Raw genomic sequence first — 55,911 nt, forward strand, 5'->3', positions numbered from 1 at the left:
GCCGGCGCTGTCGAAGCTGGAGAATATGCGGGTGTCGACCTCGATCCGGTCCTCTGCGGTGTTGAAGTCCTGGATGACGTCCGCGCCGAAGGCGACCGAGGTCATGCCCACCTCGCGGTAATAGAGGAAGCGGTCCGCGCCCGCCCCGCCCATCAGGGTATCGTTACCCAGCCCGCCCCACAGCGTGTCGTTGCCGGTCCCGCTAAGGATCCCGTCCGCGCCGGCCCCTCCGGACAGGAAATTGGGGGCGGTGCTGCCGGTGATCGTGTCGTCTCCCGATCCGCCGAGGACGTTTTCGATCGACGCTAGCGTGTCCTTGCCGATCTGCGTCCCTTGCGCCGTCCCGGCCTGGAGGTCGATGGCGACCGGTGCGGTGATCCCGGTCAGGTCGTAGGTGTCCGCGCCCTGGCCGCCGTCATAGGCGTCGTCGCCGTCGCCAATCGTCGCGATGATGCGGTCGTCGCCCTTGCCCGCGTCCACCCGGTCCTTTCCCTTGCCCCCGGTGATGGCGTCGATATCGGCCGTGCCGTCGAGCCTCTCCGCCTTGTCGGTCCCCTGCACCGTGTTAATGGTGTAGAGCGGCCGCATCATCTCGTTGTCCTCGTGGGACAGGATGTGACAGTGCCAGACATACTCACCGGTCAGGTCGAAGGTCTGGACGATGCGCAGCATCTCGCCGGGGGCGACCCAGACGGTGTCCTGGTTGCCGGTGTCCTCCGGCCGCAACCGGACAGCGTCCGACGCCCTGTAGTCGTTGCCGACCACGCCATCGCCGTTCAGGTCCTCGTCGGCAATCCGGTATTTGCCCAGCACCTGGAACTGAACTTGGTGCAGGTGGATGGGGTGGGCGTCCGCCGTGGTGTTGTAGATTTCCCAGACCTCGGTCGAGCCGCGCAGCGGGTCCTCCGTGGTGGCATCGTCCCACATCAGCGCGCCGTACTTCACGGGGCGTCCGTTGATGTCGGTGGTGTCCTCCGCCACGCCGAGCTTGGGCTGGATGTGCCCGTCGGGCATTTCGTCCTCGAACAGGCCGAGCTTGCGCACCGTGACCTTTCCCAGATCCACGGTCGCGGCCAATTCCCGGAAGTTCGGATTCAGGATCGTCCCGTTCTGCACGGTGGCCGCGGCGGCGGGCGCGTTTCCGGTCACCTGGAACTGCATCACCTCACCCACGGATGTGCCGTGCGCGGACTCCTCGTCGGGGATGTCCAGTCCCTGGAAGGGGCTCCAGGCCGGGCCGTCGTTCTCCAGCGTCACGATGTAGCCGGGGGCGAGCTTGGAGAAGTCCAGCACCACGTCGGCGCGGTCGCCGGGGGTCAGGACGATCCGCTCCTCCTCCGTGTGGGTGCCGTCGCCGTTGTCGATGGTGATCGCCTTGGGCAGCAGCCCGCCGTCCGTGCCGACCAGCGTCATCTTCACGCAGGCGCTGCTCAGTTTCAGCACGTAGAAGCGCGAGTCGGACCCGTTCAGCAGGTGGAGGGTGTAGGTCGTCCGGTCGACGTCCATCTTCGGCCAGGCCTTGCCGTTGACCAGAAGGACATCGCCGAAGAACTCCGGCGTGGCGAAGGGATAGCCGTGCGATCCCGGGAACTCCTCGCCCACCGTGCCGCCGGCTCCCGGCAGTGGATCGTCCGCCGTGTTGCCGGGGCGGTAGAGCTGCCCGTCCGCCGTGAAGGCGCGGTCCTGGATCGCCGCCCCGACCTCGTGCTGGGCGTCGGGCAGAACGCCCGGCGCACCGCCCTGCCCGGTCATAAGCCCGTCGATGGTGGCGTCGCGCACGAGGTTGAAGCCGGCCAGCCCCATATAGACGTTGAGCCGCGTCACCCCGAGCGCGTGGTCGTGATACCACAGCGTCGCCCCCGGCTGGCTGTAGTCGTAGATGTAGGTGCCGGAGTCGCCACCCTGCGTGTAGAAGCTCTCCGGGAACCCGTCGAACGCCGCCTGCGTGTGGCCGCCATGAAGATGCGTGACCAGCGGGACCCGCCCCCCGGCGTAATCGACCATCGCCATGTGCAGGCTGGTGTCCACCGGGATGGACGCCGGATAGCCGGAGGCCGGCAGGGCGTTCTTCCAGGTCACCCGGATCGGGACTCCCGACCGGGCAAGAATGGTCGGGCCCGGATAGCTGGGCGTGAAGGGAACGGATTTCCCGTCGATGCTCATCACCCCATAGCCCCAGACCGTGGTGACGGCGCCGAGCGCGCGACCTTCGTCGTTGTACAGTCCCAGATCCTGCGTGGTCTGGCCCGCGCCAATGACGTAACGTCCACCCCTGGTGGCGTCGATCACCGTCGGGATTGCGAGACTGTTGACGAACTTCGGCTGCGTGGTTGGATCAAGAAGCTGCACGGCCATAGCGTCCCCCTTGTTCTTTCTGTATTTTGGTTTTCCTGGCCTTGATCGTTCCGGTGCTTGAGGCGACGATGACGGGCGAAGACGTGGACAGGCAACCACGCCGTCCCGCGAGGCGGGCACCAGCAATCGTTCCAGCGGCATGTCCGGCGGGACACGGCGGAGCTACCGGTTTGCATTTTCTGATTTGGTTGGCGACTGTCCCTCGTCTCAGGGCGTCACCATCCATGACCGAACACTGATATTGTTGGCGTGGCCGTTCAACGCTGGATTGGGGGTAAAACCCTATTAAAAATCGGTGTGTTTTCGGCGCCCGATGCATGATTTCGGGTGTAGTCCACGCCCCCCGCATCGCGTCACACTCACCACTTTCACGCGCTCATTTCCGGATGAGTGGGCCCTGTACATCGCGTCGGGTCGCATCGATCCCACCCATGCGGTACGGATCTCCCTGTAGCCACCGCCGCATTCCCGCTATGGTGCCGGCGATCCGCCATCTTTTCCGCCGACCCGGAGCCGCCGCGATGACCGACAGCACCCCCACCCTCCTCGACGCCATCCGCCTGTTCCGGGCGAACGACCTCGGCGGGGCGGAGGCGGCGTGCCGGGCGCTGCTGGCGACCGACCCGCACAACGCGCAGGCGCTGCACCTGCTGGGCCTCGTCGCCGCCCACACCGGCCATCCGGACGCCGCCCTGGAACTGCTCGGCCAAGCCATCGCGGAGCAGGGGAACGACCCGTCCTTCCACAACAGCCGCGGCAGCCTGCTCTTCCAGCTCGGCCGCGCCGCGGAAGCCGAAGAGTCCTTCCGCGCCGGCATCGTGCTGAACGACCGCCTGCCGGAGCTGCACGGCAATCTGGGCAACGCGCTGAAGGCGCTGTCCCGGCTGGAGGAAGCGGAGACCGCCTTTCGCACGGCGCTGGCGCTGCGCTCCGACGCGCCGGAGATGCACAACTTCCTCGGAACGACCCTGCGGGAGCTTGGCCGGCTGGACGAGGCGCAGACCCATTTCCGCTGCGCGCTGGATCTCGCGCCGGAGTATCTGGAGGCCCGCTACAACCTCGCCGAGGCGCTGAGCACCCGCGGGGAACTGGAGGAGGCTGCGGCGTCTTTCCGCAAGGTGATCGAGGCGGCCCCCCGCTTCGTCCCCGCCCATGTCGGCCTCGCCCACTCGCTGCAAAGCCTCGACCGCGCCAACGAGGCGGTGGAGGCGATCGAGGCCGCCCGCGCCATCGCCCCCGACCACCCCTTGGTGCAGTTCACCCGCCGCCTGATCTATTCCAACGCGGTGCCCGGCTGGCACCTGCCGATGATCAACGATGTCGAGCGCAACGAAGCCTATGACGCGGCGCTGAAGCGCGCAGTTACGCCGGACTCCCTGGTGCTGGAGATCGGCACGGGGTCGGGCATCGTCGCCATGATGGCGGCGCGTGCCGGCGCCAAGCAGGTCGTGACCTGCGAGGTCAACCCGATCCTCGCCCGCGTCGCGAAGGAAACGGTGGCGCACAACGGCTACGGCGACCGCGTCAGCGTCGTGCCGAAGCTGTCCACGCAGCTGAACGTCGGGGCCGGCGGCGACCTGCCGGAGAAAGCCGACGTCTTCGTGTCGGAGTTGATCAACATCGGCATGCTGGCACCGCGCATGCTGTCGGTGCTCCAGCACGCGCGCACCCATCTGGTGAAGCCCGCCGGGGCCATCATCCCGCGCGCCTCCACCGTCTACGCCATGCTGGTGGAAACGCCGGAACTGGCGCGCATCAACCCGGTCAAGACCATCGACGGCTTCGACATGTCGACCTTCGACGTCTTCCGCTCGCCGGGCTACCAGCAGATCGACCTTGCGGCCGACGCCCACACCCCGCTGTCCGCCGGCTTCACCGCGCTGGAGTTCGACTTCACCCGCAACATGCCGGAAGAGGGCGAGCGCGAGATCACCGTGGAGATCACGCACGAGGGCACCTGCCACGGCGTGGCCTTCTGGTTCGACCTGTTCATGGACGAGGAGGTCGTCTACCGGTCGGAAAGCCGCGCCCGGACGAACCACTGGAAGCAGGCCATGACCTTCCTGGAAACCCCGATCCAGGTCCGACCCGGCGACCGGCTGACCATCGTCGCGCGCTACGACAACAACCAGATCTCCTTTGGCATCGGCGGGTGAGGAGCGGCGGGCCGCCGGGCACCTGCGGCGATCCGCCCACCCGGATAAATTGCCGTGAATTTGACGTGATCAACCGATCTCTCTTACCCTGTCGTCAATGAACAACGGCCTCCAACGAGGGGCCGGATTGAACGACGGGGGCGCCCCATGTCCATCTCGACCGCGACCGCCTACAGCGCTAGCCTCAGCCTCACGCTGAAGGGAACCGCAGCAGGCACGGGTGCCGTTTCCGGCAAGGACTCGCCCGCCAAGCCCGCAGGCGACCCGGCGGGGGGCGCGGCCGGCGGTTCGTCCGTGATCGTCAGCCTGTCCGTGGAAGCGCAGATGGTCGTCGCCTCCGGCTCCGCCGCGGCGGCTACCGAAAGCGCGCCCACGTCCCGCTTCGCCGCTTATTTCCCAACGCGCGACGGCAAGCCTGTAACGGCGCTGGCAAACGCGGTGGAGAACCCGGGCGCCCAGTCGAGTTCGGCGGGCCTGACCCTGCCGGAGGCGGCGAAGGACGCCCGCGCGCGCATGGATGCCCAGTACGACGCCATGAAGGCCAGCGGCAAGCCCTTCGACGCCAACGCGTTCGAGGGTCGGGACTGGAACACGGTCATGGGCGACCTCGACCGCCGCTCCCTCTACGCCATCAGCAGCAACACCGGCGGCCTGTTCTCGGAGGAGGAGCAGAACACGGCACGCAGCATGATGGTGCAACAGCAAGGGCTGGCGATGGGGCTGTACAGCGGGCCGACCCGGCTGGCCGGCACCTTCAGCGATCCTTTCAACGGCGACATGGCCGCGCACATGAAGGCAGGCGTCAAATTCCTCGACGGCGTGAGCGACGAGGAGAAGACCTCCGTGGACTGGGCGATGGATCGCGCAGGCGCACAGTCCAATTACGAGGCGGCGCACCGCAACACCCGGGAGGAGCTGGAAGCGCTGAACGGCGAAACCCCGCTGCAAAAGCTTCTGAAGGCGGCCGCGAAGACGCTCAACGGCAGGGACAAGGACAAGCCGTCGCGCGACAAAACGGACGAGATGGAGAATCTGGACAGCGACAACCCGCTGGCGAAACTGGTCAAGACCGCGGTGGACACCATGAAGGGCAACCCAACGCGCGGCATCTCGCACGGACTGATCCGGACGGCCGAGGACTTGAAGGAACAGCCGTGGTTCAAGGGCTTCGAATCGCAACTCGACACGGCCATCCAGCAGACGAGGGAGATGTATCAGTCCAGGAAAGCGCCCGGGACGGTGTGAGGCTTGCTCTCGATGCCGGAGGGCGACGCCGTTGGTTTCCACCACCGGATGAGGTAGAGTGGTTTCGGTTGGCCCGGAGACGACTCATGAGCACCGACGAACGCCTTGGCCGCATCGAATCCGAGATCGGCGTCCTGCAAACCGACGTGAGTCATTTGAAGGCGGACGTGTCCGTGTTGAAAGCTGACGTGTCCGTGTTGAAGGCGGACGTGTCCGAACTCAAGAAGGGCCAGGCTGAGATCAAGACGACGTTGTCCCAGGTGATGCAGTTGCTCGCACGCATCGACGGGCGGCTGGATGAACAGCGCGCGACCATCAATGCCCTGATCCCGGTGCGGCTCGCCGCGGTTCCCTCCGCCGCCGAATAGCAACAGCAGCCATCATCAGCCGCCCTATGCCCGAGTTCATCCAGGCGCCGAGCCGGCGCGCCATCGTGTCCTGGTGCCTCTACGACTGGGCCAACTCCTCCTACAACACCATCGTCACGACCTTCATCTTCTCCGTCTACTTCGCCCGCGGCGTGGTCGGGGACGAGGTGGCTGGGGCGTCGCGGTGGAGCGCGGCACTCACCGTCGCCGGGCTGCTGATCGCGCTGCTCAGCCCCGTGCTCGGTGCCATCGCCGACCGCACCGGTCGGCGCAAGCCCTGGATGGCCCTGTTCACCCTCCTCACCGTTCTGTTCAGCGCCGCGCTGTGGTGGGTGAAGCCCGACCCGTCCTACGCCCTGTTCGCCCTGGTCTGCGTGGTGATCGGCACGGTCGCCTTCGAGTTGGCGAACGTCTTCTACAACGCCAGCCTGACCGGACTCGCCCCGCCGGCGATGCTGGGGCGCCTGTCCGGCTGGGGCTGGGGCATTGGCTATTTCGGCGGTCTGGTCTGCCTCGTCGTCGCACTGTTCGTCTTCGTCAAGTCGCCCACACCCCTGTTCGGACTGCTCGACACGGCGGAGCAGGCGCCGGTGCGCGCGACGGCGCTGCTGGCGGCGGTCTGGTACGGGCTGTTCGCCCTGCCTTTCTTCCTGTGGGTGCCGGACACACCACCGACCGGGCTGTCCATTGGTCGGGCGGCGCGGGAAGGTGTGGCGACGCTGCGCCGGACCCTGGCGGAGACACGCAAGTACCGAAACGTCGTCCGCTTCCTGGTCGCCAGCGCCTTCTACCGCGACGCCATCAACACCATCACCGCCTTCGGCGGCATCTTCGCCGCCCACGCCTTCGGCATGACCTTCGAGGAGATCGTGATGTTCGCGATCGCGCTCAACGTCGTCGCCGGCATTGGCGCCATCGCCTTCGCCTGGGTCGACGACCGGGCCGGGGCCAAGCCGACCATCCTGATCAGCCTGTTGGGCCTGATCGCCTTCGGCGTGCCCTTGCTGCTGGCGACCGACAAGCTGTGGTTCTGGATCCTCGCCTTGGGGCTCGGCGCCTTCTTCGGGCCGGCACAGGCGGCCGGGCGGTCCATGATGGCGCGGCTGGCGCCCGAGGGCATGGCGGGGGAGATGTTCGGGCTCTACAGCCTGACCGGACGCATGGTGGGCTTCATCGGCCCGCTGGCCTTCGGGCTGGCCACGGAGGCTTTCGAGAGTCAGCGCGCTGGCATGGCGAGCGTTGTGGCTTTCTTCGTGGTCGGGTTTGGGCTTATGCTGACGGTACGGGAGCCAGCCCCGGCACGACCCCTCGCGGCGCGACAGTCTGCCGCACCCTGATCACAGATTCGGCCGGCCCAAGCTGCTACCTTCCTTTTTGCTGCGACGCACAATAGTCTCGGCCCGGAGGGCGGAACGACCATGCTGCACATCAAGGACATTGAGGCTTTCGCGCACATCAACGAGGCGCTAGCCCGCGACTCCGGCGCAACCCGCCAGGACTCCGATCCGAACGGACATCATCCGCCGATGCACCCGGCGCTGCTTGTCGCCATGGCCGCGACCGGCCGCCTGAAGCCGGAGGAGGACGCCGGTGGCAAGCACCACCCCGCGAGCCTAGCCGGCATGATGGCGCGGTTGATGAGGGCGCGGGGGCGGTAGGAAGAGCGTTTCGACTGAGCGGGCGGCTGCAAGGCCGGCTTGGCGATTCACCACAGAGACACGGAGACACGGAGGTTAGAGACTTCTCTGTGTCTCCGTGTCTCTGTGGTGAGTTTCTGCACCCCCTCCCCCGCCAAAAGGAGAGGGGCGTGCATACGCTCGCTCAGTGCCGGAAGTGGCGCATCCCGGTGAAGACCATCGCAAGGCCCTTCTCGTCGGCCGCGGCGATGACCTCGTTGTCGCGGATCGAGCCGCCGGGCTGAATCACCGCAGTCACGCCCGCTTCGGCCGCGGCCAGCAGACCGTCGGCGAAGGGGAAGAAGGCGTCGGACGCGACCACGGAGCCCTTGGTCAGCGGCTCCGACAGCCCGGCGGCCTTGGCGGCCTCGGCCGACTTGATGGCGGCGATGCGGGCGCTGTCCACGCGGCTCATCTGGCCGGCGCCGACGCCGACCGTGGCACCGTTCTTGGCGTAGACGATGGCGTTCGACTTCACGTGCTTGCCGACGCGGAAGGCGAACAGCAGGTCGGCCAGTTCCTGCTCGGTCGGCGCGCGCTTGGTGACGACCTTCAGCTCCGCCGGGTCGATGCGGCCGTTGTCGCGGTTCTGCAGCAGGAAGCCGCCGGACAGCTGCTTGATTATCATGCCCGGCTCGGCCGGGTTCGGCACGTCCTTGGTCAGCAGGACGCGCAGGTTCTTCTTGGTGGCGAGCAGCGCGCGGGCCGAGTCGTCGGCGTCCGGGGCGATTACCACCTCGGCGAACAGCTTGGAGATCTCCTCGGCCGTGGCGGCGTCCAGCGGGCGGTTGACGGCGATGATGCCGCCGAAGGCGCTGACCGGGTCGCACAGCAGCGCCTGCTTGTACGCGTCCAGGATATTGTCGCCTTGCGCCACGCCGCAGGGGTTGGCGTGCTTGATGATGGCGACGGCCGGACGCTCGAACTCGGCGACCAGCTCGAAGGCGGCGTCGGTGTCGTTCAGGTTGTTGTAGGACAGCTCCTTGCCCTGGAGCTGGGTGGCGGTCGCAACACCCGGGCGCTGCTCGCCGGTCACGTAGAAGGCCGCCTGCTGGTGCGGGTTCTCACCGTAGCGCAGCGTCTGGCTGAGCTTGCCCGACAGGGTGACGCGCGGCGGGAAGGTCTCGCCCTCTTGGCCGGCCAGCCAAGTGGAGATGGCGGCGTCGTACGCGGCCGTACGCGCGTACGCGCGCTGGGCGAGCGTACGGCGCAGCTTCAGCGTGACGGCGCCATCGTGCGTCGCCAGCTCGTCCAGAACGGCCTCATAGTCCTCCGCGTCGGTGACCACGGTGACGAAGTCGTGGTTCTTGGCGGCGGCGCGGATCATCGCCGGCCCGCCGATGTCGATGTTCTCCACACAGTCGTCGTAGCTGGCGCCCTTCGCGACGGTCGCCTCGAACGGGTAGAGGTTCACGACCACGAGGTCGATCGGCGGGATGTCGTGGGTCTTCATGGCGTCCGCGTGGATGTCGCGGCGGGCCAGGATGCCGCCGTGCACGCGCGGGTGCAGCGTCTTCACGCGGCCGTCCATGATCTCCGGGAAGCCGGTGTGGTCGGAGACCTCCTTCACCGGAACGCCGGCCTCGGCCAGCCGCTGCGCCGAACCGCCGGTGGACAGGATCTCCACACCCTTGGCCGCCAGCGCCTGGCCGAGCGCGACGAGGCCTGTCTTGTCGGACACGGAAATCAACGCGCGCGTGATGCGGACGAGATCGGGGGCGGGCGAATGGGCGGTCTTCGGCGGGCTCATCGGGGCATCCTGGTCTGTCTGGAACCTGAAACAGGGCGACGGGCCGGGGGGCACGGATGAACACGAATGAAAAACACGGACGTCACGGAACCCGAAGCCGGTCCGTGTCCATCCGTGCGGAATGCGTGCTCATCCGTGCCCCCGTCCCCGGTCGCCGCGGATGCGCGCGATTTACGCCCCCTTGCGCTCGCGGCGCAAGGCCCATTTCACGGTGTTGCCGTCAGGGCCGGTATGACCGTGGATAGCGATCTGGGTGGTCCGCCGTGGCTCGTCGCCACTGCCCAGATAGATGCTCTCCGCCAGCTCCAGCGTCCCGCCCGACGCGCGCAGGCGCCAGACCGCGCCGCTGTGCAGCCGCAGCACCACCTGCCCATCGCCCTGGGCCAACGAGGCCTGAACCGACGGGTGCAGATGGAAGCGGATGGTGAAGCCCTGCGGCTCCGGCGTCGCGCCGATCACCGGCTCCAGCGTGTCCTCGCCGCGCAGATCCTCGCCGTTCTCCGCCAGATAGACGCGCCGCCGGTGCAGGTAGCCGAAGTTGCGGCTGTAGCCGTTGTGCGTGGCGACCACCAGCACGGCCCCGTCGTTCTCCTGCCGCTCGCACCCGACATGGGAGGGGCGGCGGCCGAGCCCACCGTCCTCCAGCACCTCCGACGAATTGGTTTCGGCCAGCACGACGGTGGAATGGGCCGCGGTGCCGGCCAGGGCGGAGCGCCAGGGGCCGGTGGCCGCCCGATGGCTGCCGCAATTGACGATCAGCCGCTCCTTGCCGACCGACATCTCCAGCGACAGCGTGCCGGCGTGGGCGGTGGCGTCCAGGCCGCTGGCGGGCGGCACGCCGGCGTCCATCAGCACCATGGTGCGGCCGGCGATCAGCCGTTCGAAGCCGGTGTGCGGCGCGCTCTTCAACGGGCGGCCACGGGCGTCGGCCTGGGCCAGCACCGTGTCGACCAGCGCCGCGTCCTCCTCCCGCCCGCCGTTGAACAGGGCGAGCCCCCCGTCGCCGTGGCGGAAGAAGCGCAGCGCCGGAGTCATGCGGTCGATGGCATGCTGCAAGGTCTCCGGCACCTCGGTGCGGGCGGTGCGCAGCACGGCGCGCACGTCGATCAGGTCGCGCAGGATGCGCAGCTGCACGGACGGGCAGCGCTCCACATGACCGCCGTCGGGCAGGATTTGGCGTGGCAGCTCCCGTTCCAGCAGACGCAACGCGTCCTGGCCGGTGCGTTCGGTGTCCGGCAGGCAGAAGCCGCCGTAGACGAGGCCCTTCACCGCCGTGACCAGCGCCTTGCCGTCCAGCGCGCCGGGAACGACGCGCGTCAGGTGGCGGACTTGGCGTGCGAGGCTGTCGAAGATGCGGGCGCGGAACTCGTCGTCGGCCGAAGCGCAGTAGAAGTCGTGCAGGCCGATCCAGGTGCTGATGCGCGCGCCCATCACCTCGGGCGCCCAGGTCTTGGGGTGCCAGCCGCCGTTGTGGTCCAGCCAGGACAGCACCAGCGCGCGGGCCCGCCGCCGCGCCGCGTCGCCGCCGACCGCGCGCAGGTCGCGCATCCACTCGAACCCGTGCAGCGCGTCCAGCCAGCCGGCGTTGCCGGCCCGCCAGCCGGGCGTCCCGTTGGGGTCGACCGTGACGGTCTGCCCGCCGAGTCGGAACACACCCGCCAGCAGGGCGGAGCCCTCCGTCGCGTCGCCCGGCCAGGGATCCGGCGGCACGATGGCCAGCGCCGTCGGCGCCCGGCCGCCCAGCGTCAGCTTGTAGATCGGGTTGCCGAAGGCGATGTGCGCCACGCCTTCCCGCAACCGGCCGATTTTGCCACGCGCGCCGCTCATCGCCTCACCCCGCCACACGACAGGGGGAGACAGCCGGCGAATCGAATCGAGGTGTCGGACGATCGGGGAGGAACATTCTTGTTTGGTATCAAATTCGCCTCGACCGCCGCAAGCCGGTGGTAATCTATTCGTGCAACCGTCTCAGCCTTGCCACAAAGAACCCGTCGATGCCGCCGAGATCGGGCAGCATGCCCGGCAGGGACCGAACCTCGCCGCGCTCGTTGATCAAGTCTGCCATGCCGCCCAGCTCGCCCGGTTCGATCGGCACGCGCTCGACCCGGTCGTCGCGGGTCAGGATGCGGTCGACCTGGGCCTCGCCCTCCTCCGGCTGGATGGAGCAGGTGCAGTAAACCAGCAGGCCGCCGGGCTTCACCAGATCGACCGCGTGGGCCAGCAGGCGGTTCTGTGCGCGGGCCAACTTGGCGATGTCCTCCGGCGTCTTGACGCGCAGGATATCCGGGTGGCGACGGATCGCCCCGGTGGCCGAGCAGGGGGCGTCCAGCAGCACCGCGTCGGCCGGCTGGTCCGGGGTCCAGGTGGCCACGTCGGCCGCCAGGATTTCGGCGGGCAGGTCGAGCCGCCCCAGATTCTCCCGCACCCGCTCCAGCCGCTTGGCAGAGCGGTCCACCGCGACCACCTCGGCCCCTTGCGCGACCAACTGCGCGGTCTTGCCGCCGGGGGCGGCGCAGAGGTCGTAGACCCGCTTGCCCGACAGGTCGCCGAACAGCTTCGCCGGCAGCGAGGCGGCGAGGTCCTGCACCCACCAGGCGCCCTCGGCAAAGCCCGGCAGCTCGGTGACCGACCCGCCGGGCGGACGGCGCAGCGAGCCGGTGGGAAGAACCGTGGCCTCCAGCCGCTCCGCCCAGGTCGCCGGGTCGTGCTTGACGGTGATGTCCAGCGGCGCCTCGTGCAGGTGCGCTTCGACGATGCCGCGGGTGCGGCCCATGCCGTAGGCCTGCCGCCAGGCGAGCCACAGCCAGTCCGGCGTGTTCAGGCGCCCGGCGTCCTGCTTGGCGGCAAGCTCCGCGCCCTCGCGGCCGATGCGGCGCAGGACGGCGTTGATCAGCCCCTTGTAGGGCTCCGCCCCGCGCGCCGCGGCCAACTCCACCGCCGTGTCCACGGCAGCGTGGGCCGGCGTGCCGAGAAAGACCAGCTGCGCGGCGCCGAGCCGCAGGATGTCGTGCACCGTGGCCTTGGGCAGGCCGGGCTTGGACAGGCTGCCCTGGATCAGCTCGTCGATCTGGCCCAGCCGGCGCAGCACCGTGGCGACCAGCATGCGGACGAATCCGCGGTCGCGCGGATCGAGCCCGCGCAGATCCGGGTGCGCGTCGAACGCGTCGTCAAAGGGGATGGACTTGCGCAGCACATCGCGCAGCAGGTCGAGCGCGGCGGCCCGCGCGGCAAGGGAAGCTTCGGACATGCGCTGGATTTAGCGCGCCGGACGCCGGGTGTCGAGTGATGCTAGCGTCTCGCCCCCCACTCATCGTAAGTGGCGTGTGGCCCGACGTCCTCCACAACGAAGCAGGACACCCTCGCCGCCTCGCTCCGGCGCAGGATGAAGCGGTTGGGATGGCCGGCGGTCATCGCCCACAGGACGTCGCCATGACCATTTAGAGAATGCAGGCCAAGCTCCGGCGGGACGGGGTTCTCGCCCAGCCGCTTCAGCGTGCGGTCGGCGCGCACGCGCTCGATCGGCGACAGGGCGCGCGCCGCGCGGGCGTCGTAGCGGTCGCTCTTCACATAGCGCGTGCCGCCGCCCTGGAGCGGGCTGGACGGCCCGCCGGGATCGGCGAGGGCACGCCGCACCATCAGCGCCCAGCGCGCGTCCCGGCAGGCAACCAGGGCCTGCCGGTGCAGCGACGGGATCCGGTCCGCCAGGGTGTGGAAACGGGGGAACAGGGCGCGCCGGCGGAACCCGATCTCCAAGGTCGCGCGCTCCACCGCCTCGTCCGCCGCCTTCGCGGCCTCCGGAAGGGCGCGGGTCTCCAACGCCAGCAGCGTGTCGATGCGCGCGTCCAGGGCGGAGGCGTCGGGTTGGCATTCCACAGCGGCGATCAGGCGGGCAACCGCCCCGGCAGCCCGGCGCTCCGCCTCGTCGATGCGGTGGAGAACGTCGTCGTGGCCGGCGTCGGGCGGGATGGACAGCCAAGCGGGGTCGAACAGGGGAAGAAGGTCGAAGGTCACAGCGTCTCGTCGAAGGCGGCTTGCAGCGTCCGGCTCATCGGCTGCCGGCGGACCAGTTCATAAGCCGCTTCGCCGTCGGTGCGCCAGCGGCCGGAGTGAACATAGTCCTCGCAGCCGTCGAGAAACTCCGCGTCGCGCTCGAAGGCCAGCGCGGATTCGAGGTAGCCGTCCGGGTCCTCCGCCGTGTCGGACAGGCAGCGCAGCCGGTTGTTCGACAGGAAAACCACGCGCTGCGGGCTGACGTGGGTGGAATGGTTGATGTTCAGGTTGGCCTTCGCCATCCCGATCAGCGAGTTGCGCACCAGGGCCGGAGGCGCTTCCTGCGCGCCGGTCAGCGTCTGCACGGTCAGGCCGCGCGCGGCGAGCCCCTGGAGCAGCCGTTCCCGCCGCGGTCGCCCCGCCACGTCGCCGAAGAAGAAGACGTCGACGGGGCGCTCGGGCCCCGGGCGCACCTCCTCCACCTTCTCGTGGAAGCCATAGCGTGCGTAGACCGCCCGGCCGCCGAGCGCCCGGTAGGGCTCCAGGTCCTGGCGGAACAGGCAGAGGATGCAGCGCGCGTCGGCCACGAAGCGCCGGAAATCGGCGCTGTCGCCCTCCGGCTCGTCCCGGCGATGGTGGGCGTAGCCGTAAAAGGTCTCCACCCCGACAAACCCGTAGGGAATGCGGAGGTCGGCCAGATGCGCCAGCAGCTCGCGCGAGCGGAACGCCATGGGCGGCAGGAACAGGTTCAGCGCCGCCGGGTCCAGCCCGTTCAGCGACACCCGCACCGTATGGCCGAGGTCCACCAGCGCGTGGTGCAGCAGCGCGATGGTGTTGGCGTACATGTTGAACTGCTCGCCGACCAGCGACAGGCAAACCCGCATGGCGCGCCCTCCATCACCAGGGCCGACATCCTCAGCCGTCGGCGCGCATCCGTGCGACGATCTCCTCCAACACGGCGTCGGCCTTGTCGTTGTCCACCTGACAGGTGCCGGCGGCCTCGTGCCCCCCGCCGCCGTATTCCAGCATCAGCGGGCCGATGTTCGTGCGGGAGCTGCGGTTGATGATCGACTTGCCGCAGGCCAGCACCGTGTTCTGCTGCTTTAGGCCCCAGAGGACGTGGATCGAGACGTTGGCTTCCGGGTACATGGCGTAGATCATGAAGCGGTTGCCGGCGTAGATCGTCTCCTCCCGGAGCAGGTCGACGACCACCACGTTGCCGCGCATGGTGGTGCAGCGGGCCAGCTGGTTGGAGAATTTCGGCTCGTGCTCGGCGTAAAGGTCCACCCGCTCCTTCACATCGGGCAGGGCCAGGATCTCGTCGATGCCGTGGTTCCGGCAGGCGTCGATCAGTTCCATCATCAGCTGGTAGTTGGAGATGCGGAAATCCCGGAAGCGGCCGAGGCCGGTGCGCGCGTCCATGATGAAGTTCAGCAGGGTCCAGCCCTGCGGCTTCAGGATGTCTTCGATCCCGTATTGGGCGGAGTCCGCCTGGTCCACCGCCGCCATCATCTCGTCGGAGATGCCGGGGAACCGTTCCTTGCCGCCGTAGTAATTGTAGACGACGCGCGCCGCCGACGGCGCGTCGGCCTGGATGATGTGGTTGTCCTGCTTGCCGACGCGCAGCGTCTCCGACAAGTGATGGTCGAAGGCCAGATGCACGCCGGGGACATAGGGCAGGTTTGTCGTGATGTCGCGGCCGGAGATCTCGATCTTGCCGTCCTGCATGTCCTTGGGATGCACGAACTTGATCTCGTCGAGGATGCCCAGCTCCTTCAGGAGCACGGCGCAGACCAGTCCGTCAAAATCGGACCGGGTGACGAGACGGTACTTCGTGGCCTCGGACATGCTTTCCCCCTGGCTGCCACCGGAACGCTTGGCAGCCGGAAGGTAGTATTACGCCCCTCTTTTCGCAATCCTTATCACGAGATGGTCAGCCCCAGGGCCCGCGTGACAACGTCCCAGCTCCGGCCATTTCGCGCAGCCGGCGAACCCGCTCCTCCATGTTGGGGTGGGTGGAGAACAGGCTGCCGGCGCCGCGCCCGTGCAGCGGGTTGGCGATGAACAGGTGGGCGGTCGTCGGGTTCGCCTCCGCCTGAAGGTTAGGGATCCGGTTGGCATAGGCGTGGATGCTGGTCAGCGCGTCGGCCAGCCAAAGCGGGCGGCCGCAAATCTCCGCGCCGATGCGGTCGGCCTCGTACTCCCGGGTGCGGCTGATGGCCATCTGCACGATCATGGCCGCGAAGGGCGCCAGGATGGCAACCAGGATTCCGCCGACCATGCCCAGCGGGTTGCCGCCCCGCCCGTCCTCGTCGCTGGAGGAGCTGCCGAAGAACATGCCGAAGTTGGCGATCATGGAGATAGCGCCGGCGATGGTCGCGGTGATTGTCATGACCAGCGTGTCGCGGTTCTTCACGTGGGCCAACTCATGCGCCATCACGCCCGCGATCTCCTCCGGGCTCAGCATGCACAGCAGGCCGGTGGTGGCGGCCACCGCCGCATGCTCCGGCGCACGGCCGGTGGCGAAGGCGTTGGGCTGGTCGTTTTCGATGATGAAGACCCGCGGCATGGGCAGGCCGGCGCGCTCCGCCAGGCGCTGGACGATGCCGTGGAACTCCGGCGCCGAATAGGCGTCCACCTCGCGCGCGCCGTACATGGACAGGACTATGTCGCCCGAGTTCCAATAGCTGAACAGGTTCATGCCCAGCGCCATCAGGAAGGCGATCATCATGCCGCCCTTGCCGCCGATCAGGTAGCCGATGGCCATGAACAGGGCCGTCAGGCCGGCGAGGAGAATGGTGGTCTTCACGTAACTGGTCATGGCGTCGATCCGGATGCCTGGGCGGTCTGCGCCCGCCGGCCATATGGGTGAGGCGAACGGGTGGGAGTAAGCCTATGAGCCTTCCCGTGGCGCATTGGGGGTGATATGGGCTAGGGGCAAGGCACCGTTCAAGATGGTATCCCACCGCATCCCGCCCCATATCACGGCCATGACAGACAAGACCTCCGCACCCGACGACGCGGCGATCGACGACCAAACCACCGCCGACGCCTCCACCGACACCCTCTCCAGCGATGCCGCCTTCGCAGATATCTCTGAGCAGGCGGACACCGAGACGGTCCTGAAGGGCCCCGAGCAGAAGCCCGGCGAGATCGGCGGCCCGAAGGGCCCGGAACCGACCCGCTACGGCGATTGGGAGTTCAAGGGACGCTGCTCCGATTTTTAATGAGCACACGCTAGGATATGTTGCCTGTATTCGGCCCGGGGCGGCTTGAATACATATGGATGCAGGATACAATACCTAAGTCGTGCTTGATACGTTCCTGCTCGCGCGTTATCCTCGCTGCGTAACCCGGGCGCTCGCCCAACGCGAAGGGAGCCGCGCATGCACGCCGATCCACGCCGCTTCCGCTTTTCTCTCGCGGCCGTCCTGACGGGCATTGCGCTAATCCTGGCAACCGGCCCCGCGACGAGCGCCCCGCCCCTGCTGCCCGGCCCAATCCCGGCGGAGGTGCTGGATGTGGTGGATGGCGACACCATCACCGTGCGGGCGACCATCTGGCTGGGGCAGATCGTGGAGACCAACGTGCGGGTGGACGGCATGGACGCGCCGGAAATGCGCGCCCGCTGCGCCCGCGAGAAGGACATGGCCGAGGCCGCGCGCGACATGGCGCGCAAGCTGATCGGGCCGAACCTCGTCAGCCTGATGGACGTGCAGCCGGACAAGTACGGCGGCCGCGTCCGCGCCCGCGTGGTGACCACCGGCGGCGCCGACCTGTCGGACTCCCTGATCAAGGCCGGCCTCGCCCGTCCCTACCACGGCGAACGCCGCCAGTCCTGGTGCGATGGGGCGGTGGGGTAGACGCCGCTTCTCACCGGCAGCGGTCCAGCTCCACCCGATCGTGGGAGCAGACGACGCGCACGGCGCCGGCGTGGTCACGGACGAGGCCGCGCAGGCGGTCCTGGTTGGCGATGCGGGCGGCGTGGTCGACCTCCATCAGGCGCTGGTAGGCGCGCATGCCCGGCGGACAGTGCGGGCGCTGCGGGTCCATCTCGCCGTGGTAAAAGTAGGCGTCGCCGGCCAGCAGCAGCCAGCCGCCCTCGCCCCGGCGCCCATCACTCTGGGAGGAGCCCTGCACCGCCACGCCGCAGTGCCCCCAGGTGTGGCCGGGCAGCGGCACCAGCAGGATCTCCGGCGGCAGGCCCTTCAGGTCGCGCACCGCCTCGAAGCCGAACCAGGGCTCCCCACCCGCCTCGTAGGCCTGCCAGTTCACCGCCTCGTCCCACTGGCGCGGGCGGTAGCGCTGGGAGGCGATGAAGCCGCGCCGTTGTGCCCGCGCCGCCTCCAGCTCGCGCCCGAAGACATGCACGGTGGCGTTGGGAAAATCCTCGATGCCGCCGGCGTGGTCGAAATCCAGGTGGGTCGCCACGATGTGCCGGACGTCCGACGCCTGGAAGCCCAGCCGCTCCACCGCACGGAGCGCCGTGTCCTCCTCGCGCAGCTGGATGCGGTTCATGGCGACGAACAGCGGGCTGAGCCGCTGGCGGGTCTCCCGCACGTCGCGCACCCCGAAACCGGTGTCGACAAGGACGAGGCCCTGCTCCGTCTGGATCAGCAGGCAGTGGCAGACGAGATGCGCGGTCATGCCATGGCTGCTGCCGTCGAACAGCCGCCCGCCGACCGGGCACATGGTGCCGCAATTCAGGTGATGAATGCGCATCGCCGCCCTTCCCAGGAGTTCGGCGACACAACAGGAGGGACGAAAGGGCCGTTCCGAAAGCGGGAGCGGCCCAAAAGGCATTGGTCGAAAAGGAAGTCGCCCCAAAAAACGAAACCGGGGGCCCCGAAAGGCCCCCGGTCCGTCGTCATTTCCCTAGGAACGACGCCGATCAGGTGTTGTTCATGCGGTTCTCGATCAGGTCGGTGACGACCGTCGGATCCGCCAGGGTCGAGGTGTCGCCCAGGCTGTCGTGCTCGTTCGCGGCGATCTTGCGCAGGATGCGGCGCATGATCTTGCCCGAGCGGGTCTTCGGCAGGCTCGGAGCCCACTGGATCAGGTCGGGCGAGGCGATCGGGCCGATCTCCTTGCGGACCCAGTTCACCAGCTCCTTGCGCAGCTCCTCCGTCGGCGACTCGCCGGCGTTGAGCGTGACATAGGCGTAGATACCCTGGCCCTTCAGGTCGTGCGGATAGCCCACGACGGCAGCCTCGGCCACCTTCGGGTGGGCGACCAGCGCGCTTTCGACCTCGGCGGTGCCCATGCGGTGACCGGACACGTTGATCACGTCGTCGACGCGGCCGGTGATCCAGTAGTAGCCGTCGGCGTCGCGGCGGCAGCCGTCACCGGTGAAGTAGTAGCCGGCGAAGGTCGAGAAGTAGGTCTGGACGAAGCGCTCGTGGTCGCCGAACACCGTGCGCATCTGGCCCGGCCAGCTGTCGGCGATGCACAGGTTGCCCTCCGTTTCGCCTTCCAGCTCCTTGCCGTCGTTGTCGACGACGACCGGCTTCACGCCGAAGAAGGGCTTGGTCGCCGAACCCGGCTTCTGGCCGATGGCGCCCGGCAGCGGAGTGATCAGGATACCGCCGGTTTCCGTCTGCCACCAGGTGTCGACGATCGGGCAGCGGCCCTCGCCCACCACGTTGTAGTACCAGAGCCACGCCTCCGGGTTGATCGGCTCGCCGACCGAACCAAGGATGCGGAGCGACGCGCGGGAGGTCTTCTTCACCGGGCCCTCGCCCTCGCGCATCAGCGAGCGGATGGCGGTCGGGGCGGTGTAGAAGATGTTGACCTTGTGCTTGTCCACCACCTGCCAGAAGCGGGAGATGTCCGGGTAGGTCGGCACGCCTTCGAACATCAGCGTGGTGGCGCCGTTGGCCAGCGGGCCGTAAACGATGTAGCTGTGGCCGGTGACCCAGCCCACGTCGGCCGTGCACCAGTAGACGTCGCCGTCCTTGTAGTCGAAGACGTACTGGTGCGTCATCGACGCGTAGACCAGATAGCCGCCGGTGGTGTGCAGCACGCCCTTCGGCTTGCCGGTCGAGCCCGAGGTGTAGAGGATGAACAGCGGGTCTTCCGCGCTCATCTCCTCCGGCGGGCAGTCGGCGGAAACGGACGCGACCTCCTCGTGGTACCAGAGGTCGCGGCCCTCGGTCCAGGCGACGTCGCCGCCGGTGTGCTTGACGACCAGCACGTTCTTGACACCCGGCGCGCCGGCCACGGCCTTGTCGGCGTTCGCCTTCAGCGGAACCTTGCGGCCGCCGCGCAGGCCCTCGTCCGAGGTGATGACGAAGTGGCTGTCGCAGTCGACGATGCGGTCCTTCAGGCTGTCCGGCGAGAAGCCGCCGAACACGATGGAGTGGATCGCACCGACGCGCGCGCAGGCCAGCATCGAATAGGCGGCCTCGGGGATCATCGGCAGGTAGATGGTGACGCGGTCGCCCTTCTTGACGCCGTGCTTCTTCAGCACGTTGGCCAGCCGGCAGACCTGTTCGTGCAGTTCCCTGTAGGTGATGTTCTTGGAAACCGACGGGTCGTCGCCTTCGAAGATGATCGCGGTCTGGTCGCCGCGCGTGGCGAGATGGCGGTCGATGCAGTTGGCCGAAACGTTGAGCGTGCCGTCGTAGAACCACTTGATGTGGACGTCGCCGGTGTAGCTGACGTCCTTCACCTTGGTGAAGGGCTTGATCCAGTCGACGCGCTTGCCGTGCTCACCCCAGAAAGCCTCGGGATCCGAGATCGACTGTTCGTACATCTTGGTGTACGCCGCCTCGTCCACATAAGCGGTCTTGGCGATCTCCGGCTTAACAGGAAAGAACGAATTGTCGGACATTGGCTCGCGATTCCCCCGGTAGTGCTTCTGGTTAGACCCTGAAGGGCTTGAGAGAGCGGCAGCCGGCCACTCCCCTGTTGCCGTTCATTATCCACACAAGTTCCCGTCTCCACAAGCAGAACGGCCGATTGTCCACCCTCTCAATCGGGTCTTGCGGCCCCACTTTGTTGCGACGCAGCGCCTGATGTTTTGAAACCTGATGCGAAAGGATGAGAGACAGGCCGCGACTATTTGACGCGCCCATTCGACCGTCTGCCCGACCTTGGCACCGGACCCCGGCCCGGTCGCGACTCCGGCCCCGGCCCGGATGGCATTCCGCCGGCGCTTAACGGCCCCTTAACCCGGGATCGTTAACGTGCGGCGTGAACCAGACACGTGTGTGCATCGGGCGGAGCGAGCGACATGGCCAGCACGACCAACGCGGACGGCACGGCCGGCGCCTCGGACCTGATCGGCCGGCTCACCGAGATGAGCGACCGCACCAACCTGATGGTGATCGACGCGACGCTGCGCGCGCTTCCCGACGCCGTTCCCGGCTTCGGCCCCGCCATCGGGACAAGCGCCGCCCAGTCCGCGGCGGAGGTGCGCGCCCTGGCCCGCCGCATGCTCCAGGCCACGCTGGATTTCCAGGCGGTCATGTGCGAACCGGCCGAGTAACCCGACCGGCCGCATCCTTCTTTCGAACAATGCCGCAGGGGGCACCGCAGCGGGCAAGTGCCGGGGAAGTCCGGCGGACGCCCGCCGAACCGCCCCCGCACGGCCCTTTCCTTACGCCTCGATCCCCGCGAGCGCGCAGACATGCGCCCATTCGTCGTCGCTGACCGGGCAGACGGACAGGCGCGACTGCCGCACCAGTGCCATGTTCTGCAACAGCGGGTCGGTCTTCATGGTCTTCAGCGTGACGGGCGTGTTCACGGGCATCAGCGCCCGCACGTCGACCATGCCGAAGCGGCCGGCCTCGTCGCTCGGGTCCGGGTAGTATTCCCGCGCGATCTCGACGATGCCGACCACCTCCAGCCCCTCGTTCGAGTGGTAGAAGAAGGCGCGGTCGCCGACCTTCATGGCCTTCAGGTTGTTCGAGGCCTGGTGGTTGCGCACGCCGTCCCAATGGGTGGTGCCGTCGGCAACCATGCGGTCCCACGAGTATTTGAAGGGCTCCGACTTCAGAAGCCAGCGGGCCATCGCCGTCCGTCCCCCGCTCAGGCCTTCGGGTAGACCCGGCGCCACGCCCGGATCTCGACGGATTCGAACAGGCCGGCCTTGGCGTAGGGGTCGCCGTCGGCAAACGCCTTGGCGGCGGCCTCGTCGGCGCAGTCCACGATCAGCAGGCTGCCGACCATGCCCTGCCCGTCGTCCGACAGCAGCGGCCCCGCCACGAAGATGCGGTCGGCGTTGGATTCCAGATAGGCCAGGTGGGCCGGACGGTTGTCGACGCGCACCTGCGCCGCGCCCGCCTTGTCGGTGCAGTGGAACATGTAGAGCATGGGTCACCCTTCCCGTTCGAATTGGCGGGCGAGCCTAGCGCAGCGAGGCGCGCCGCGGAAGGTGCAGCGACAAGCAAGGTGCGACGCTTCGTCCCTGCCCACGTCTTCACAAACGTAAACCTTTGGCCTTTTATGGTTGCCATATTGAAGCGTTCATCGCGCAAACAATACATACGACATCAAACGACGCTCTCTTGAGGAGAACAAAATGGCGGTCCATGCACGTGAACTTGCCTCGACCCGGTTGAGCGCGCAGGACCAGAACGCCCTGCGGCGCGTCGCGCCAATCCTTGTCGGTGTGCTGGACCGCCTTGTGGAGGAGTTCTACGGCTTCATCCGCTCCACCCCGGAACTGTGGTCCTACATTGGCGACGAGTCCCAATTGCCGCGGCTGAAGGTGCAGCAGAGGCAACATTGGGCGAACCTGCTGACGGACGGGATCACCGAAGCCTATGCGGAGCGCGCCCGCGCGGTCGGCCGCGCGCACGCGCGGATCGGTCTCGCCCCGCACGCCTACGTGACCGCCTACAACTTCATGCTGGCCCGCTTGATCGAACTGGCGGAGACCAGCGGCGGCGGGCTGCTGCGCCGGGGCGTTCCGGGTGCCTCGGCGGCGCTCACCCGGCTGGTCGGCCAGGATTTGGAACTGACGCTGTCCGCCTATGAGACCGCTCACGCCGACCAGAACCGGAACGAGCAGCTGCGCCGCGACATGAGCGACAACCTGAAGAGCCTCGTGCACTTCGCCATCAACTCCAACGAGGCGATGGTGACGCTGGCCGAACTCAGCCGGGATGCCCGCTCCGTGAAGGAGCAGGGCCAGGACATCGCGCTGGCTGCGGCCGATCTCGTCACCTCGGTGGAAGCCATCGCCCGCAACAGCCAGAGCGCGTCAGACGACGCGCGGGCGGCCGGCGAATCCGTGCACCGCGGCATGACCGCCGCCACCGACGCGGTGGACACCATGCGCACCATCGCCGGCGCCGTGGAGTCGACCGCGGCGAAGATCGACGATCTGGCCGCGGCGTCGGACCGCATCGGGGAAATCCTCGTCTCCATCGACGCCATCTCCAAGCAGACCAACCTGCTGGCGCTCAACGCGACCATCGAGGCGGCGCGGGCGGGCGAGGCCGGAAAAGGATTTGCCGTCGTGGCGACGGAGGTGAAGGCGCTGGCCAACCAGACCGCCCAGGCGACGGAGGACATCCGCGGCCGCATCGAGGCGCTGCGCGGCGAAATGGCCAGCATCGTGGAGGCCATGCGGCAGAACGGGACAGCCGTAGCCCGCGGCCAGGAGGTTATCGCCGCGACCGGCACCGAAATGACCACGGTGGCGGAGCAGGTGGGCAACGTCGGCCGGCGCATGCACGAGATCGCCGACATCCTGGGCCAGCAGTCGGAAACCTCGACCCGCATCTCCGGCGGAATCGGCACCGTGGCCACCATGGCGGCGCGCAACGACACGCTGATCGGCAGCGTGATCCAGTCGGTCAACAGCTCCAACAGTGCGATCGCCCAGCGGGTGGAGCAGATCGCCACGCTGAAGACTCCCCGCGCGCTCTGCGAAATCGCCAAGATCGACCACGTCGTCTTCAAGAAGAAGATCGTCGACGCGCTGATGGGGCGGCTCTCCCTGTCCGCGAACGAGATCGCCAATCACCAGACCTGCCGGCTCGGCGCCTGGTACGAGTCGGTGGACAATCCGGCGATCCGGACCGCCCCGGCCTACCGCGCGCTGGAGGACTCGCACCGCCGCGTTCATGACCACGGCAAGGCCGCGCTGCGGCTGAAGGCCGAAGGCAAGGAGGCGGAGGCGATGGCGGAGTTGAAGCAGCTCAACGACGCCTCGCATGAGGTGCTGCGCCTTCTCGGCGAATTGTCGGAGGCCCTGCCCGAGGACTGGTGAGCACGGGACCCAAAGGACCCGTACAATCCGTAGGTTGGGTGTAGCCGAAGGCGCAACCCAACCTAAGCCGTCACCGTGTCACAGCCCGTCGATGTAGGTCAGCAGCGGGTCCCAGTCGGCGCGGTGCTCCGCCGCGCGCTTGCCGGTGAGGTCGAAGAGGCTGAGGCCCGATGCGGCGGCGTCCGCGTAGATCTGGCTGTCGCGCAGGCGGGTGACCACGCGGTGCCCCACCCCGCCCAGGAACTGGTCCAGCCGGTCGGCGGCCTTGGTCCGGGCGCGCAGGCGGTTGCCGACCACGGCGACCGACTTGCGGTTCTTGGCGATCGACTTCAGTTCCTCCAGCTTGCCGAGGAAGCGCTGGGTCGCCTGCTCGTCGAAGGCGCTGGGCAGGACCGGCAGGACGACGATGTCGACCATCCGGACCAGATCCTCGATCTGCTTGGTCTTCAGCGCTGCGGGCGCGTCGATGATCAGGCGTTGCGTGCCCTTTGGCGCATCGCCGAAATCCTTCGCCCAGTCGAGCCCGACCAGGGCTGGCGCCGTGCGCGGCCGGCGCTCCAGCCAGCCGAGCGAGGAGCGCTGGCGGTCCACGTCGGCCAGCACGGTGCTGTGCCCCGTCCCGGCGTAGGCGGCGGCGAGGTGGGTGGCGATGGTGGTCTTGCCGCAGCCGCCCTTGATGTTCGCGACGAGGATTGTGCGCATGGCCGGAAAGACTACTCCTCCCGGTCCGGCTTTGGCCAGAAGGGTTTCGCACCGGCAAAACCCTCCCACAGGCCGACCAGCGTCGCCTCCGCGTCGGCCACGCCGCGGGCGTGCCAGCCGATGACGATGCCGGCCGCGCGCGGCTCGCCCGGCGCCGGGCGGCTGCCGTCGTCGTGCAGCTCGTGCAGCAGGCGGGTCGCCGTCGCCACGTCGTTCAGGTGGCCCAGCGCGTCCTGGAAGGCGGCCAGCTGCTGGATGTAGCGGCGCGCCGGCTTGTCCTCGTGCAGGCTGCGGAAGAACTCCGCGGCGTAGCGCAGCTTCTTCAGCGCGATGCGCAGCTCGTGCCGCTCCGTCACCGACAGGTCAGCGAAGCCCTGGCCGGCGCGGCGGGCCTTCTTGGCGCGACGCGACAGCAAGTGGTCGGCGAGCCCCTCGACCGGGTCGAACAGGCGGGCCGAATGCTCGCTGACGCGCTGGGCGCGCCAGCCGCGCGACTCCACCCAGGCGCCGACCTTCAGCAGCATCGTGGTGTAGCGCTCCGACAGGATCGCCTCGCGCGCCGCCTCGTAGGCGCGGTCGCGCTTCGCCCGCGCCGCGGCGGCCAGCGCGTCGATGTCCTCCTGCAACGGCTTGCCGTGCCCGTCGGCGCGGTGGAAGGCCTCGCGCACCGGCTCCAGAAGCTCGGTCAGGAAGACGTCCCAGTCGCGCGCCGGGCCGAGGTTGGCGGCCAGCCACTTCACCTCCCCCGCCAGCCAGCCGTACTGGTCGGCCGGGATGAAGTCGCGGAACAGGGCGAGCGCGGAGCGCAGGCGGCGCAACGCCACGCGCATCTGGTGAATGCCTTCCGGATCCTCCCCCTTCACCGAAACGGCCTCGTTGGCGGCCATGTGGTTGACGCAGGTCCGCACGATGCGGGCGATGGCGCCCTCCACCGTCGTGTCGGCGTCCAGCTCCAGCTTGCCGGCCTTGACGACCCCCTCCTCCTGCCCGTCGGCCAGCGCGTAGCCGCGCGACGCCTTGGTGCGCGGGTCGAGCCGCAGGGGCGCCACGGCCGCCAGCTCCAGCGCAAGGTCGTAGAGGGCGGCGGGCGAGCCGCTCTGCAACTCCAGTTCCACCTCTGAGATGGGGACGGAGCCGCCCTCCGGCGTGCGGATGTCCCCGCGGTCGAAAGCGACCTCGATGCCGGCGGCCTCCTCGCCATCCGCTTCACCTTGGCGCAGGGTCACGACCTGGGTCGTGCGCTCCACCACCGTGGTGAAGAGGGGGCGCAGCTCCGATTCAGACACCGGGCCGAGCAGGTCCAGCGCCTCCGGGTCGGTGATGCGCGACAGGTCGGGCGTGGGGCTGTCGATGGGGCATTCCCACTCCGCCCGGCCGAGCCCGTCGGGATCGGGGGCGCCTTTCACGGTCTGGAGATAGCGGTCGCCGACCTTTCGCACGCGCACGGTGACCAGACGCCCGACCAGACGGCGGTCGGCGGTGTCGAAATAGGTGCTTTCCAACGCCTTGGTCGCCGCCGCCCCGGAGGCCCGCGCGGCGATCGCCGGGGAGGACCGGAGCTTCTCCATGTCGTCGGGCGAAACGGCCAGCTTCAGTTCCGTTTCCCGGTTGGACTCCGCGTCGACCATATGTGCCCCGCCAATTGCCGGAGGCCCCGTGGTTGCACAGGCCCCCGCACCGGTCAAGTTACAGAACTGTTACAGCCTCACCGACTGCGGCCGATCGCCGCAAGGTCTGCGTCCCGCAGCGGCGGTGGGATCAGGCTGGTTTCTCCAACACCAGCAGCTTCGACATGAAGGCCAGCGACTCCTCCCGCGGCCGCAGCCCGGCGGCGGTGAACAGCGCCCCCAGGTCGTCGCGCGCGTAATGGGCGTAGAAGGGCTCGTGGAAGGCCTGCGGGAAGATGTCCAGCAGCCCGTCCATGGCCGGGTTGTCGCCGTACTGGAGGCTGTCCATGAAGACCAGGATGCCGCCGGGCTTCAGCACGCGCGCCATCTCCTTTGCCACCTGGGCGCGGATCTTGGGCGGCAGCTCGTGGAACAGATAGATGCAGGTGACGATGTCCTGCGTGCCCTCGGCCAGCGGAATCGCCTCCGCGGCGCCCTGCACCAGCGCGGCGCTGCGCGCCCAAGGGGCGAGATTGCGCCGCACCTCCCGCAGGTAGGCCGGGGAGAGGTCGAGCGCGGTGACCGGCAGCCGCGGGTGGTTGTCCTTCACGAAGGTCAGGAAACGCCCGGTTCCGGCCGCCACGTCCAGCAGGCGGCAGTCTACGCTGCGCCGGTCGCGCAGGTGCTTGACGATCGGCACCAGCGCCTGCCGCCGCATGGCGTCGGCCCCGCCGCCGAACAGCACCTCCACCTGATGGTCGTACAGGCGCGCGCTCTCCTCCGTCAGGTAGCCGCCGGTCTGGTAGTGGAAGTTCTGGCGGTAATAGGCGGGCAGGCTTTCGGAACCGGGCGGCGGGTTGGCGCGCACCTCCGTCGCCACATGGTCGCGGCGTCGGCGGGAGACGAGCGGCACGTCGCGGAAGAAGGCCGCGGCGTCGGCCAGCACGCGGCGCGGATCGGGCACCAGGTCGTGCGGCAGCCGGTACCAGCCCGCCTCGATGTTGGCGAGGTCGCGGGCCAGCAGGGCGCGCAACTCCTCCAGGATGGCGCGCGTGTCGGGGATGGGCTTGTCGGTCGGGTGCGCCACCCGATTGCGGCCGGTGATGCGCGCGCCAAGCCTCGCGGCCAGCATGTATTGACCGAGGTACCAGGCGACGCGGGCCGACTGGCTGGCGGCGTAGGCCACGCGCGGAACCAGCCGGGAAGGGGCATGGGACGGGGCGCAGGGGTGGGAATGCGGTGATGTCGTGCTCATGGATAAAAGATGGGATCGCTTTCCTCAGCCGCCCACCACCCACGCCCACCGCCCATCCGTTTTCGCCGCATCCGACCGACCACGCGGGGCGTTGCAAAGCGGGCGTCCCTGTGCTGCATTGCGCCCCAAAACAGGCAATGTCCAAAACTCGCAACCTTGGGGAAACAGCGGCCATGACCGAGTTCAACACCATCAATGACCTTAGCGTGAGCGGCAAGACGGTGCTGGTGCGCGCCGACCTGAACGTTCCGATGCAGGATGGCAAGGTATCGGACACGACCCGCATCGACCGGCTGGCGCCGACCCTGACCGAGCTGTCCAAGAAGGGTGCCAAGGTCGTGGTGCTGTCGCACTTCGGCCGCCCGAAGAACGGTCCGGACGCCAAGAACTCCCTGCGCAACGTGCTGGACGCGCTCAGCGCCGCCGTCGGCCAGAGCGTCGCCTTCGGCGAGGACTGCGTGGGCGACAAGGCCAAGCAGGCCATCGCCGGCGTGCAGCCGGGCGGCATCGTGCTGCTGGAGAACACCCGCTTCCATCCTGAGGAAGAGAAGAACGACCCCGCCTTCGCCAAGCAGATCGCCGAGCTGGGCGACCTGTACGTCAACGACGCCTTCTCCGCCGCTCACCGCGCCCACGCCTCCACCGAAGGGGTGGCGCAGTACCTCCCGGCCGCCGCCGGCCGGCTGATGCAGGCGGAGCTGGAGGCGCTGACCAAGGCGCTGGAGAAGCCGGAGCGCCCGGTCGCCGCGGTGGTCGGTGGGGCCAAGATCTCGACCAAGCTCGACCTGCTGGGCAACCTGGTGCGCAAGGTCGACATGCTGGCGCTGGGCGGCGGCATGGCCAACACCTTCCTCTACGCCCAGGGCGTCGATGTCGGCGCCTCGCTGTGCGAGAAGGACATGGCCGACCAGGCGCGCGCCATCATGGAGACGGCCAAGGCGGCCAACTGTGAGCTTCTGCTGCCCGTGGACTTCATCGTTGCCAAGGAGTTCAAGGCGGGGGCGGCCAACCGCGCCGTCGCCGCCAACGCCATCGGCGCGGATGAGATGGCGCTGGATGTCGGGCCGAAGACGGTGGAGTTCCTCGGCCTGAAGCTGCAGGGCGCCAAGACCATCGTGTGGAACGGCCCGCTCGGCGCCTTCGAGATCCAGCCGTTCGACGGCGGCACCAACGCGGTGGCCGGTCTGGTCGCCGAGCGCACGGCGGAAGGCGGGCTGCTGTCGGTGGCCGGCGGCGGCGACACGGTGGCCGCCCTGGCCCACGCCGGCGTGGAAGAGAAGTTCACCTACATCTCCGCCGCCGGCGGCGCCTTCCTGGAATGGCTGGAAGGCAAGGACCTGCCCGGCGTCGCCGCGCTGAAAAAGAAGTAAGCGGCCCATCGACGAAAAGGCCCATCCCCGGCGACGGGGATGGGCCTTTTTCGTTTGGGGACCGTTGGGTTACCGCGGCAACGGCAGCGGGGCCAGGGGAGAGACCGCCGGGCTGTCGTCTTCCCCGGGAACGCCGGGAACGGCGCCGGGCGGCAGCAGGGCGTAGAGCGCCTTCACGTAGCGGGCCAACGCGTCGCGGCCGTCCGGCGTCAGGCTGTAGAAGGATTGCGGGCGCCCATCGCCGCTTTCGCGGCGGACCGACACATAGCCGGCGGCCACCAGCTTCTTCATGTGCGAGTCCAAGTTGCCGTCGGATACGTCGAGCCGGCCCTTGATCTCGCTGAAGGTCGCCTCCCCCGCGCCGGCGAGGTAAGCGGCAAGCTGGGTTCGCAGCGGCTGGTGCAGCAGCGGGTCGAGCGATTCCATTCCTGCCTCTGGTCCTGACTCTGTCCTGTTGCGCAAGGTCCTGTTGCGCGGGTGGGGCGGCGCGGCCGCCCGGTTCCTACTTGCCCGCGTCGGTCTTGGCGTCGAAGGTCACCGACAGCACGCCCGGATCGGTGCCGTTGCCGCCCGGCAGAAGCACCTCGATCCGGCCGCTGTTGGCCTGGTCGCCGCGCAGCCACTCCTTGCCGTCGAAGCTGACCCATTCGCGATAAATGTAGATATCCCGCGCGGTACTCACTTCCAGCATCTTTTCGTCGCTGCGCTTCAGCAGCGTGCCCTTCACCGTCGCCTTTACGGGCAGCGGCGCCCCTTCCGGATAGAACATCACAAAATTCTTGTCGGCGGGGGCTGGCTGGCCGAAGCGCACGACCGGCACATTGGCCATATCGGCGGCAGTCGGCGGGAAGCCGGCGCAGGCGGTCAGAGTGGCGGCGGCGGCCAGGCACAGCAGGGCGCCGGACAGACGGGAGGCGTTACCACACTTCATGGTTCGGTTTCCTTGTTCGATTGTTGTCGTTGATGAGCGCCGACGACGACAGCCCTGCGGCTGCCTCGCTGCCGTCAGTGGTCGCCGGCGGGAAGCCGGACGATGTTGAGGGACGTGTCCACGGCCGGACCGCGGACGGGGTCCAGGGTGATGGAAATGTCCGGTATCGTGATCGCGATCCGCCCCCGCGCGTTCATCCAGGGACCGTCGCCGACGCGAAAGCGCTCGGTCGGCGTGCCGTCCTGGATCAGCACCTCGACGGAATGCTTCGTGGCCAGAGGCAATTGCAGCGGAGCCCCGGCGTCCAGCAGGTCGCCGGTCAGGGCCAGGGTGACCGGCAACGCGGTGCCGGCGGGCACCAGCACCCGCACCGGCCCGCTGGTGACGGGGTGGGCGCGGTAGGCATCCAGCGTCAGGCGCGGCAAGGCGTCGCCCGGCCCCGCCCAATCGGCGGAATAGACCGCCAGCGGCACGCCCAGCACCACGGCGATCCAGCCCGCCGTCTGCGCCAGACGGTGCCAGAAGGGCCGGCTGCGCCCGTGGTCGAGCATACCCGCCACCAGCGGCAGCCCCAGCCCGCTGACGGACGCGGCGAGCCAGCGCGTCGCCTCGTACGGCAGCCGGGTGGCCAGCGCCCCCGCCCCCATCAGGATAGCGGTGGCGCCGATCCATTCCAGCAGCTCCTCGGAAAACAGGCCGTGCACGTAGAGCCCGATGCCGAGCAGGATGATCCAGGCGGAACACACCATATAGCCGCCCCCGAAGAAGAAGGTCGCGAAGGTCAGCAGCGTTCCCATCGCCATCAGAAGCCACCAGACCTTCAGGATCTGCCGGTGGACGAAGGACCAGGTTTCGTCCCGCCGCCGCTTCACGCGGCGGGTCAGGTAAAGGTCCACCAGCCCCGCGGTGCCAAGCACCGCCGTCAGGAGCGCCAGCCACGCGAAGGCCCGCATCTCGTTCGAGGGGATCTGCTGCGGGGTGAACACCCAGTCGCTGACCACCAGCAACCCGCCGCCCGCCAGCCCCCACAGGAGCAGCGTGTGCCGTTCGATCCGCAGGTTGCGGTGGCCGGACGACAGCATGGATTGGATGGACAGAAGCTGGCGGGTGACGGCGTCGCTCACGGCGTGGCCCTTGTTACTCTGTGATGCAGAGTAACTACGCTCTGAGATTCAGAGTGTCAAGCGGCTTTCGCGAACTTTCATCCAGCGCCACAACCGCGTCACCCGGATGGAGCGTTCCGCAACGCCGGTCGGCTTTTTCGCCTTGCATATGACCGCGTCATCGCCGATATAAGCGGCGGGAGGCTGGCGGCGGACGTGTCCCTCGCCAACCCGGTCAGGTCCGGAAGGAAGCAGCCGCAACGAGTTACGGCTCGGGTCGTTTGTCCAGTCTCCCACCCTTATCCCTTTCAAACGTGGTAGCGAATTGAAACGGCGACAGCCCCGCGCCGTGACGCTATTCTGCGCTCCGTCGTGAAGCCGATTTCCGGGCCAGCCGCGTGACCGATACCACTGTTGCCGATACCGCCATCTCCGAGCCTGCCAGCACGTCGTCGAACGGGCTCGCCTACCGGGTTCTGGCGCGCAAGTACCGCCCCAAGACCTTCGCCGAGCTGATCGGGCAGGACGCGCTGGTCCGCACGCTGACCAACGCCATCAATTCCGGCCGCATCGCCCAGGCCTTCATGCTGACGGGCGTGCGCGGCGTGGGCAAGACCACCACCGCCCGCATCATCGCCCGCGCGCTGAACTGCACCGGGCCGGACGGCCAGGGCGGGCCGACGGTGACGCCCTGCGGCGTGTGCGACAACTGCCGCGCCATCGCGGAGGACCGGCACGTCGACGTGATGGAGATGGACGCCGCCAGCCACACCGGCGTGGACGACATCCGCGAGATCATCGAGGGCGTGCGCTACGCCCCCGTCTCGGCGCGCTACAAGCTGTACATCATCGACGAGGTCCACATGCTCTCCAAGAGCGCGTTCAACGCGCTCCTGAAGACGCTGGAGGAACCGCCGGCCCATGTGAAGTTCGTCTTCGCCACCACCGAGATCCGCAAGGTGCCGGTGACGGTGCTGTCCCGCTGCCAGCGGTTCGACCTGCGGCGCGTCGACGCCCAGGTGCTGAAGGACCACTTCACCCGCGTGACGGCGCAGGAAGGCGCCGGCATCGAGCCGGACGCGGCCAGCCTGATCGCGCGCGCCGCCGACGGGTCGGTGCGCGACGGGCTGTCGCTGCTCGACCAGGCGATCGCGCTGGCGGCCGGCACGGTGACCGCGCAGCAGGTGCGCGACATGCTGGGCCTCGCCGACCGGTCGAAGGTGATCGACCTGTTCGAGGCCGCCGTCTCCGCAAGGCCCGCGGAGGCCATGGACATCCTGGCCGACCTGCACCGGGTCGGCGCCGACCCGGTGGTGATCCTGCAGGATCTGCTGGACCTCGTGCACAATCTGACCCGCCTGAAGGTGGTGCCGGACACGGCCAACGACCCCGGCCTTCCGGAGGCGGAGCGGACCCGCGGCGCCTCCCTGTCCGGCAAGCTCGGCATGCCGGCGCTGACCCGCGCCTGGCAGCTTCTGCTGAAGGGGCTGGGCGAGGTGCAGGCCGCCCCCGTGCCGCAGCAGGCGCTGGAGATGGTCATCGTGCGGCTGGCCTACGCCGCCGACCTGCCAACTCCGGGCGACCTGATCCGGCAGTTCCAGAACCTGACCAACGGCGGCGGTGCCGGCAACGGAAACGGCGGCAATGGCGGAGGCCCGGCGCCGCGCGGCCCCGGCGGCGGGCCGGTGGCGGTCGCCGGCAACGGCCTGCGCGCCGTCGCCCGCCCGGCGGAGGCGCCCCAAGCGGCCGCCCCCCAGCCCACGCCGGCCGTCGCCGTGGCCTCCGCCGTGCCGGAGGAGGAGCGCGTGGCCATGCCGCGCGACTTCCGCACGCTGGTGCAGGTGTTCGCGGAGAAGCGCGAAGGCGCGCTGTACGGCCACCTGACCGGCAGCGTCCATTTCGTGCGCATGGAGCCGGGACGGCTGGAACTGCGCTTGGCATCCCTGGCGCCGGCCACCTTGCCGAATCGCGTCGGCCAGCTGTTGTCGGAATGGACGGGCCAGCGCTGGGTCGTCATCGTGTCCGACGCGCCGGGCGAGCCGACGCTGATCCAGCAGGAGCAGGCCGCCCAGCAGCGCGCGCTGGAGGAGGCGCAGGCCAACCCGGTGGTGCGCGCCGTGCTGGACGCCTTCCCCGGCGCCAAGATCACCGACGTCCGCGACCTCGCGGCCGTTGCCGAATCGGAGCCGGCGGTTGCCGACGACGGCGAGAGTCCCGACCTTATGGTCGTACAGCAGGAAGACGGGGTTTATTACCCGCTCGACGATGAAGGAGATTTCTGACCCATGAAGAACCTCGGCCAGATGATGAAGCAGGCCCAGCAGATGCAGTCCAAGATGCAGGAGATGCAGTCCCGCCTGGGCGAGGTTGAGGTGGCGGGCCAGTCGGGCGCCGGCATGGTCAACGTCACCGTCAACGGCAAGGGCGAGATGAAGAAGATCAAGCTCGACAAGTCCATCGTCGACCCGGAGGACGTCGAGGTCCTGGAGGACCTGATCATCGCTGCCTTCAACGACGCCAAGGCCAAGGTCGAGCAGCACGTCGCCGAAGAGACGCAGAAGTTGATGGGCGGCCTGAAGCTGCCGCCGGGCATGAAGCTGCCGTTCTAAGACACGGCAGCCAGTATTCGAGAGCGGATAAACGCGGCACTATCAATGGCGTATATCCGCTCTCGCTTGCGCCATAGCAGGACAACTCTTGAGCCGATTCCGAGTTGATGGAAGCGCTCCGCACTCTCTGCGGCCGCGAAGTGGTCACGTGCCCGACTACCCCGGATAACCCATTTCAGACAAAATGCTTTGTTCTTTTTGGTGAGCAGGTTAATTTGCGCTACTGCCGCAAGAAACTTCCTCAGGGTTGCGCGCACGCCAAAGCACACAATCATTCATTCAAAGAGAGCGTTAAATGAACATGATCACCAAAGGCTTATCTCCTGATGCTGTGAGCAACCAAAAGACAATTGATGAGCTTGAGGCTTGTCTTAAGAGCTATGTTGCCCCAGTCGTTCTCGAACTGGGTGTCGCTAGAAGCAACCCGAACATTGACACCACTCACAAATATTTAGTGCCGCAATACAAAGAATGGGTTGGCAGCGACATCCAAGCAGGAATCGATGTATCCGTTGTCGCTGATGTTCATAGGCTGACCGATAAAGTCGCGGTAAATTCTTTTGATATTGTAATGACGTGCTCAGGATTTGAGCATTTCAAGTTTCCATACAAAGCCGCGCATGAGATCATGAAGTGCCTAAAGGTTGGTGGCTTGGTTTTCATCCAAACTCACCAAACATTCTCTTTGCATGGGTATCCGTACGATTACTTCCGCTTCTCAACGAACGCTTTGGAAGCGTTATTCCCCAAATCCATGGGCATGAACGTCAAGGGGTCATGGTATAAGTACCCCGCCCAAATTCATCAGGAATCGCATCCAGATTTTAAGAATTACCCCGCATGGCTGAATTCCTGCGTTTGGGCGATTAAAGAATTCGACACCCCAAGCGAGTGGATTTATGAATTTGATGCCGAAGTATGAAATAAAGGAGCGATCACGGACGACTTAATGCTTGCAATTCATCTCTAGGTGAAACTACCGGTAAGCTCGGGTGTTGGATAAGAAGCACATAGACCCAGATGCATATGAAAGTTAGCATTTCGTCCCTCCGCGCCTGCAACCTGGGCGGTTGTTGCTACAAGGTGATGTCATGATCGGACCTGAAATCGAGCGCCTGATCCAGCTCCTGTCCAAGCTGCCGGGGCTGGGGCCGCGGTCGGCGCGGCGGGCGGCGCTGCACCTGATGAAGCGGCGCGACACCCTGCTCGTGCCGCTGTCGGAATCCATGGCGCTCGCCGCGGAGTCGATCCGCAACTGCTCGGTCTGCGGCAATCTCGACAGCCGCGATCCCTGCTCCGTCTGCTCCGACCACACGCGCGACCGCGCGGTGATCTGCGTGGTGGAGGACGCCGGCGACCTGTGGGCGCTGGAGCGCACGCGGGCCTTCCGCGGCACCTACCACGTGCTGGGCGGCACACTGTCGGCCCTGCAGGGCGTCGGTCCGGACGACCTGAACATTCCGTCGCTGGTGGAACGGGCCAAGGACCCGGCCGTCAAGGAGGTCATCCTGGCGCTGAACGCGACCGTGGACGGCCAGACCACCGCCCATGTCGTGACCGACCGGCTGGCCGGCAGCGGCGTCTCCGTCTCCCGTCTCGCCCACGGTGTTCCGGTCGGCGGCGAGTTGGACTACCTCGACGACGGCACCCTGACCGCCGCGCTGAAGGCACGGCGCCCTCTTTAGGGTTTTTCCCAAGCCGCTGGTCTCTTATACTCCGCTGATCCAGCTTGCGGAGTCCCCATGCGCACGGCCGTCCTGACCTTCGACGGGTTCAACGAACTCGACAGCTTTATCGCGTCGGCCATCCTGAACCGGGTGAAACGGCCGGGCTGGAGCGCCGAGATCATCAGCCCCACACCGTTCGTCACCTCCATGAACGGCGTGCGGGTGGAACGGCAGCAGCCGCTGTCCTTCGCGCGGGAGGCCGACTTCGTTCTGGTCGGCAGCGGCGTGCGGACGCGCGACATCGCCAGGGACGCGGCAATCCTGGACGAGTTGCGGCTCGACCCCAGGCGGCAGTTGATCGGGGCGCAGTGCAGCGGCGCGCTGATCCTGAAGGCGCTGGGGCTGCTGGAAGACGTGCCGGCCTGCACCGACACCGTCACCAAGCCCTGGGCGGTTGAGGCGGGCATCACCGTGCTGGAGCGGCCCTTCCACGCTGTGGGGAACATTGCGACGGCCGGCGGCTGCCTGGCGTCGCATTACCTCGCGGGCTGGGCGATCGCCCGTCGCGCCAGCCCTGCCGAAGCCGAGTCGATCCTGCACTATGTCGCGCCGGTCGGTGAGAAGGACGAGTACGCGGCGCGGGCGATGGCGGCCATCGGCCCCTACATCGAAAAACCGGCGACCGCAGCCCCCCTTTGATCGGAGCCGCCGCTTCTACCCGTTGCGGATCTTCTGTACGAAGTCGCCGACCGACCGGTGCAGGGCGTCCGACTGGCTGCTGAGGTCGTTCGCGGCGACCAGCACCTCCGAGGCGGCCTTGCCCGCCTCGCCGGAGGCTTGGTTCATGCTGGCGATGTTCTGCGACACCAGTTCGGTGCCGTTCGCCGCCTGCTGCACGTTGCGGGCGATTTCGCCCGTCGCGGCGCTCTGCTGCTCCACCGCCGCAGCGATCGACGCGGCGATCTCGTTCACCCGCTGGACCGTGTCGGCGATGACGCGGATCGTGCTGACGGCGTTCCCCGTCTCCTTCTGGATGGCCATGATCTGGCCGGTGATCTCCTCGGTCGCCTTGGCGGTCTGGGTGGCGAGGCTCTTCACCTCGGACGCCACCACGGCAAAGCCCTTGCCGGCCTCTCCGGCCCGCGCCGCCTCGATGGTCGCGTTCAGGGCCAGCAGGTTGGTCTGGCCGGCAATGGAGTTGATCAGCTGAACGACGCTGCCGATGCGCTCGGCGGCCCCGGACAACCCCTCCACCGTCTCGTTGGTACGCTGGGCCTGCTCCACGGCTGTCTGGCTGATGGTGGTGGCGGTTTCCACCTGGCGGGCGATCTCGGCGATGGAGCTGGTCAGTTCCTCCGTGGCCACGGCGACGGTCTGGACGTTGCTGGACGACTGCTGGGTCGTCACGGCGACCGAGGACGCCTGGCGGGAGGTCTGGTCGGCGATCACCGACATGTTCTGCGCGTTGGACTGAAGCAGTTCGGCCGAGCGGGACACCGCCATGACCACACCCTGGACGCTGGCCTCGAAGCTGTCGGCCAGCGCGGCCATGGCCCGCTGCTTCTCTTCCTGGGCGCGGTGCTCGGCTTGGCGGGCCTCCTCTTCCATGGCGTGATTGCGGATCAGGTTGTCCTTGAACACCTGCACGGACGCGGCCATCGCGCCGATTTCGTCGCCACGGCCGACGCCGGGCACCGCGACCGCGCTGTCACCCCGGGCGAGCCGCTCCATCGCTGAGGTCATCGCGGTCATCGGGCGGGCAATGCCGTTGCCGATCAGCCATGCCAGAAGCGCACCGACCAAGACCGCAGCCGGCGTCAGGAGTCCGGCCATCGTCACGACCGCGTCGGCGAACTCGGTGGCGTTCGTGCGCGCTTTGCTCTGGAAGGCCGCGGCGGCATCGCGGATCGCCTTGGACTTCCCGGCCATGCCGACGCCCAAGGGGCTCAGCCGCTCGTCGCGGATTTTGGAGAGGTTCGCCATGGACCGGTCGATGGACGCGATGCCCTCCACGAAGGGCTTCATCATGCCATCGACCGCGGCGAGGCGTTCAGCCTGCCCGGCGGCCAGGCGCTGTGCCTTGAGGGTCTGCATGGCCTGCGTGGCGGCATCGAGGTACTTGGTGACCGTGTCGAAGCCGAAGGCGCCGTCGCCCATCAGGATCCGCAGCAGCACGACACGGGCCGTCCACACGCTCTCGGACACCTGCCCGATGGCCGCCACCGCGGCCAGGTTGCCGGCCTCCGTCTCGCCGTCGCGCAACTCCAGGAGCAGACCGCGGATTTTCGAACCCGCGTCGTAGGCGACGGACGCGATGAGGCGTTCGCGCTCCTCCCTGGCCCGGACGGCGTCGTCCAAAGCCGCGAGATACTGGACCTGAAGCTCCAGGATCTCGTCGACCGCTTGGCGAACATTCTCGCGGTCGATCAATCCGCGGGCCTTGATCAGCTCCTCTCGCGCCAGCCCGATTCCGTCGCGGGCATTCTTGGCGTTGACGTCCCCGCCGGCATAGACGTAGCGGGTTGCGCCCAGGCGTCCCTGAAGCAGGGCCGTGTCGCTGCCCGCCACCAACTCGACAATGCGCGCCTGGGTGGCGAAAGCGGCAAGGCTGTCGTTCGCAACCGACGCATTCCACCACGAAATACCGCCGACGGCGACCAGCATCACCATCACAGCTCCCAAACCGAGGGCCACCTTGGCCCGCATCTTCAAATTCTGGAACATCCTGGATTTCCCGTACAGGAGCGAGGCAAGCGGATCGGACCAATCCCGAGGCGCGCCACCGAGGAGCACCCCATCGCTTCCAACGAGAGCATACGACAATATGCATAGCACGCAATTTGTGCAGCAAACTTTCCGTTTGTTTCACGCAATGTTGCCGCCGAGCAACATCCCATCATCAGTGCCGGCCCTCGCCGGTGCGACGGAAGTTTTTGCCCCGGCGCACACGAAAAAAGCCCCCGACGATGGGTCGGGGGCTTTTCCGGCCATCAAACCCGGCCATCAAACGATGATGGCCATCGAACGGCGATGGATGACGCGGGCGATTACTGCGGCAGCGGGGCCGGGCTGTCGGACAGGGAGCGGAGATAGGCGATGATGTTCGCGCGCTCCTGGTCCTTCTTCACGCCGGCGAAGGTCATCTTGGTGCCCGGCGCGTAGGCCTTCGGGTCGTAGATGAACTTGTTCAGTTCCGCATAATCCCAGTTGCCGGCATGGCCCTTGATGGCGTCGGAATAGGCGAAGCCTTCCATGTGGCCGTGCTTGGACCCGACGATGCCGTACAGGTTCGGGCCGACCTTGGCCGCCGCACCCTTGTCGAAGCTGTGGCACGAGGCGCAGGCCTTGGCCGCGGCCTGGCCGGCGGCGGGATCGGCCTTGGCGAGCAGCGGAGCGATGTCCCCCGGGCCGGCCGGCGCGCCGCCACCGCCCTTGGTGTCGCCACCCTTGCTTTCCGGGACCGCGATGACATAGGCGGCCTTCTCCGGCGTCTTCGGGTGCACCAGGACTTCCGACATGAAACCGGTCAACATGGCGATCAGCCCCGCCAACAGCACGGCGCCGAAGATCTTGTTCCACTCCATGCTCATACGTCTCGATCCCTTTTTGGTTTGTGCCCCGGGGTTTGACTGCCCTGGCTGGTGGCGTTTCCTTGGAACGATAGCCTGACCGCGGCGGGTTGTCACCGCCCAGCGCCGCGCATCCCCATCCTGCATGCCACAGGAATGTTGGGACCACGACGCTTGACGAAAAGTGGGATCCATGGTTCACCCGCGCCACCCAGAGACGTGATACGGCTCCTACTCATGAACACCGGCCCCTTGAGCACCGCCAGCCCGCCGCCCTCCAACCCCATCGTGGTCATCCCGGCCCGCATGGCGTCGACCCGCCTGCCCGGCAAGCCGCTGGCGGACATCTCCGGCGCGCCGATGATCGTGCAGGTCTGGCGCCGCGCCGTGGAGGCGGAGATCGGCCCCGTGGTCGTCGCCTGCGCCGAGCCGGAGATCGCCAAGGCCGTGGAAGCGGCCGGCGGCACCGCCGTGCTGACCCGGCCGGACCACCCCTCGGGCTCCGATCGCATCTTTGAGGCGGTCAGCCTGCTCGACCCCGACGGCAAGTTCGACGCGGTGGTCAACGTGCAGGGCGACCTGCCGACCATCGAGCCCGCGACCGTGCGCGCCGCCTTCGCACCGCTGTCCGACCCACAGGTGGACATCGCCACGCTGGTGGTGGAGATCACGCGGGAGGAGGAGCGGACCGACCCCAACGTGGTCAAGGCCGTGCTGGAGCTGCCGCCGGGATCCCGGCGTGGGCGGGCGCTGTACTTCACCCGCGCCACCGCCCCCTGGGGCGACGGGCCGCTGTTCCACCACATCGGCCTGTACGCCTACCGCCGCGCCGCGCTGGAGCGTTACGTCCGCCTGCCGCCCTCCGCCCTGGAGCAGCGGGAGCGGCTGGAGCAGCTGCGCGCGCTGGCCTTCGGCATGCGAATCGACGCCGCGGTCGTTGACGCGGTTCCGCTCGGCGTCGATACTCCCGCGGACCTGGAACGCGCCCGCGTGATCCTGGCGAAACGCACTTCCCCTTAAATAAAGACCCGCCGATGCCGAACTCGAACGTGATCGCCTTCCAGGGCTTCCCCGGCGCCTATTCGGACCTGTCCTGCCGGACGGTCTTCCCGACCATGACGACGCTGCCCTGCGCCACGTTCGAGGACGCCTTCGCCGCCGTGCGCGAGGGGCGTGCGGAACTCGCCATGATCCCGGTGGAGAACTCCGTCGCCGGCCGTGTGGCGGACAACCACCACCTGCTGCCCGAAGGCGGCCTGCACATCATCGGCGAGCATTTCCAGCGCGTGAACCACCAGCTGCTGGCCCCGAAGGGGGCCACACTGGCCGGGCTGAAGACGGTGCGCAGCCACATCCAGGCGCTGTCGCAGTGCCGGAAGATGACGCGGGAGCTGGGGCTCCAGGCCATCAGCCACGCCGACACGGCCGGGGCCGCGGCGGAGATCGCGAAGCTGAACGACCCGCAGCACGCGGCCATCGCCTCCTCGCTCGCCGCGGAGATCTACGGGCTCGACATCCTGAAGGGCAGCATCGAGGACGCGGAGCACAACACCACCCGCTTCCTGATCCTGGCCCGCGAGCCGAAGCTGCCGCCGGTGGGCCAAGGCAAGACCATCACCACCTTCGTCTTCCGCGTCCGCAGCGTGCCGGCCGCGCTGTACAAGGCGATGGGCGGCTTCGCCACCAACGGCATCAACATGACCAAGCTGGAAAGCTACATGGTCGGCGGGCGCTTCACCCAAACCCAGTTCTACGCCGACGTCGAGGGCCACCCCGACGAGAAGTCGCTGCGGCTGGCGCTGGAGGAACTGGATTTCTTCGCCCGCGAGGTGAAGATCCTCGGCGTCTACCCCGCCAACCCCTTCCGCTACCAGGAAAGCCAGCGGGTCGGCGAGGACTGACGGAATTTAGGAATTTGGGGTGAGGCCGCTCCTCACCCCTCCTCCGCGATCCATTCGTCGATCATCCGGCGCGCGATGCTGTCCGGCCGGGCGAGGCGGAATTCCTCGCTGGGCGTGAAGTCGCGCAAGTAGGCGCGGTCGAACCAGCGGGCCGACTCCAACTCGTCCTGGTCGGTCTGGATGTCGAGCGTCACCGCCCGCGCGCTGAAGCCCAGCATCAGGGACGACGGGAAGGGCCAGGGCTGCGAGGAATGGTAGCGGACGTCGGTGACGACCAGCCCGACCTCCTCCAACACCTCGCGCTTCACCGTGTCCTCCAGGCTCTCACCCGGCTCGACGAAGCCGGCGAGCACCGAATGCATGCCGGCCGGGAAGCGGGCGTTGCGGCCCAGCACCATGCGGCCGGCGCCGTCGTGCACCAGCATGATCACCGCGGGGTCGGTGCGCGGGAAATGGTGGGTGGCACAGGCCGGGTTGGTGCAGACGCGCACATGCCCGCCCTCCGCGCTCGCGGCCGGGGAGCCGCAGACTCCGCAGAAGCGGTGCCGCGCGTTCCACCAGAGGATGCCGCGGGCGTAGGCGCAGAGGCCGGCCTCCGTCACGTCCATCAGGGGGCCGACGGCGCGCAGATCCTCGAACCGGCCGAGCCCGGCAAGGGCAGGGTGCTCCTCCGGCGTCTCCAGCGCGCTGACATCCACGGCGAAGAGCGGCTTGCCGTCGAGCAGCCCGAGGAACACCGGTTCGATGCCCCAGTCGCTGCCCGCGGGCAGGAAGACGGCGCGCGTCGATTCGGCCGGGCCGCAGACGAAGCTGCGCGATTGGCTGAGTGGCAGCAGCCGTGCCTCGGGAGAGGCCCAGGCCTCCGCCAGCCAAGCCTGATTCTTGCGGCGCAGGGCCGCGCGGTCGAGCGGGATTCCCGCGTAGGTGTTCGGTCGGTCGCGCATGGGGAAGGAGGCTGCCACAACACCCTGCGGTGCGGAAGGGGCGTCCGGCGCAACCCTCCCCCCGCATTGGCGGTTTGCCTCCGCGGCCCACGCCGCTAGGATGCGCCACCCTTCACGAGCAAGCCGCCGGAGCGACCATGACCGAACCCTGCCCCGCACCCTTGGTTACGCTGGCGGAACGCCTTGCCGACGCGTCGGGCCCGGTCATCCGGACTTACTTCCGCACGCCGGTCGCCGTGGACGACAAGGCCGACAGCTCCCCGGTGACCATCGCCGACCGCGAGGCGGAGCGCGCCATCCGCGCCATCATCGAGGCCGAGCGTCCCGACGACGGCATCTATGGCGAGGAGTTCGGGACCAAGAATCTCGACGCCGAGTGGGTCTGGGTGATCGACCCGATCGACGGCACGAAGTCCTTCATCGCCGGCCGGCCGATCTTCGGCACGCTGATCGCGCTTCTCCACCGTGGCCGTCCCGTGCTGGGCGTCATCGACCAGCCGATCGTCGGGGACCGCTGGCTGGGCGTGGAGGGCCGCCCCACCCTATTCAATGGCCAGCCGGCCCGCGTGCGCGCCTGCGCCGGGGGGCTGGCCGCCGCGACGCTCGGCACCACCTCGCCCGACCTGTTCCCGGGATCGGACATGGACGGATTCCGCCGTGTGGCGGCGACGGCCAAAACCGCGGTCTATGGCGGCGACTGCTACAGCTACGGCCTGCTGGCCGCCGGCTATTACGACCTCGTCGTCGAATCGGGGCTGAAGCTGTACGACTTCGCGGCGCTGGTGCCGGTGGTGACCGGAGCCGGCGGGCTGATGACCGACTGGGACGGCCGGCCGCTGAACGCCGACTCCACCGGCCGCGTGGTCGCCGCTGGCGACGCCCGCACCCACCGCGAAGCCCTGGCCGCTCTGGCGGGATAAGGAAGCACCATGACCGATACCGGAACCGCCATCACAAAGCCCGCCCGTTCCGTCTTCGAAACGTCGCCGGAGAAGCTGCAGCCGTTCCTGCGCTCCCTGGCCGCGCGCGTGTCGGGCGGCGCCAACTGGATGGTGCGCAAGAAGACGGTGTGCGACCTGCTGCTGGGGCTCGACGCCTTCTTCGCCCTGCCGGCGGAGGAGCGCCGCACGCTGATGGGCACCGGGGACGAGGAGGGCGCAGGGGACAAGGACGTGTCCGGCCCGGCCGACTTCCGCAACGTGCTGCCGCTCTACGTCGGCGCCATCCTGGAAGGGCTGGACGAGAAGGCCGTTACGGGACCGGAACAGGCGGCCATCTACATGCTGTCCATCCACCCCGAACACCAGATGGCCGCCGAAGAGTGGATGCTGCGCGATCCGCGCAACGGCAAGGCGGTGCGCAAGCTGATGCGGTCGGACCGCCGCTACCGGCAGCTGATGGACCGCATGGCCGATCACTGGAAAAAGGCCGGCCGCGCCCTGATACCGCCCGGCAGCGATCAGGATGCGGATCAGGGCAGCAGCGAAACGATCAGCAGCCCGAGATAGACGCCGAGCGCCAGGCCGAGGAGGATTCCGTAATCCTCGTCCGTCATCGGATTCGAATCGGGATCGAACTGCCGCATGTCGTACTCCGAACGTGTCAAGACATGTCCAGAGTAACCGTTGACAGGCCCGAAGGTCCCGCGACAAGGCCGGCACAAAGTTGGGACCGCGCCGGGGCGCGGTCCACAAGGCTCGGGAGGAAGGGCCTGTCAGGAAGGTTCGGTTCAGGAAGGTTCGGTTGAGGCTCAGGCCGAGGGCCGCGCCTCGCCGGTGATGGCGGGCTTGGGCGGCATCTCCTCGGCCAGCACGCGGTAGGCGAATCCGCCGAGCACGCCGCCGACGATCGGGGCCAGCCAGAACAGCCACAGCTGCTGCAACGCCCAGCCGCCGACGACCAGCGCCGGGCCGGTGCTGCGCGCCGGATTGACCGAGGTGTTGGTCACCGGAATGCTGATCAGGTGGATCAGGGTGAGGGCAAGCCCGATGGCGAGCGGGGCGAAGCCCGCCGGCGCCCGGCGGTCGGTGGAGCCCAGGATGACGACCAGGAACATGAAGGTCAGCACCACCTCCGCCACCAGCCCGGAGGTGAGGTTGTACGCGCCCGGCGAATGCTCCCCGTACCCGTTGGCGGCCAACCCCTTGGCGGCCAGCGACCAGTCCGCCTTACCGCTGGCGATGACGTACAGCACCAGCGCCGCCAAGAAGGCGCCGACGACCTGGGCGATGACGTAAGGCAGGATGTCCTTCGCCGGGAACCGCCCGCCGGCCCACAGTCCGACGGTGACCGCCGGGTTCAGGTGGCAGCCGGAGATGTGGCCGACCGAGTAGGCCATCGTCAGCACCGTCAGGCCGAAGGCGAGAGAGACGCCGGTCAGCCCGATGCCGACTTCGGGAAAGGCCGCGGACAGCACGGCGCTGCCGCAACCGCCGAAGACGAGCCAGAAGGTGCCGAGAAACTCCGCCGTCGTGCGCCGGAACATGGTCATGGGAGCACTCCTACGCTTTCCCTTTTTTCAAGACCGCCTTGGCCGGCCCTCTTGCTGGCTTCGTGACGACGTCCTTTGTCTTGCAGGCCGTTCCGGGATCCGTTGTGCGCCCGCGGGTCCGGCGCGGGCCAGCGCGCGGGCGTAACATACTGTTGCCCACCTCCAGGACCGGCTACCCCGTCCGTCGGCGCGCCCTCCGCCCGGTCGGGTGGCCCTTCCCGGCGGGGTTTGCCATACTGCGGCCCTGACGCTGATCGACACTCGCCCAACCCCACCAACGACCGCAGGTTTGCCGATGCGCCGCACGATCGCCACCGCCGCCAAGAAAACCATCCTGTTGGCCGTACTCGCGCTGGCGGCGCCGGCGTACGCCGACACGGCGACCGTGGCCGCGCTGAAGCAGTTCGGCGAACCGGAGTTCAAGCCGGGCTTCACTCACTTCCCGCACGCCAACCCTGACGCGCCGAAGGGCGGGGCCGTTACGCTGGCCGCCCAGGGCAGCTTCGACAGCCTGAACCCGATCATCCTGCGCGGCGTGACCCCGCGCACGCTCGGGCTGGTGTCGGACAGCCTGATGGTCGGCTCCGGCTGGGAACTGGACGCCGCCTACGGCGCCTTGGTCGAAAGCGTGGAGGTGCCCGACGACAAGAGCTGGGCAACGTTCCACCTGCGCAAGGACGCGCGCTGGCACGACGGCGTTCCGCTGACGGCCGGGGACGTGGTGTTCGCCTGGGACTCGATCCAGGCGCACGGCTCGCCCTTCCTGAAATCCTTCCTCGACCGCGTCGCCACGGTAGAGGCGCTGGACGACAACCGCGTGAAGATCACGCTGAAGACCACCGGCGAGATCAAGCCGATCATCGACTTCGCCACCTCGATCGCGCCCCAGCCGAAGCATTGGTGGACGGCCAACGGCCGCGACATCTCCAAGACGACGCTGGAACCGATCCTCGGCAGCGGCCCCTACCGCATCAAGACGGTCGATCCCGGCCGCTCCATCACCTACGAGCGCGTCCAGGATTATTGGGGCAAGGACTTGCCGGTGGCGCGCGGCTTCAACAACTTCGACACCGTCAAGGTCGACTATTACCGCGACGACGATGTGATGTTCGAGGCCTTCAAGGCCGGCGCCTACGACTTCCGCACCGAGAACCGGGCGCAGCGCTGGACCACCGGCTACGACTTCCCGGCCATGAAGGACGGCCGCGTGGCGCGGCGCGCGGTGAAGAGCGAGTTGCCGCTGGGCGCCCAGGGCTTCCGCCTGAACACCCGGCGCGCCAAGTTCGCCGACCCGCGGGTGCGCGAGGCGCTGGGCTATCTGTTTGATTTCGAGTGGATCCAGAAGAACATCCTGTACGGGCAGTACAGCCGCACGACGTCGAATTTCCCCAACTCCGACTTCGGCGCCAAAGGTCCGCCCACGTCGGCCGAGTTGGCCCTGCTGGAGCCCTTCCGCGGCAAGATTCCAGAGCGCGCCTTCACCAACGCCTTCGAGCCGCCCAAGACCGACGGCAGCGGCAACAACCGCGCCAACGTCCGCGAGGCGACGCGCCTGTTCCGCGAGGCCGGCTGGGAGCTGAAGAACGGCAAGCTCACCAACGCCAAGACCGGCGAGGCGATGAGCATCGAGTTCCTGGACGGCAGCGGCGGCCTGACGCGCGTGGTGCAGCCCTATGTCGAGGCGCTGCGCAAGGTCGGCATCGACGCCACCCTGCGCCTCGTCGACACCGCCCAGTACCAGGCGCGCACGGACGAGTTCGACTTCGACGTGGTGGTCGCCAACTTCAACTTCTTCACCCCGCCGGGGACGGAGCTGCGCAGCTACTTCGGCTCGGCCGCCGCGGACATCAAGGGATCGGCCAACTACGCCGGCATCAAGCAGCCTGCCGCGGACGCCCTGATCGACCGCGCGCTGGCCGCCAAGGACCTGGACTCGGTGCAGGCCGCCACCCGCGCGCTCGACCGCGTGCTGCTGTGGGGTTTCTACATGATCCCGCACTGGTACAATCCGGACAACTGGGTCGCCTACAAGACGAAACTCGCCTTCCCGTCAACGCCGCCGAAATACGACCTGGGCTTCCGCAACAGCGGCTTCCCGGACACGTGGTGGGTGCAGCCCGGCAAGGAGGGGTAAGCGCCCCGAACGTCCCCCACCCCGGGGGATCGGGACATAAGCCGAGGCTCCGCCTTGATTGTGCCACAGGTCGCCCCCTACCTTACCGGAAACGGGAGAGGCCGAGAGGGGCATGACAAAGACCGGAAAAGCGATCCTGGCCGCCGTGATGTGCCTGTACCTCGTGGCGCCGGGCGCGCACGCGCAGCCGGGTAGCCACGCGGTGACGGCGCACGGAACGCCCAAATACGGGCCGGACTTCAAGCATTTCGACTACGTCAACCCGGACGCGCCCAAGGGCGGCGAGGTGAAGCTGGCGACCTACGGCAGCTTCGACAGCCTGAACCCCTTCATCCTGCGCGGCTCTCCCGCCGGCGGCGCCGGCCTGCCCTTCGAGACCCTGACGGTCGGCAGCAACGACGAAGTGCTGACCCAGTATGGTTTGCTGGCCGAAACAATTGCCGTCGCCGACGACCGCGGCTCCGTCGCCTTCACGCTGCGGCCACAGGCGCGCTTCCACGACGGCACGCCGGTGACCGTCGAGGACGTGATCTGGAGCTTCGAGACGCTGCGCGACAAGGGCCACCCGACCTATCGCACCTATTACGCCGACGTGGCGAAGGCGGAGAAGACCGGGGAGCGGACGGTCACCTTCACGTTCCGCAACGGCAACAATCCCGAACTGCCAGTCATCATGGGCCAGTTGCCGGTCCTGCCGAAGCATGTCTTTGAAACCCGCGACTTCGCCTCCACCACGCTGGAGCCGATCGTCGGCAGCGGCCCTTACAAGATCGCCGACGTGCAGCCCGGCCGCTCCATCACCTACCAGCGGGTCGCCGACTGGTGGGGCAAGGACTTGCCGGTCAACCGCGGCCGCTACAACTTCGACCGCATCCGCTTTGATTACTACCGCGACCTGGACGTGGTGTTCGAGGCGTTCAAGGCGGGTGCCATCGACTTCCGGGTGGAGAATTCCTCGAAAAACTGGGTCACCGGCTACGACGTGCCGGCCGTGCGCGAGGGGCGGATCGTCCGCGAGGAGATCAAGCACCAAGACCCGCAGGGCATGCAGGCCTTCGTCTTCAACAGCCGCCGCCCCATCTTCGCCGACCGCCGGGTGCGCGAGGCGCTGAATCACCTGTTCGACTATGAGTGGACGCGCGCGAACCTGTCCTACGGCCTGTTCCAGCGCACCAAGAGCTTCTTCGCCAACTCCGAACTCGCCGCCACGGGTCTGCCGAGCGAGGCCGAGGTGAAGCTGCTGGAGCCCTTCCGCGGCAAGCTGCCGGAGGAGGTCTTCAGCAAGGCTTACGAGCCGCCGAAGACCGATGGATCCGGCAACATCCGCCAGAACCTGCGCACCGCGCTCGGCCTGCTGAAGGAGGCCGGTTGGGAGTTGAAGGGCAACAAACTGGTCAACGCAAAGACCGGCGAGCCCATGCGCTTCGAGATACTGCTGGTCCAGGCGGACATGGAGCGCATCACCCAGCCCTTCGTCCGCAACCTGGAACGGGCGGGCATCGAGGCCGGCATCCGCGTGGTGGACACGGCGCAGTACCAGAACCGCACGGACAATTTCGACTTCGACATGATCATCCAGCGTATGCCGCAGTCGTTGTCGCCCGGCAACGAGCAGCGCGACTACTGGCAATCGGCCAAGGCCGACCTGCCGGGCAGCCGCAATCTGGCGGGCATCAAGGACCCGGTCGTCGATCAGCTGATCGAGACGCTGATCCAGGCTCCGGACCGCGACAGCCTCGTGGCCGCGACCAAGGCGCTCGACCGCGTCCTGCTGTGGGGCTGGTACGTCATCCCGCAGTGGCACGACGACGTGCGCCGCGTCGCCTATTGGAACCGTTTCTCCCACCCGGCGGTTGCGCCCAAGTATGGCTTGGCGTTCGTCGACACTTGGTGGGTCGATCCGCAGAAGACGGCCTCCCTGAAGACGGCTCCCTGAGGACGGCCCACTAAAGACGAACAATTTCAGAAAGGCGATCCCGCGCGATGCTGGCCTACATCATCCGCCGTCTGCTGCTGATCATCCCGACGCTGTTCGGGATCATGGTCATCAACTTCCTGATCGTGCAGATCGCCCCCGGCGGCCCGATCGAGCAGATGATCGCCCGCGTCCAGGGCACGGCGGTGGAGGCAACCGCGCGCATCGGCGGCACCGGCGGAGGCGACACCGGCGGAGCCGGCGCGCAGAACCAGCAGGCCCAGGGCGGGGACACCGGCAGTCGCTACCGCGGCGCCCAGGGCCTGGACCCGGAGTTCATCAAGCAGCTGGAGCGCGAGTTCGGCTTCGACAAGCCGCTGCACGAGCGCTTCATCCACATGATGTCCAATTACATCGTGTTCGACTTCGGCAAGAGCTACTTCCGCGACCGCCGCGTTGCCGACCTGGTGATCGAGAAGATGCCGGTGTCGATCTCGCTGGGCATCTGGACGACGCTGATCGTCTATCTGGTGTCGATCCCGCTGGGCATCGCCAAGGCGGTGCGCGACGGGCAGCCTTTCGACGTCTGGACCTCCGGCGTGGTCATCGTCGGCTATGCCATCCCCAGCTTCCTCTTTGCCGTGCTGCTGATCGTGGTCTTCGCCGGCGGGCGCTATTTCGACTGGTTTCCGTTGCGCGGGCTGGTGTCGGACAACTGGCACGAACTGCCCTGGTGGAAGCAAATCCTGGATTACCTCTGGCACATGGTGCTGCCGGTCCTGTCCATGGTGATCGGCGGCTTCGCCGGCCTGACCATGCTGACCAAGAACTCCTTCCTGGAGGAGATCAACAAGCAGTACGTCATCACCGCCCGCGCCAAAGGCTTGGCCGAGCGCCGGGTGCTCTACGGCCACGTCTTCCGCAACGCCATGCTGATCGTCATCGCCGGCTTCCCCGGCGCCTTCATCGGCATCCTGTTCACGGGCGCCCTGCTGATCGAGGTGATCTTCTCGCTGGACGGGCTGGGCCTGCTGGGCTTCGAGGCGGCGATCAACCGCGACTACCCGGTGATGTTCGGCACGCTGTATTTCTTCACGCTGCTGGGCCTTGTCATGAACCTCGTCGGCGACATCACCTACGTCGCCGTCGACCCCCGCATCGACTTCGAAGCGCGGAGGGTGTGATGGGGGTGCTTATCATGCCGACGCACACTCCCTCTCCCCTCTGGGGAGAGGGTTGGGGTGAGGGGGTTGCGCTTTTGCCGAACGCACCGCCACGCGCAACCCCCTCACCCTCCCCTCTCCCCGGGGGGGAGAGGGAAAGCCCCCGTTGGGAGGGCCAGCCATGAGCGGCGAGCGCTTCCTGGGATTCCGCGTCACACCGCTGACGCGGCGGCGGCTGGCGAACTTCCGGGCGAACCGGCGGGGCTTCTGGTCCTTCTGGATCTTCCTGGTCCTGTTCGTGCTGTCGTTGGGCGCGGAGTTCATCGCCAACGACAAGCCGCTGCTGATCAAGTACGACAATGCGCTGTACTGGCCGGTCTTCCACACCTACCCGGAGACCACCTTTGGCGGCGAGTTCGAAACGGAAACCGACTACCGCGACCCCTTCGTCCGCCAGCTGATCGAGGAGAAGGGCTGGATCGTCTGGCCACCGATCCCCTACAGCTACCGCACGATCAACTACAACCTGCCGGTCCCCGCCCCGGCTCCGCCGTCGGCGGACAATTGGCTGGGCACCGACGACCAGGGGCGCGACGTGGTGGCGCGGCTGATCTACGGCTTCCGCATCTCGGTCCTGTTCGGGCTGGTGCTGACCGCCGTCTCCTCGGTGGTCGGCATCATGGCGGGCGCGGTCCAAGGTTACTTTGGCGGCTTGACCGACCTGCTGTTCCAGCGCTTCATCGAGATCTGGCAGGGCCTCCCAACCCTGTTCCTGCTGATCATCCTCTCAAGCGTCGTGACGCCGAACTTCTGGTGGCTGCTGGGGCTGTTGCTGCTGTTCTCCTGGACCGCGCTGGTCCATGTGGTGCGGGCGGAGTTCCTGCGGGCGCGCAACCTGGATTACGTGCGTTCGGCCCGCGCGCTGGGAGCGACGGACGCAACGATCATGGTGCGGCACGTGCTGCCCAACGCCATGGTGGCGACGCTGACCTTCATGCCCTTCATCCTGAACGGCTCCATCACCACCCTGACCGCGTTGGACTTCCTGGGCTTCGGCCTGCCCCCCGGCTCCCCCTCGCTGGGCGAGCTGCTGGCGCAGGGCAAGGCGAACCTTCAGGCGCCCTGGCTCGGCCTGACCGCCTTCTTCGTGCTGGCGATCATGCTGAGCCTGCTGATCTTCATCGGCGAGGCGGTGCGCGACGCATTCGACCCGCGCAAGACCATCGGCCAGCTGTCCACCGCCACGTCCGGCGCCAACGAGGCCGCCGCCGTGGCCGCGAAGACGAAGCGGGAGGCGGCGGAGTGACCAAGACCCAAAGCACAGCCCCAAGCACGGCTTCAAACACGGCCCCAAGAAGGCGGAACAGCCCATGACGACCGACACCCAGCACACCGACACTCCGCATCCCATCACCGACCTCCTGCATGTCCGCGGCCTCCAGGTGGAGTTCCGTTCCGGCGGGGGCGTGATGCACGCGGTCAAGGGCGTGTCCTTCGACATCGCCAAGGGGGAGACCGTGGCGCTGGTCGGCGAGTCCGGCTCGGGCAAGTCGGTCACCGCCCTGTCGATCCTGCAGCTGCTGCCCTACCCCATGGCGCGCCACCCCGCGGGCTCCATCCGCTTCCGCGACCAGGAACTGCTGGGGGCGGAAGAGAAGGTTCTGCGCGAGGTGCGCGGCAACCGCATCGCCATGATCTTCCAGGAACCGATGACCTCGCTAAACCCGCTGCACAGCATCGAGCGGCAGATCAACGAGACGCTGTTCCTGCACAAGGGCCTGTCGCGTACCGCCGCGCGCAAGCGCACGCTGGAGCTGCTGCGGCTGGTCGGGCTGCCCAACCCGGAACAGCGCCTGAACGCCTATCCGCACGAGCTGTCGGGCGGCCAGCGCCAGCGCGTGATGATCGCCATGGCGCTCGCCAACGAGCCCGACCTGCTGATCGCCGACGAGCCGACCACCGCGCTGGACGTCACCATCCAGGCGCAGATCCTGGAGCTGCTGAAGGACCTGCAGCGCCGCTTCGGCATGGCCCTGCTGCTGATCACCCACGACCTGGGCGTGGTGCGGAAGATGGCCGATCGCGTCTGCGTCATGAACCAGGGCGAGATTGTCGAGCAGGCCAACGTCGCCGACATCTTCATCCGCCCGAAACACCCCTACACCCAAAAGCTGCTGGCCGCGGAACCCAAGGGAAACCCGCTGACCCCGCCGGAGAACGCGCCGGAGGTGATGGCCGCGGACGCGCTGAAGGTCTATTTCCCGATCAAGAAGGGGCTGCTGCGCCGGACCGTGGATTATGTCCGCGCCGTGGACGGCGTGTCGGTGGACGTGCGGCAGGGTCACACGGTGGGGGTGGTCGGCGAGTCCGGCTCCGGCAAGACGACGCTGGGGCTGGCTCTGCTGCGGCTGCACGCCAGCCAGGGGGCGATCCGCTTCGACGGGACGGACATCCAGGGCTGGCAGGCGAAGCGGCTGCGGCCGCTGCGGCGGGAGATGCAGGTGGTTTTCCAGGACCCCTACGGCAGCCTGTCGCCCCGCCTGTCCGTCGGCCAGATCATCGGCGAGGGGCTGACCATCCACGGCATCGGGTCGGGCAAGGAGCGCGACGCCATGGTGGCGAAGGCGCTGGAGGAGGTGGGGCTCGACCCCGCCAGCCGCCACCGCTACCCGCACGAGTTCTCCGGCGGCCAGCGCCAGCGCATCGCCATCGCCCGCGCCCTGGTGCTGAAGCCGAAGTTCGTGGTGCTGGACGAGCCGACCTCGGCGCTCGACATGTCGGTGCAGGCGCAGATCGTCGACCTGCTGCGCGACATCCAGGCGCGCCACAACCTCGCCTATCTGTTCATCAGCCACGACCTGCGGGTGGTGCGGGCGCTGTCCAGCCACGTCATCGTCATGAAGGACGGCAAGGTGGTGGAGCAAGGACCCACCCGCCGCATCTTCGAGGAGCCGGAGCAGGATTACACCCGCGCCCTGCTCGCCGCCGCCTTGAACCTGGAGGCGGTCAAGTCCGACGCCGTGCGGATGTGACCGGACGCCGTTTCCCGGCTGGGGGCGAGGCTTTGGGGGTTCGCGGGGACGGTTGCTTCCCCGGCAGCGCCACCTCCCGCCATTGCCCCGGCGCCAGCCCATCGAGCGTCCAGTCGCCGATGGACCAGCGGATCAGCCGCAGGGTCGGAAAGCCGACCGCCGCGGTCATGCGGCGGACTTGGCGGTTGCGGCCCTCGCGCAGGGTCAGCGCGATCCAGCTGGTGGGAATGCTGGCGCGGTGGCGCACCGGCGGGTCGCGCGGCCACAGGTTGGCCGGTTCCTCCATCCGCAACGCTTCAGCCGGCAGGGTCGGGCCGTCGTTCAGCGTCACACCGGCGCGCAGGCGCTGCAAGGCCTCCTCCGTCGGCACGCCCTCGACCTGCACCCAATAGGTTTTGGGCAGCTTGTGCTTGGGCGAGGCGATGCGCGCGATCAAGGCGCCGTCGTCGCTCAGCGTCAGCAACCCCTCGCTGTCGCGGTCCAGCCGCCCGGCGGCATAGACGCCCTTCACCGGCACATGGTCGGCCAGGGTCGGGCGGCCCTGATCGTCGGTGAATTGGGGCAGCACGCCGTAGGGCTTGTTCAGAAGGATCAGACGGGGCACGGTGCGCTCAACGGGTTGGAAAACGATAACGACATTACAGGGGTTTGCACCGTGACGCTGCTTTTCTGCTCCACCACCGACCGGGCCGACGACTGGCTCGGTGAACTCGACCGCCGCATGCCCGGGCTGGAGGTGCGGGTGTGGCCGGAGATGGGTGACCCGGCGGACATCGACATGGCCCTGGTCTGGAAGCCGCCGCAGGGCCTGCTCGCCAGCCTGCCGAACCTGAAGCTGATCGTGTCGCTGGGCGCCGGGGTGGAGTCGATGCTGCTCGACCCGACGCTGCCGGACGTGCCGCTGGTACGCATGGTGTCGGAAGGGCTGACCCTGGACATGGCCGGCTTCGTGGCGCTGCAGGTTCTGCGCTGGCACCGGCAGCTGGACGAGTACAAGGCCCAGCAGGCGGCGCAGACCTGGACCCAACTGGGCCACAAGCCGGCGTCGGAGGTCACCGTCGGCTTCCTGGGCTTGGGCGAACTGGGCACGGCCTCGGCCAGGACGTTGCTGAGCATGGATTACCGCGTGCTGGGCTGGAGCCGCACGCCCAAGAGCGTGCACGGGGTGGAGAGCTATTCCGGGGCCGAGGGTTTGCCCAGGATGCTCGCCCAGTGCGACCTGCTGGTCTGCCTGCTTCCGCTGACGGACGGGACGCGCGGCGTCCTGAACCGGGACCTGTTCGCCGCCCTGCCGCGTGGCGCTGTGGTGATCAACGCCGCGCGCGGCGGGCATCTGGTGGAAGCCGACCTGCTGGAGGCGCTGGACAGTGGCCATTTGCGCGGCGCCAGCCTGGACGTCTTCGCGGAGGAGCCGCTGCCGCCCGGCCATCCCTTCTGGAGCCACCCGCGCATCCACGTCACCCCGCACATCGCGGCGGTCACCCACCCGTCGCGGTCGGCCCACATCGTGGTCGACGCGATCACCGCGCTGCGCGATGGGCGGCCCCTGCCCAACCTCGTGAACCGCAAACAGGGCTACTGAACGGTTTCCTCGACGGCAACCACATCATCGAGGCTGGCGGCGGTCAATTCCGCCTCCAGCCGCGCCTTGGCGGCGGAGGCCAGCTCCTCCTCCGCCCGGATGGTCGCCAAGTCCTCCGGCGTCACGGCGCCAGCGTCAATGACCAGTTCGGCGAAGTCGGAGAGGAAGACGCTGCCCTTGACGGTGCGCTGGACGAGCACACTGCGCTTGTCCTCCGCATCGCGCTTGCGCTTGATGAAGCCCAGCAGGGACAGCCGGTCGAGCGCGCGGGTCACCGCGGGCTTGGAAATGTTCAGCATCGCCGCCAGACCGCGCACGGTGTGCGGCGGATCGGTCAGATAGACCTGGAGCATGATCGCCATCTGCCGCGCCGAAAGGTCCGGCCCGTCCTGCCGGACACTGGCGATCAACGCCGTGCGCCACAAGCCGAGCGCCTTGAGGTTCCGTGCCATGCATCCCCCCGAATGCCGCGCCCGGATCCCGCCCCCGGACACGCGGGACGAGTGTCACCCATGCCGCCCCACGCAGGCAAGCGTTTCGCAGCCGGATTGATCGGTCAGTTCGTCGCGGGGGGATGGGTAAGCCGCATCAATAGATCAGCTCGTTCTCGCCACTGCCTTCGGAGATGACGATTTCGCCGCGGGCCGCCAGATCCTTGGCGAGCTGGACCATGTACATCTGGGATTCGTCCACCTCGCGGACGCGGACGGGGCCCATGGCGGCCATGTCCTCGCGCAGGATCTTCGCGGCGCGTTCGGACATGTTGGAGAAGAACAGGTCCTTCAGCGTCTCCGACGCGCCCTTCAGGGCGGTGGCGAGCTTCTGCTTGTCGACGCTGCGCAGCAAGGCCTGGACGCCGGAGGGGTCGAGCTTCGACAGGTCCTCGAAGGTGAACATCAGCGACTTGATGCGCTCCGCGCTGTCGCGGTTGCGTTCCTCCAGGGCGGCCATGAAGCGGTGCTCGGTCGTGCGGTCCAGGCCGTTGAAGATTTCGGCCAGCATTTCGTGGCTGTCGCGGCGGCTGGTGCGGGCGAGGTTGGTCATGAACTCGGTGCGCAGGGTGCGCTCCACGTCGTCCAGAACCTCCTTCTGCACGGCCTCCATGCGCAGCATGCGCATGATGACCTCCATGGCGAAGCTTTCCGGCAGCTGGGTCAGCACGCGGCCGGCGTGCTCCGGGCGGATCTTCGACAGCACCACGGCCACGGTCTGCGGGTATTCGTTCTTCAGGTAGTTGGACAGCACCGACTCGTTCACGTTGGCGAGCTTGTCCCACATGGTGCGGCCGGCGGGACCACGGATTTCCTCCATGATCGAGTCGACCTTGTCCTTGGGCAGGGTCTTCAGCAGCAGGCGTTCGGTGCTGTCGAAGGAGCCGACCAGGGAGCCGGTGGCCGACATCTGCTCCGCGAACTCCACGAACAGGCGCTCGATGAGGTTGGCGGAGACGGTGCCCAGGTTCGCCATCACCTGGGACAGCTCCTTGATCTCCTCGTCGTCCATCATCGCGAACAGCTTGGAGGAATGCTCGTCGCCCAGCGCCAGCATCAGGATGGCCGCCTTCTCCGGACCGGTGAGGGTGCGATAATCCTCACGAACCTTCAGCGCCATGACTTCCGCCTCCAAAGACACGAACCGGCACCAAAGCCTGCCAGTATTATCCTTTGGTTTTAGCCCTTTCCGAATCGTCAATCCACCCCCGCGACGGGCGCGGGGGTGACAATTTTAACCATATGTGATCGATTGAGGTTTCCGCTCAACCAAACCGCTTGGCGATGACCGCGTAGGCCGCGCGCAGGCCCAGCGCTTCGCCGCCTTCCGGACGGCCGGGACGGCTGGAGCTGTTCCAGGCGAAGGTGTCCAGGTGCGCCCAAGGCGTGTCCTTGGACACGAACTCCTGGAGAAAGAGGCCCGCGGTGATGGCGCCGGCCATGCCGTTGGTGGTGACGTTGTTGATGTCGGCCACCTTGCTGTCCAGCCCCTTGCGGTAGGGCGCCCACAACGGCAGGCGCCACAGCGGGTCGTTGTGCTCCTGCCCCGCGGCCAGCAGGTCGTCGGCGAGATCGTCGCTGTTGGAGAAGAGCGCCGGCAGCTCCGGCCCCAGGGCGACGCGGGCGGCCCCCGTCAGGGTGGCGAAGTCGATCAGCAGGGCGGGCTTTTCCGAATCGGCCTCG

At 67.8% G+C, this 55,911-nt stretch carries 51 protein-coding genes and 1 other RNA gene (2 of these 52 cut by a window edge); 26 read left to right on the forward strand and 26 right to left on the reverse strand.

Translation table 11 applies throughout. The features are described from left to right. On the reverse strand, positions 1 to 2,355 hold the 5' portion of the coding sequence (locus M2351_RS13250; protein ID WP_264656512.1) for a multicopper oxidase domain-containing protein. The gene continues 150 nt to the left of window position 1, outside the view; 2,355 of the gene's 2,505 nt are visible here — the first part of the coding sequence; the start codon lies at positions 2,353 to 2,355; its stop codon lies beyond the left edge, outside the window. Between the two features lie 521 nt (positions 2,356 to 2,876). Between M2351_RS13250 and M2351_RS13255 the strand changes: the two genes are divergently transcribed. The 5 genes from M2351_RS13255 to M2351_RS13275 all read left to right on the forward strand — a co-directional run bounded on the left by M2351_RS13255 (position 2,877) and on the right by M2351_RS13275 (position 7,782). After that, a complete protein-coding gene (locus tag M2351_RS13255) occupies positions 2,877 to 4,511 on the forward strand; it encodes a protein arginine N-methyltransferase (RefSeq protein WP_264656513.1) in 1,635 nt (544 codons plus the stop codon). 147 nt (positions 4,512 to 4,658) lie between these two features. Continuing rightward, positions 4,659 to 5,756, forward strand: a complete 1,098-nt coding sequence (locus tag M2351_RS13260; protein ID WP_264656514.1) for a hypothetical protein — start codon at positions 4,659 to 4,661, stop codon at positions 5,754 to 5,756. Between the two features lie 86 nt (positions 5,757 to 5,842). Continuing rightward, positions 5,843 to 6,124: a hypothetical protein gene (locus tag M2351_RS13265; RefSeq protein WP_264656515.1), complete on the forward strand. Its 282-nt coding sequence runs from the start codon at positions 5,843 to 5,845 to the stop codon at positions 6,122 to 6,124. A 26-nt stretch (positions 6,125 to 6,150) separates the two neighbouring features. Beyond that, positions 6,151 to 7,461 (forward strand): MFS transporter, encoded by a 1,311-nt coding sequence (locus tag M2351_RS13270; protein WP_264656516.1) that lies wholly within the window; start codon positions 6,151 to 6,153, stop codon positions 7,459 to 7,461. Between the two features lie 81 nt (positions 7,462 to 7,542). Further along, a complete protein-coding gene (locus M2351_RS13275) occupies positions 7,543 to 7,782 on the forward strand; it encodes a hypothetical protein (RefSeq protein WP_264656517.1) in 240 nt (79 codons plus the stop codon). A gap of 163 nt (positions 7,783 to 7,945) precedes the next feature. Here M2351_RS13275 and purH read toward each other — a convergent pair whose 3' ends face one another. The 7 genes from purH to htpX all read right to left on the reverse strand — a co-directional run bounded on the left by purH (position 7,946) and on the right by htpX (position 16,361). Then, positions 7,946 to 9,550, reverse strand: coding sequence for a bifunctional phosphoribosylaminoimidazolecarboxamide formyltransferase/IMP cyclohydrolase (gene purH, locus M2351_RS13280; protein ID WP_264656518.1), 1,605 nt, complete (start codon positions 9,548 to 9,550; stop codon positions 7,946 to 7,948). Positions 9,551 to 9,721: 171 nt separating this feature from the next. Continuing rightward, on the reverse strand, positions 9,722 to 11,377 hold the full coding sequence (locus M2351_RS13285; protein ID WP_264656519.1) for a heparinase II/III family protein: 1,656 nt from the start codon (positions 11,375 to 11,377) through the stop codon (positions 9,722 to 9,724). A 124-nt stretch (positions 11,378 to 11,501) separates the two neighbouring features. Beyond that, complete coding sequence (locus M2351_RS13290; RefSeq protein ID WP_264656520.1) at positions 11,502 to 12,797, reverse strand: RsmB/NOP family class I SAM-dependent RNA methyltransferase; 1,296 nt, start codon at positions 12,795 to 12,797, stop codon at positions 11,502 to 11,504. A 41-nt stretch (positions 12,798 to 12,838) separates the two neighbouring features. After that, entirely contained in the window at positions 12,839 to 13,561 is a 723-nt protein-coding gene (locus M2351_RS13295) for a hypothetical protein (protein WP_264656521.1), read from the reverse strand. After that, positions 13,558 to 14,424 (reverse strand): hypothetical protein, encoded by an 867-nt coding sequence (locus M2351_RS13300; RefSeq protein WP_264656522.1) that lies wholly within the window; start codon positions 14,422 to 14,424, stop codon positions 13,558 to 13,560. The genes M2351_RS13295 and M2351_RS13300 overlap by 4 nt, the downstream gene beginning before the upstream one ends. Before the next feature lie 31 nt (positions 14,425 to 14,455). Next, positions 14,456 to 15,388: an exopolyphosphatase gene (locus M2351_RS13305; protein ID WP_264656523.1), complete on the reverse strand. Its 933-nt coding sequence runs from the start codon at positions 15,386 to 15,388 to the stop codon at positions 14,456 to 14,458. 85 nt (positions 15,389 to 15,473) lie between these two features. Continuing rightward, positions 15,474 to 16,361, reverse strand: a complete 888-nt coding sequence (gene htpX / locus M2351_RS13310; RefSeq protein WP_264656524.1) for a zinc metalloprotease HtpX — start codon at positions 16,359 to 16,361, stop codon at positions 15,474 to 15,476. Between the two features lie 169 nt (positions 16,362 to 16,530). On the opposite strand from htpX, the gene M2351_RS13315 reads away from it, so the two are divergent. Beyond that, a complete protein-coding gene (locus tag M2351_RS13315) occupies positions 16,531 to 16,767 on the forward strand; it encodes a succinate dehydrogenase assembly factor 4 (protein WP_264656525.1) in 237 nt (78 codons plus the stop codon). A 159-nt stretch (positions 16,768 to 16,926) separates the two neighbouring features. After that, a complete protein-coding gene (locus tag M2351_RS13320; RefSeq protein WP_264656526.1) occupies positions 16,927 to 17,403 on the forward strand; it encodes a thermonuclease family protein in 477 nt (158 codons plus the stop codon). A 10-nt stretch (positions 17,404 to 17,413) separates the two neighbouring features. Here M2351_RS13320 and M2351_RS13325 read toward each other — a convergent pair whose 3' ends face one another. Beyond that, the gene (locus M2351_RS13325; protein ID WP_264656527.1) at positions 17,414 to 18,262 is read right to left on the reverse strand and encodes an MBL fold metallo-hydrolase; all 849 of its coding nucleotides are present in this window, start codon (positions 18,260 to 18,262) and stop codon (positions 17,414 to 17,416) included. Positions 18,263 to 18,431: 169 nt separating this feature from the next. After that, complete coding sequence (gene acs / locus M2351_RS13330; protein ID WP_264656528.1) at positions 18,432 to 20,372, reverse strand: acetate--CoA ligase; 1,941 nt, start codon at positions 20,370 to 20,372, stop codon at positions 18,432 to 18,434. A gap of 402 nt (positions 20,373 to 20,774) precedes the next feature. Here acs and M2351_RS13335 point away from each other — a divergent pair, with 402 nt between their 5' ends. Beyond that, on the forward strand, positions 20,775 to 21,029 hold the full coding sequence (locus tag M2351_RS13335) for a hypothetical protein (RefSeq protein ID WP_264656529.1): 255 nt from the start codon (positions 20,775 to 20,777) through the stop codon (positions 21,027 to 21,029). A gap of 111 nt (positions 21,030 to 21,140) precedes the next feature. Here the strand turns inward: M2351_RS13335 and M2351_RS13340 are convergent, their stop codons facing one another. Both M2351_RS13340 and M2351_RS13345 read right to left on the reverse strand, forming a co-directional pair. After that, the gene (locus M2351_RS13340) at positions 21,141 to 21,554 is read right to left on the reverse strand and encodes an EVE domain-containing protein (RefSeq protein WP_264656530.1); all 414 of its coding nucleotides are present in this window, start codon (positions 21,552 to 21,554) and stop codon (positions 21,141 to 21,143) included. A gap of 17 nt (positions 21,555 to 21,571) precedes the next feature. Further along, a complete protein-coding gene (locus tag M2351_RS13345) occupies positions 21,572 to 21,856 on the reverse strand; it encodes a YciI family protein (protein ID WP_264656531.1) in 285 nt (94 codons plus the stop codon). A gap of 208 nt (positions 21,857 to 22,064) precedes the next feature. Here M2351_RS13345 and M2351_RS13350 point away from each other — a divergent pair, with 208 nt between their 5' ends. After that, on the forward strand, positions 22,065 to 23,762 hold the full coding sequence (locus tag M2351_RS13350) for a methyl-accepting chemotaxis protein (RefSeq protein ID WP_264656532.1): 1,698 nt from the start codon (positions 22,065 to 22,067) through the stop codon (positions 23,760 to 23,762). 78 nt (positions 23,763 to 23,840) lie between these two features. On the opposite strand, the gene M2351_RS13355 is transcribed toward M2351_RS13350, so the two are convergent. The 3 genes from M2351_RS13355 to M2351_RS13365 all read right to left on the reverse strand — a co-directional run bounded on the left by M2351_RS13355 (position 23,841) and on the right by M2351_RS13365 (position 27,257). Continuing rightward, a complete protein-coding gene (locus M2351_RS13355; RefSeq protein WP_264656533.1) occupies positions 23,841 to 24,464 on the reverse strand; it encodes a ParA family protein in 624 nt (207 codons plus the stop codon). Between the two features lie 11 nt (positions 24,465 to 24,475). Continuing rightward, positions 24,476 to 26,092, reverse strand: a complete 1,617-nt coding sequence (locus M2351_RS13360; protein WP_264656534.1) for a CYTH and CHAD domain-containing protein — start codon at positions 26,090 to 26,092, stop codon at positions 24,476 to 24,478. A gap of 130 nt (positions 26,093 to 26,222) precedes the next feature. Next, on the reverse strand, positions 26,223 to 27,257 hold the full coding sequence (locus M2351_RS13365; protein WP_264656535.1) for a class I SAM-dependent methyltransferase: 1,035 nt from the start codon (positions 27,255 to 27,257) through the stop codon (positions 26,223 to 26,225). Positions 27,258 to 27,499: 242 nt separating this feature from the next. Between M2351_RS13365 and M2351_RS13370 the strand changes: the two genes are divergently transcribed. Further along, a complete protein-coding gene (locus tag M2351_RS13370) occupies positions 27,500 to 28,696 on the forward strand; it encodes a phosphoglycerate kinase (protein WP_264656536.1) in 1,197 nt (398 codons plus the stop codon). Between the two features lie 69 nt (positions 28,697 to 28,765). Here M2351_RS13370 and M2351_RS13375 read toward each other — a convergent pair whose 3' ends face one another. The 3 genes from M2351_RS13375 to M2351_RS13385 form a co-directional block, all read right to left on the reverse strand. Further along, positions 28,766 to 29,122 (reverse strand): winged helix-turn-helix domain-containing protein, encoded by a 357-nt coding sequence (locus tag M2351_RS13375; RefSeq protein ID WP_264656537.1) that lies wholly within the window; start codon positions 29,120 to 29,122, stop codon positions 28,766 to 28,768. A 76-nt stretch (positions 29,123 to 29,198) separates the two neighbouring features. Next, entirely contained in the window at positions 29,199 to 29,627 is a 429-nt protein-coding gene (locus tag M2351_RS13380; RefSeq protein ID WP_264656538.1) for a hypothetical protein, read from the reverse strand. A 74-nt stretch (positions 29,628 to 29,701) separates the two neighbouring features. Further along, positions 29,702 to 30,751 (reverse strand): hypothetical protein, encoded by a 1,050-nt coding sequence (locus M2351_RS13385; protein ID WP_264656539.1) that lies wholly within the window; start codon positions 30,749 to 30,751, stop codon positions 29,702 to 29,704. Positions 30,752 to 30,929: 178 nt separating this feature from the next. On the opposite strand from M2351_RS13385, the gene ffs reads away from it, so the two are divergent. From ffs to M2351_RS13415, 6 genes are all read left to right on the forward strand, one after another. Further along, positions 30,930 to 31,027: signal recognition particle sRNA small type (ffs, locus tag M2351_RS13390), an RNA gene on the forward strand. A gap of 101 nt (positions 31,028 to 31,128) precedes the next feature. Continuing rightward, positions 31,129 to 33,012 carry a DNA polymerase III subunit gamma/tau gene (locus M2351_RS13395; RefSeq protein WP_264656540.1) on the forward strand — a complete coding sequence of 628 codons (1,884 nt, stop codon included), beginning with the start codon at positions 31,129 to 31,131 and terminating at the stop codon, positions 33,010 to 33,012. 3 nt (positions 33,013 to 33,015) lie between these two features. Beyond that, positions 33,016 to 33,339: a YbaB/EbfC family nucleoid-associated protein gene (locus M2351_RS13400; protein ID WP_264656541.1), complete on the forward strand. Its 324-nt coding sequence runs from the start codon at positions 33,016 to 33,018 to the stop codon at positions 33,337 to 33,339. Positions 33,340 to 33,634: 295 nt separating this feature from the next. Further along, complete coding sequence (locus M2351_RS13405; RefSeq protein ID WP_264656542.1) at positions 33,635 to 34,261, forward strand: class I SAM-dependent methyltransferase; 627 nt, start codon at positions 33,635 to 33,637, stop codon at positions 34,259 to 34,261. 169 nt (positions 34,262 to 34,430) lie between these two features. Beyond that, entirely contained in the window at positions 34,431 to 35,024 is a 594-nt protein-coding gene (recR, locus tag M2351_RS13410; protein WP_264656543.1) for a recombination mediator RecR, read from the forward strand. A gap of 57 nt (positions 35,025 to 35,081) precedes the next feature. Next, positions 35,082 to 35,705: a type 1 glutamine amidotransferase family protein gene (locus tag M2351_RS13415; RefSeq protein WP_264656544.1), complete on the forward strand. Its 624-nt coding sequence runs from the start codon at positions 35,082 to 35,084 to the stop codon at positions 35,703 to 35,705. A 15-nt stretch (positions 35,706 to 35,720) separates the two neighbouring features. Here M2351_RS13415 and M2351_RS13420 read toward each other — a convergent pair whose 3' ends face one another. Further along, positions 35,721 to 37,730, reverse strand: a complete 2,010-nt coding sequence (locus M2351_RS13420; protein ID WP_264656545.1) for a methyl-accepting chemotaxis protein — start codon at positions 37,728 to 37,730, stop codon at positions 35,721 to 35,723. Positions 37,731 to 38,053: 323 nt separating this feature from the next. Continuing rightward, on the reverse strand, positions 38,054 to 38,596 hold the full coding sequence (locus M2351_RS13425) for a c-type cytochrome (RefSeq protein ID WP_264656546.1): 543 nt from the start codon (positions 38,594 to 38,596) through the stop codon (positions 38,054 to 38,056). A 216-nt stretch (positions 38,597 to 38,812) separates the two neighbouring features. Here M2351_RS13425 and M2351_RS13430 point away from each other — a divergent pair, with 216 nt between their 5' ends. Further along, positions 38,813 to 39,595, forward strand: a complete 783-nt coding sequence (locus M2351_RS13430) for a 3-deoxy-manno-octulosonate cytidylyltransferase (RefSeq protein WP_406567383.1) — start codon at positions 38,813 to 38,815, stop codon at positions 39,593 to 39,595. A 14-nt stretch (positions 39,596 to 39,609) separates the two neighbouring features. Beyond that, entirely contained in the window at positions 39,610 to 40,476 is an 867-nt protein-coding gene (locus tag M2351_RS13435) for a prephenate dehydratase (protein WP_264656548.1), read from the forward strand. Between the two features lie 32 nt (positions 40,477 to 40,508). Here M2351_RS13435 and nudC read toward each other — a convergent pair whose 3' ends face one another. Then, positions 40,509 to 41,420 (reverse strand): NAD(+) diphosphatase, encoded by a 912-nt coding sequence (gene nudC, locus M2351_RS13440; protein ID WP_264656549.1) that lies wholly within the window; start codon positions 41,418 to 41,420, stop codon positions 40,509 to 40,511. A gap of 137 nt (positions 41,421 to 41,557) precedes the next feature. Here nudC and hisN point away from each other — a divergent pair, with 137 nt between their 5' ends. Together hisN and M2351_RS13450 are read left to right on the forward strand one after the other, a co-directional pair. After that, complete coding sequence (gene hisN, locus M2351_RS13445; RefSeq protein ID WP_264656550.1) at positions 41,558 to 42,340, forward strand: histidinol-phosphatase; 783 nt, start codon at positions 41,558 to 41,560, stop codon at positions 42,338 to 42,340. A gap of 9 nt (positions 42,341 to 42,349) precedes the next feature. Beyond that, positions 42,350 to 42,928: a hypothetical protein gene (locus M2351_RS13450; protein WP_264656551.1), complete on the forward strand. Its 579-nt coding sequence runs from the start codon at positions 42,350 to 42,352 to the stop codon at positions 42,926 to 42,928. A gap of 242 nt (positions 42,929 to 43,170) precedes the next feature. On the opposite strand, the gene aqpZ is transcribed toward M2351_RS13450, so the two are convergent. Continuing rightward, positions 43,171 to 43,911, reverse strand: a complete 741-nt coding sequence (gene aqpZ, locus M2351_RS13455; protein ID WP_264656552.1) for an aquaporin Z — start codon at positions 43,909 to 43,911, stop codon at positions 43,171 to 43,173. 295 nt (positions 43,912 to 44,206) lie between these two features. On the opposite strand from aqpZ, the gene M2351_RS13460 reads away from it, so the two are divergent. The 5 genes from M2351_RS13460 to M2351_RS13480 all read left to right on the forward strand — a co-directional run bounded on the left by M2351_RS13460 (position 44,207) and on the right by M2351_RS13480 (position 52,155). Further along, positions 44,207 to 46,045, forward strand: coding sequence for an extracellular solute-binding protein (locus tag M2351_RS13460; RefSeq protein ID WP_264656553.1), 1,839 nt, complete (start codon positions 44,207 to 44,209; stop codon positions 46,043 to 46,045). 112 nt (positions 46,046 to 46,157) lie between these two features. Beyond that, on the forward strand, positions 46,158 to 47,981 hold the full coding sequence (locus tag M2351_RS13465; protein WP_264656554.1) for an extracellular solute-binding protein: 1,824 nt from the start codon (positions 46,158 to 46,160) through the stop codon (positions 47,979 to 47,981). A gap of 47 nt (positions 47,982 to 48,028) precedes the next feature. Then, complete coding sequence (locus M2351_RS13470; protein WP_264656555.1) at positions 48,029 to 49,144, forward strand: microcin C ABC transporter permease YejB; 1,116 nt, start codon at positions 48,029 to 48,031, stop codon at positions 49,142 to 49,144. 160 nt (positions 49,145 to 49,304) lie between these two features. Continuing rightward, on the forward strand, positions 49,305 to 50,429 hold the full coding sequence (locus M2351_RS13475; protein ID WP_264656556.1) for an ABC transporter permease: 1,125 nt from the start codon (positions 49,305 to 49,307) through the stop codon (positions 50,427 to 50,429). A 64-nt stretch (positions 50,430 to 50,493) separates the two neighbouring features. Next, on the forward strand, positions 50,494 to 52,155 hold the full coding sequence (locus M2351_RS13480; protein ID WP_264656557.1) for an ABC transporter ATP-binding protein: 1,662 nt from the start codon (positions 50,494 to 50,496) through the stop codon (positions 52,153 to 52,155). Here the strand turns inward: M2351_RS13480 and M2351_RS13485 are convergent. Beyond that, positions 52,130 to 52,759, reverse strand: coding sequence for a pseudouridine synthase (locus M2351_RS13485; protein ID WP_264656558.1), 630 nt, complete (start codon positions 52,757 to 52,759; stop codon positions 52,130 to 52,132). The two genes, M2351_RS13480 and M2351_RS13485, sit on opposite strands and share 26 nt — an antisense overlap. 51 nt (positions 52,760 to 52,810) lie before the next feature. Between M2351_RS13485 and M2351_RS13490 the strand changes: the two genes are divergently transcribed. Continuing rightward, on the forward strand, positions 52,811 to 53,737 hold the full coding sequence (locus M2351_RS13490; protein WP_264656559.1) for a 2-hydroxyacid dehydrogenase: 927 nt from the start codon (positions 52,811 to 52,813) through the stop codon (positions 53,735 to 53,737). Here M2351_RS13490 and M2351_RS13495 read toward each other — a convergent pair. From M2351_RS13495 to M2351_RS13505, 3 genes are all read right to left on the reverse strand, one after another. After that, complete coding sequence (locus tag M2351_RS13495) at positions 53,731 to 54,189, reverse strand: MarR family transcriptional regulator (protein WP_264656560.1); 459 nt, start codon at positions 54,187 to 54,189, stop codon at positions 53,731 to 53,733. The two genes, M2351_RS13490 and M2351_RS13495, sit on opposite strands and share 7 nt — an antisense overlap. A gap of 136 nt (positions 54,190 to 54,325) precedes the next feature. Next, positions 54,326 to 55,348, reverse strand: coding sequence for a flagellar motor switch protein FliG (gene fliG / locus M2351_RS13500; RefSeq protein WP_035670918.1), 1,023 nt, complete (start codon positions 55,346 to 55,348; stop codon positions 54,326 to 54,328). Between the two features lie 145 nt (positions 55,349 to 55,493). Next, a protein-coding gene (locus tag M2351_RS13505) for a leucyl aminopeptidase family protein (RefSeq protein WP_264656561.1) crosses the window boundary here: on the reverse strand, positions 55,494 to 55,911 show its 3' end. The gene runs 983 nt beyond the window's last position; only the last 418 of its 1,401 coding nucleotides appear in the window; the start codon falls outside the window, past its right edge; it ends in the stop codon at positions 55,494 to 55,496.

The sequence above is a fragment of the Azospirillum canadense genome, assembly GCF_025961225.1.
Classification (GTDB): domain Bacteria; phylum Pseudomonadota; class Alphaproteobacteria; order Azospirillales; family Azospirillaceae; genus Azospirillum; species Azospirillum canadense.

What these genes read in the sequence shown, in the direction of transcription:
- M2351_RS13255 (WP_264656513.1), top strand. Translation starts at nt 2,877, where the DNA reads ATGACCGACAGCACCCCCACCCTCCTCGACGCCATCCGCCTGTTCCGG.
- M2351_RS13260 (WP_264656514.1), top strand. Translation starts at nt 4,659, where the DNA reads ATGTCCATCTCGACCGCGACCGCCTACAGCGCTAGCCTCAGCCTCACG.
- M2351_RS13265 (WP_264656515.1), top strand. Translation starts at nt 5,843, where the DNA reads ATGAGCACCGACGAACGCCTTGGCCGCATCGAATCCGAGATCGGCGTC.
- M2351_RS13270 (WP_264656516.1), top strand. Translation starts at nt 6,151, where the DNA reads ATGCCCGAGTTCATCCAGGCGCCGAGCCGGCGCGCCATCGTGTCCTGG.
- M2351_RS13275 (WP_264656517.1), top strand. Translation starts at nt 7,543, where the DNA reads ATGCTGCACATCAAGGACATTGAGGCTTTCGCGCACATCAACGAGGCG.
- purH (WP_264656518.1), bottom strand. Translation starts at nt 9,550, where the DNA reads ATGAGCCCGCCGAAGACCGCCCATTCGCCCGCCCCCGATCTCGTCCGC.
- M2351_RS13285 (WP_264656519.1), bottom strand. Translation starts at nt 11,377, where the DNA reads ATGAGCGGCGCGCGTGGCAAAATCGGCCGGTTGCGGGAAGGCGTGGCG.
- M2351_RS13290 (WP_264656520.1), bottom strand. Translation starts at nt 12,797, where the DNA reads ATGTCCGAAGCTTCCCTTGCCGCGCGGGCCGCCGCGCTCGACCTGCTG.
- M2351_RS13300 (WP_264656522.1), bottom strand. Translation starts at nt 14,424, where the DNA reads ATGCGGGTTTGCCTGTCGCTGGTCGGCGAGCAGTTCAACATGTACGCC.
- M2351_RS13305 (WP_264656523.1), bottom strand. Translation starts at nt 15,388, where the DNA reads ATGTCCGAGGCCACGAAGTACCGTCTCGTCACCCGGTCCGATTTTGAC.
- htpX (WP_264656524.1), bottom strand. Translation starts at nt 16,361, where the DNA reads ATGACCAGTTACGTGAAGACCACCATTCTCCTCGCCGGCCTGACGGCC.
- M2351_RS13315 (WP_264656525.1), top strand. Translation starts at nt 16,531, where the DNA reads ATGACAGACAAGACCTCCGCACCCGACGACGCGGCGATCGACGACCAA.
- M2351_RS13320 (WP_264656526.1), top strand. Translation starts at nt 16,927, where the DNA reads ATGCACGCCGATCCACGCCGCTTCCGCTTTTCTCTCGCGGCCGTCCTG.
- M2351_RS13325 (WP_264656527.1), bottom strand. Translation starts at nt 18,262, where the DNA reads ATGCGCATTCATCACCTGAATTGCGGCACCATGTGCCCGGTCGGCGGG.
- acs (WP_264656528.1), bottom strand. Translation starts at nt 20,372, where the DNA reads ATGTCCGACAATTCGTTCTTTCCTGTTAAGCCGGAGATCGCCAAGACC.
- M2351_RS13335 (WP_264656529.1), top strand. Translation starts at nt 20,775, where the DNA reads ATGGCCAGCACGACCAACGCGGACGGCACGGCCGGCGCCTCGGACCTG.
- M2351_RS13340 (WP_264656530.1), bottom strand. Translation starts at nt 21,554, where the DNA reads ATGGCCCGCTGGCTTCTGAAGTCGGAGCCCTTCAAATACTCGTGGGAC.
- M2351_RS13345 (WP_264656531.1), bottom strand. Translation starts at nt 21,856, where the DNA reads ATGCTCTACATGTTCCACTGCACCGACAAGGCGGGCGCGGCGCAGGTG.
- M2351_RS13350 (WP_264656532.1), top strand. Translation starts at nt 22,065, where the DNA reads ATGGCGGTCCATGCACGTGAACTTGCCTCGACCCGGTTGAGCGCGCAG.
- M2351_RS13355 (WP_264656533.1), bottom strand. Translation starts at nt 24,464, where the DNA reads ATGCGCACAATCCTCGTCGCGAACATCAAGGGCGGCTGCGGCAAGACC.
- M2351_RS13360 (WP_264656534.1), bottom strand. Translation starts at nt 26,092, where the DNA reads ATGGTCGACGCGGAGTCCAACCGGGAAACGGAACTGAAGCTGGCCGTT.
- M2351_RS13370 (WP_264656536.1), top strand. Translation starts at nt 27,500, where the DNA reads ATGACCGAGTTCAACACCATCAATGACCTTAGCGTGAGCGGCAAGACG.
- M2351_RS13375 (WP_264656537.1), bottom strand. Translation starts at nt 29,122, where the DNA reads ATGGAATCGCTCGACCCGCTGCTGCACCAGCCGCTGCGAACCCAGCTT.
- M2351_RS13380 (WP_264656538.1), bottom strand. Translation starts at nt 29,627, where the DNA reads ATGAAGTGTGGTAACGCCTCCCGTCTGTCCGGCGCCCTGCTGTGCCTG.
- M2351_RS13400 (WP_264656541.1), top strand. Translation starts at nt 33,016, where the DNA reads ATGAAGAACCTCGGCCAGATGATGAAGCAGGCCCAGCAGATGCAGTCC.
- M2351_RS13405 (WP_264656542.1), top strand. Translation starts at nt 33,635, where the DNA reads ATGAACATGATCACCAAAGGCTTATCTCCTGATGCTGTGAGCAACCAA.
- recR (WP_264656543.1), top strand. Translation starts at nt 34,431, where the DNA reads ATGATCGGACCTGAAATCGAGCGCCTGATCCAGCTCCTGTCCAAGCTG.
- M2351_RS13415 (WP_264656544.1), top strand. Translation starts at nt 35,082, where the DNA reads ATGCGCACGGCCGTCCTGACCTTCGACGGGTTCAACGAACTCGACAGC.
- M2351_RS13420 (WP_264656545.1), bottom strand. Translation starts at nt 37,730, where the DNA reads ATGTTCCAGAATTTGAAGATGCGGGCCAAGGTGGCCCTCGGTTTGGGA.
- M2351_RS13425 (WP_264656546.1), bottom strand. Translation starts at nt 38,596, where the DNA reads ATGAGCATGGAGTGGAACAAGATCTTCGGCGCCGTGCTGTTGGCGGGG.
- M2351_RS13430 (WP_406567383.1), top strand. Translation starts at nt 38,813, where the DNA reads ATGAACACCGGCCCCTTGAGCACCGCCAGCCCGCCGCCCTCCAACCCC.
- M2351_RS13435 (WP_264656548.1), top strand. Translation starts at nt 39,610, where the DNA reads ATGCCGAACTCGAACGTGATCGCCTTCCAGGGCTTCCCCGGCGCCTAT.
- nudC (WP_264656549.1), bottom strand. Translation starts at nt 41,420, where the DNA reads ATGCGCGACCGACCGAACACCTACGCGGGAATCCCGCTCGACCGCGCG.
- hisN (WP_264656550.1), top strand. Translation starts at nt 41,558, where the DNA reads ATGACCGAACCCTGCCCCGCACCCTTGGTTACGCTGGCGGAACGCCTT.
- M2351_RS13450 (WP_264656551.1), top strand. Translation starts at nt 42,350, where the DNA reads ATGACCGATACCGGAACCGCCATCACAAAGCCCGCCCGTTCCGTCTTC.
- aqpZ (WP_264656552.1), bottom strand. Translation starts at nt 43,911, where the DNA reads ATGACCATGTTCCGGCGCACGACGGCGGAGTTTCTCGGCACCTTCTGG.
- M2351_RS13460 (WP_264656553.1), top strand. Translation starts at nt 44,207, where the DNA reads ATGCGCCGCACGATCGCCACCGCCGCCAAGAAAACCATCCTGTTGGCC.
- M2351_RS13465 (WP_264656554.1), top strand. Translation starts at nt 46,158, where the DNA reads ATGACAAAGACCGGAAAAGCGATCCTGGCCGCCGTGATGTGCCTGTAC.
- M2351_RS13470 (WP_264656555.1), top strand. Translation starts at nt 48,029, where the DNA reads ATGCTGGCCTACATCATCCGCCGTCTGCTGCTGATCATCCCGACGCTG.
- M2351_RS13475 (WP_264656556.1), top strand. Translation starts at nt 49,305, where the DNA reads ATGAGCGGCGAGCGCTTCCTGGGATTCCGCGTCACACCGCTGACGCGG.
- M2351_RS13480 (WP_264656557.1), top strand. Translation starts at nt 50,494, where the DNA reads ATGACGACCGACACCCAGCACACCGACACTCCGCATCCCATCACCGAC.
- M2351_RS13495 (WP_264656560.1), bottom strand. Translation starts at nt 54,189, where the DNA reads ATGGCACGGAACCTCAAGGCGCTCGGCTTGTGGCGCACGGCGTTGATC.
- fliG (WP_035670918.1), bottom strand. Translation starts at nt 55,348, where the DNA reads ATGGCGCTGAAGGTTCGTGAGGATTATCGCACCCTCACCGGTCCGGAG.